Below are 55,221 nucleotides of genomic sequence, written 5' to 3' on the forward strand. Positions count from 1 at the left end.
GCTACGTCAAGCGCGGTGGCAAGATGTGGATCCGCGTGTTCCCCGACAAGCCCATCACCAAGAAGCCCATCGAAGTCCGAATGGGTTCTGGTAAGGGCAACGTGGAATACTGGGTGGCCCAGATCCAGCCCGGCCGCATGATCTATGAAATCGAGGGTGTTTCCGAGGAAGTGGCTCGCGAGGCGTTCCGCCTGGCCGCCGCCAAGCTCTCGGTCACCACCACTTTCGTGACCCGTACGGTGCGCTGATGGATATCAAAACTCTCCGTGAAAAGTCGGCTGACGAACTCAAGGCCCACCTGATCGACCTGCGTAAGGAACAGTTCTCTGTCCGTATGCAGCAGGTCACCGGCCAGCTGCCGAAGACCCACGACATTCGCCGGGTCCGTCGCGAGATTGCTCGCGTCAAGACCCTGCTCGGCAGCACGAAGTAAGGATGGCCGCTATGAGCGACAATACTGAAAAGAAGACGCTGCGCACGGTCGAAGGCCGTGTCGTCAGCAACAAGATGGACAAGACGGTTACCGTCCTGGTTGAGCGTCAGGTCAAGCACGCGCTGTACGGCAAGTACATCAAGCGCTCGACGAAGCTGCACGCCCACGATGCCGACAACGCCTGCAAGGAAGGCGATGTCGTCCGCGTGACCGAGATTGCTCCGATGTCCAAGACCAAGAACTGGCGCGTGGTGGAAGTCATCACGCGCGCGGCTGAATAAGGAGCTGAATCATGATCCAGATGCAGAGCTACCTTGACGTCGCGGACAATTCGGGTGCCAAGCAGGTGATGTGCTTCAAGGTGCTGGGTGGTTCCAAGCGCCGTTACGCCGGCATCGGCGACATCATCAAGGTCACCGTGAAGGATGCGATTCCGCGCGGCAAGGTCAAGAAGGGTGAAGTGTATGACGCCGTCGTGGTGCGTACCCGCAAGGGTGTGCGTCGCGCCGATGGTTCGCTGATCCGCTTCGACGGCAACGCTGCCGTTCTGCTGAACAGCAAGCAGGAGCCGATCGGTACCCGTATCTTCGGGCCGGTGACCCGTGAACTTCGTTCGGAGAAGTTCATGAAGATCGTCTCGCTCGCTCCCGAAGTGCTGTGAGCGACAGGAGATAATCATGGCTAACCGTATCAAGAAGGGCGACCAGGTTGTCGTCAACGCTGGCAAGGACAAGGGCAAGCAGGGCGAAGTCGTCCGCGTCGACGGCGACCGTGTGGTCGTCGCCAACGTGAACATCGTCAAGCGCCACACCAAGCCGAACCCGCAGGCAGGTGTTGCCGGCGGCGTGGTCGAGCGCGAAGCTTCGATCCATATCTCCAACGTGAATGTTCTGAACCCGGCTTCGGGCAAGGGCGAACGCGTTGGCTTCAAGGTGCTGGAGGATGGACGCAAACTGCGTGTGTTCCGCTCCAGCGGTGAGGCGCTCGACGCCTGAGGAATGAGAAGATGAGTTCCCGTCTCGAAAAGTTCTACAAGGACGAAGTGGTGCCGGCGCTGATGAAGCAGTTCGGCTACACCAATCCGATGGAAGTGCCGAAGCTGGTCAAGGTCACCCTGAACATGGGTGTCGGCGAAGCGGCCACCAACAAGAAGATCCTGGAAAACGCCGTCGGCGACATGACCAAGATTTCCGGCCAGAAGCCGGTTGTCACCAAGTCGCGTGTGTCGGTTGCGTCGTTCAAGATCCGCGATGGTTGGCCGATCGGCTGCAAGACCACGCTGCGTCGCCACAAGATGTACGAGTTCCTGGATCGCCTGATCAACATCTCGCTGCCGCGCGTGCGCGACTTCCGTGGTGTTTCCGGTCGTTCCTTCGACGGCCGCGGCAACTTCAACATGGGTGTGAAGGAGCAGATCATCTTCCCGGAAATCGACTTCGACGCCGTCGACGCGATCCGCGGTATGGATATCGCCATCACCACCACTGCGAAGACCGACGCGGAAGCGAAGGCGCTGCTGGCAGCGTTCAAGTTCCCGTTCCGTAACTGATCTGTCGAGGAAACCGAAATGGCAAAGACCTCCATGGTCAACCGCGACATCAAGCGGGAAAAGCTGGCAAAGAAGTACGCTGAAAAGCGTGCGGCTCTGAAGAAGATCGTGTCCTCCGTGGACGCGACCTACGAAGAGAAGATCGACGCCGCAACCAGGCTGGCCAAGCTGCCGCGCGATTCGTCGCCGAGCCGCCAGCGCAACCGTTGCGAGCTGTCGGGTCGTCCGCGTGGCGTCTACAGCAAGTTCGGCCTGGGCCGTAACAAGCTGCGCGAAGCCACCATGCGTGGCGACGTCCCGGGTCTGCGCAAGGCCAGCTGGTAATCCCAGCCGGTCCTGCGATCAGGAGCCCCTTCGGGGGGTCCTGAACCGGGCAGGGGAGGCATTCAGCCTTCCCGATGCAAAAAAACCGAAGAGCCCGGCGCAAGCCGGGCTCTTTTGGCGTATACTCCCGCGTCTTGCCCTGTGCAAACGGGGTTGTAGGAGTGGGCCCCGGGCCCGCTGCATCAAGGGGCCTGGCCCGTTTCCAGGAGACAACAGATTTTCGCGAAAGCGGATATCGGTGCACTCAAAGGTACTCATATGAGCATGACTGATCCCATCGCCGACCTGCTGGTCCGCATCAAGAATGCGGCCGCGGTTGGCAAGCAGACGGTGAAAGCCCCGTCGTCCAAGATCAAGGTTGCGATCGCCCAGGTCCTGAAGGACGAGGGTTACATCACCGACCTGCGCGTGACCCAGCTGGAAAACAACAAGTCCGAGCTGGAAATCGTGCTGAAGTATTTCGAAGGCAAGCCGGTCATCGCGACCCTGAAGCGCTTCTCGCGTTCGGGCCTGCGCCAGTACCGCGGCAAGAGCGAGCTGCCGAAGGTCATGAACGGCCTGGGTATCTCCATCATTTCCACCTCCAAGGGCATCATGACTGATGCGCAGGCGCGCCAGCTGGGCGTCGGCGGCGAAGTCCTGTGCTTCGTGGCCTAAGGCGAAAGGAGTAGAACTATGTCCCGCGTAGCCAAGAAGCCGATCGACCTGGGTAAGGTTGAACTGAACGTCCAGTCGGACAGCGTCACCGCCAAGGGCCCGAAGGGCTCCCTGTCGCTGGCCAAGCCGGCCGGTATTGCCATCAACGTCGACAACGGCGTTGCCACCCTGAGCACCGAGAACGCCGAGCTGGTCGCACTGACCGGTACCGTGCGTGCGATCCTGGCCAACATGGTCAAGGGCGTGTCCGAAGGCTTCGAGCGCAAGCTGGAGCTGGTCGGCGTGGGTTACCGCGCTGCCATGCAGGGCAAGGACCTGAGCCTGTCGCTGGGCTTCTCGCACCCGGTCGTGTTCGTGGCGCCGGAAGGCATCACCCTGTCGACCCCGACCCAGACCGAGATCCTGGTCCAGGGCGCTGACAAGCAGGTCGTCGGTGAAGTTGCCGCCAAGATCCGTGCGTTCCGCAAGCCGGAGCCGTACAAGGGCAAGGGCGTGAAGTACTCCGACGAAGTCATCATCCGTAAGGAAGCCAAGAAGGCGTAAGTGCGAGTCCCTCGCAAGAGCCCGCACATCCGTGTGCGGACTCCTCAGGGAAAAGCCCAACCTTCAGCTTTCAAGGAATAATCAAAATGAACAAGAACATCGCCCGCCTGCGTCGCGCCAAGTCGACCCGCGCCCACATCCGTGAGCTCGGCGTTGCCCGCCTGTCGGTGCTGCGCACCGGCCAGCACCTGTACGCCCAGGTCTTCACCGCCGACGGTTCCAAGGTGCTGGCTGCTGCCAACACCACCCAGACCGACGTCATGGAAGGTCTGAAGAACGGCAAGAACGCCGACGCCGCCGCCAAGGTCGGCCGTATCGTCGCTGAGCGCGCCAAGGCCGCCGGCGTCGAGAAGGTTGCCTTCGATCGTTCGGGCTACCGCTACCACGGCCGCATCAAGGCCCTGGCAGAAGCCGCCCGCGAAGCCGGCCTGCAGTTCTAAGGGGTAAGGGCAGGGGACCTGTGGTCTCCTGCCCGCCTGCTCGCCAGCCTGAGTGAGGCTGGACGGCGCCACTCTTCTGCAGTGGCCCACCGGAACGACGCGTCACTCCACAACCATAAGCGGCCCCGAGCCGTACATACCCAAACAACCAAGGAATCAACATGGCAGAAGAGCGTCAGCAGCGGGGTCGCGATCGCGACCGTAACCGCGAAGAGAAGATCGACGACGGCATGATCGAAAAGCTGGTCGCGGTCAACCGCGTCAGCAAGACCGTCAAGGGTGGCCGCCAGTTCACCTTCACCGCCCTGACCGTGGTCGGCGACGGCGAAGGCAAGGTCGGTTTCGGTTATGGCAAGGCCCGCGAAGTGCCGGTCGCCATCCAGAAGTCGATGGAACAGGCCCGCAAGAACCTGGTCAGCGTTGACCTGAACAACGGCACCCTGTGGCACACCATCAAGGATGGTCACGGCGCAGCCCGCGTGTTCATGCAGCCGGCTTCGGAAGGTACCGGCGTCATCGCCGGCGGTGCCATGCGCGCCGTGCTGGAAGCGGTTGGCGTGAAGAACGTGCTGGCCAAGGCCACCGGTTCGCGCAACCCGATCAACCTGGTGCGTGCCACCGTGAAGGGCCTGTCTGCTGCGCAGTCGCCGGCCCGCATCGCGGCCAAGCGCGGCAAGAAGGTGGAGGAACTCAACCATGGCTAATGAGTCCAACAAGACTGTCAAGGTCCGCCTGGTGCGTGGCCTGCGTGGCACCCAGTCGCGTCACCGCCTGTCGGTGCGTGCCCTGGGCCTGAACAAGCTCAACGATGTGCGTGAACTGAAGGACAGCCCGCAGGTGCGCGGCCTGATCAACAAGGTTCAGTACCTCGTCCAGGTTGAGGAGTAATCGACCATGACTCTGCGTCTCAATGAACTGAGCCCGGCACCGGGCGCCCGCACCGAGCGTACCCGCGTCGGTCGCGGTATCGGCTCGGGCCTGGGCAAGACTGCCGGCCGCGGCCACAAGGGTTCGTTCGCCCGTAAGGGTGGCGGCAAGATCAAGGCTGGCTTCGAAGGCGGCCAGACCCCCATGCAGCGTCGTCTGCCGAAGATCGGCTTCCGTTCGCCGATCGCCAAGGACACCGCTGAAGTGCTGCTGTACGCGCTGGACAAGCTGCCGGCCGGTGAGATCGACTTCGCCGCCCTGCGTGCTGCCAAGCTGGTCCCGAGCACTGCAAAGAAGGCCAAGGTCGTCGTCAAGGGCGAAGTGACCAAGGCGTTCACCCTGAAGGGTGTTGCTGCCACGGCGGGTGCCAAGGCCGCGATCGAAGCTGCCGGCGGCAGCGTGACGGAGTAAGAAAATCATGGCGCAAGCTGGCATCGGTAACCTCGCGGGCGGAATGGGCAAGTTCACTGAACTTCGCCAACGTTTGCTGTTCGTCGTCGGGGCTTTGATCGTCTATCGCATTGGCTGCTACGTGCCGGTGCCGGGCGTCAATCCCGATGCCATGCTTGCCATGATGCAACAGCAGGGCGGCGGCATCGTGGACATGTTCAACATGTTCTCGGGCGGCGCCCTGCACCGTTTCAGCATCTTCGCGCTGAACGTGATGCCGTACATCTCGGCATCGATCGTGATGCAGCTGGCCGTGCACATCTTCCCCGCCCTGAAGGCGATGCAGAAGGAAGGTGAGTCCGGCCGCCGCAAGATCACCCAGTATTCGCGCATCGGCGCCGTGCTGCTGGCAGTGGTGCAGGGCGGTTCGATCGCACTGGCCCTGCAGGGCCAGGTCTCGCCGTCGGGCGCTCCGGTCGTGTACGCACCGGGCATGGGCTTCGTGCTCACCGCCGTGGTTGCGCTGACCGCCGGCACCATGTTCCTGATGTGGGTCGGTGAGCAGGTCACCGAGCGCGGCATCGGCAACGGCGTGTCGCTGATCATCTTCGCCGGTATCGTCGCCGGCCTGCCGGGTGCGGTCATCCACACCTTCGACGCCTACCGCGACGGCAACATCCAGTTCATCCAGCTGCTGCTGATCGCCATCGTCGTGCTCGCCTTCACCTTCTTCGTGGTGTTCGTCGAGCGTGGCCAGCGCCGGATCACGGTCAACTACGCGCGCCGCCAGGGCGGTCGCAACGCGTACATGAACCAGACCTCGTTCCTGCCGCTGAAGCTCAACATGGCCGGCGTCATCCCGGCGATCTTCGCCTCGAGCCTGCTGGCCTTCCCGGCCACCCTGGCCATGTGGTCCGGCCAGGCCGCCAACCAGAGCAGCTTTGGCCAGATCCTGCAGAAGGTCGCCAATGCCCTGGGCCCGGGCGAGCCGCTGCACATGATCGTGTTCGCTGCGCTGATCACCGGTTTCGCGTTCTTCTATACCGCGCTGGTGTTCAACTCGCAGGAAACCGCCGACAACCTGAAGAAGTCGGGCGCGCTGATTCCGGGCATCCGTCCGGGCAAGGCCACCGCCGACTACATCGACGGCGTGCTGACCCGTCTGACCGCGGCCGGCTCGGCCTACCTGGTGATCGTCTGCCTGCTGCCGGAACTGATGCGCACGCAGCTGAACGCCTCGTTCTACTTCGGCGGTACTTCGCTGCTGATCGTGGTGGTGGTGGTGATGGACTTCATCGCCCAGGTGCAGGCGCACCTGATGTCCCACCAGTACGAGAGCCTGCTGAAGAAGGCCAACCTGAAGGGCGGCAACCGCGGCGGTTTTGCCCGCGGCTGATTGGCCTGTTATACTTTCGTCTTCCTGACGTGATGGTCCCTCCGCTTCGCGGACTCCGGCCACACAAACGAAGGGCGGCCCCCGCAGCGGTTCCGGGTGGGGGTGTGATGAGGTGGTCCCGCGCTGGAGTAGCGCGGGCGGCCCCGGGGGGAAACCCCAGGTCCAACCCCATCCGGCGCCGGAGCCTGGGCACACTCCCCAGGCCGGGTTCATGAAACCAATGGTTTCACGGGCTTCCATGTAAACCGGAACCTTGTTAGTATCGCTAGTTCACTTTTTTGATCCATCCTGCCGGATTGGCGTGCCCGAGGCGCGCTGTCGGCCATCACTCAGCTGGAGAACCGCGTCATGGCGCGTATTGCAGGCGTCAACCTGCCAGCCCAGAAGCACGTCTGGGTCGGGTTGCAAAGCATTTACGGCATCGGCCGTACCCGTTCGAAGAAGGTCTGCGAAGTCGCAGGCGTTGCTTCGACCACCAAGATCCGCGATCTGTCGGAGCCGGAAATCGAGCGCCTGCGCGCCGAAGTCGGCAAGTACATCGTGGAAGGCGATCTGCGCCGTGAGATCGGCATCGCGATCAAGCGCCTGATGGACCTGGGCTGCTACCGCGGCCTGCGTCACCGTCGTGGCCTCCCGCTGCGTGGCCAGCGCACCCGTACCAACGCCCGCACCCGCAAGGGTCCGCGCAAGGCGATCAAGAAGTAAGGGACTGAGAAATGGCTAAGCCCGCTGCTAAGACCAAGAAGAAGATCAAGCGCGTCGTCACCGACGGCGTTGCCCACGTCCACGCTTCGTTCAACAACACCATCGTCACCATCACCGACCGCCAGGGCAACGCTCTGTCGTGGGCGACCTCCGGTGGCGCTGGCTTCCGCGGTTCGCGCAAGTCGACCCCGTTCGCTGCCCAGGTGGCTGCTGAAAAGGCCGGTCGTGCTGCGCTGGACTACGGCGTGAAGTCGCTGGAAGTCCGCATCAAGGGCCCGGGTCCGGGCCGTGAGTCGGCCGTGCGTTCGTTGAACAACGTCGGCTACAAGATCACCAACATCATCGACGTGACGCCTATCCCGCACAACGGGTGCCGTCCGCCGAAGAAGCGTCGCGTCTAAAGGGAGCGATAAGAAATGGCTCGTTATATCGGTCCTACCTGTAAGCTCGCCCGTCGCGAAGGCGCCGACCTGTCCCTGAAGAGCCCGGCGCGTGCGCTGGACTCCAAGTGCAAGCTGGAGCAGAAGCCCGGCCAGCACGGCGCCACTGCCCGTAAGGGCAAGCTGTCCGACTACGCCACCCAGCTGCGTGAAAAGCAGAAGGTCAAGCGTATCTACGGCCTGCTGGAGCGTCAGTTCCGCAACTACTACAAGAAGGCCTCGACCAAGAAGGGCAACACCGGCGAGAACCTGCTGCAGCTGCTGGAAACCCGTCTGGACAACGTCGTCTACCGCATGGGCTTCGCCGTGACCCGTCCGGCTGCCCGTCAGCTGGTGTCGCACCGCGGCGTCACCGTGAATGGCAAGTCGGTCAACCTGGCTTCGTACCAGGTCAAGGCTGGCGACGCCATCGCCCTGTCTGAAAAGGCTGCCAAGCAGCTGCGCGTCCAGGAAGCCCTGACCGTCGCCGCCCAGCATGACCTGAGCCCGTCGTGGGTTGAAGTGGATTCCGGCAAGTTCACCGGCATCTTCAAGGCTGTTCCGGATCGTTCGGATCTGCCTGCGGACATCAACGAAGCGCTGATCGTCGAGCTGTATTCGAAGTAATTCACATTGGAGAGCCCCCGGCGACGGCCGGGGGTTCACTAGGAGAACCCGCAACATGACGGTTACCGCCAACCAGGTTCTGCGTCCTCGCGGTCCGCAGATCGAACGCCTTACCGACACCCGTGCAAAGGTTGTTATCGAACCTTTGGAGCGGGGTTACGGGCATACGCTGGGTAATGCCCTGCGTCGCGTGCTGCTGTCGTCCATCCCGGGCTTCGCCATCACGGAAGTCGAAATCGACGGCGTGTTGCATGAGTACACCACGGTCGAAGGTCTGCAGGAGGACGTGCTCGAAGTCCTGCTGAACCTGAAGGACGTGGCCATCCGTATGCACTCCGGCGACAGCGCCACCCTGTCCCTGTCCAAGCAGGGCCCGGGCGTTGTCACCGCTGCCGACATCAAGGTCGACCACAATGTGGAGATCCTGAACGGCGAACACGTGATCTGCCACCTGACCAAGGATACGGCGATCAACATGCGTCTGAAGATCGAACGTGGTTTCGGCTACCAGCCGGCTGCCGCGCGTCGTCGTCCGGACGAAGAAACCCGTGCCATCGGCCGTCTGGTCCTGGATGCCTCGTTCTCGCCGGTCCGCCGCGTCGCCTATGCCGTGGAAGCGGCCCGCGTCGAACAGCGTACCGACCTGGACAAGCTGGTCATCGATATCGAGACCAACGGCACCATCGATGCCGAGGAAGCCGTGCGCACCGCCGCCGACATCCTCAGCGACCAGCTGTCGGTGTTCGGTGACTTCACGCACCGCGACCGCGGTGCGGCCAAGCCGGCCAACAACGGCGTGGATCCGGTGCTGCTGCGCCCGATCGACGATCTGGAGCTGACCGTGCGTTCGGCCAACTGCCTGAAGGCTGAAAGCATCTACTACATCGGCGATCTGATCCAGAAGACCGAAGTGGAGCTGCTGAAGACCCCGAACCTGGGCAAGAAGTCGCTCACCGAGATCAAGGAAGTGCTGGCTCAGCGCGGCCTGTCGCTCGGCATGAAGCTGGAGAACTGGCCGCCGGCCGGCGTCGCCAGCCACGGCATGCTGGGCTGATATCGGTAATGCCTGAAGGCTCCACCGTTCGCGGTGGGGCCTTCAACGCAACACAACATGCCATGACGAACCCCAGGTTCGCGCGGCAGGTCGTCCAGGACGGGCGGCCAGGACCAACCGCAGTCCGCGCAGCAACGCCAGGATGGCGACAACGATCCACACAGCCTCATCATTAACCAAGGAATATCACCATGCGTCACCAGAAGTCTGGCCGTAAGTTCAGCCGTACCAGCGCCCACCGCGAAGCAATGTTCAAGAACATGGCCGCCTCGCTGTTCAAGCACGAGCTGATCAAGACCACCCTGCCGAAGGCCAAGGAACTGCGCCGCGTTGCCGAGCCGCTGATCACCCTGGCCAAGGTCGACTCCGTCGCCAACCGCCGTCTGGCCTTCGCCCGCCTGCGCGACAACGAAGCCGTGGGCAACCTGTTCACCATCCTGGGCCCGCGCTACGCGAACCGTCCGGGCGGCTACCTGCGTCTGCTGAAGTGCGGCTTCCGCGCTGGCGACAACGCGCCGATGGCCTACGTCGAGCTGGTTGACCGTCCGGTCGTGGCCGAGGAAGTGGCCGAGTAATCGGACCGCTCCAATGCGACACAGCGAAAGCCCGGCCTCTGCCGGGCTTTTGCGTTTCCGGGGTCGGATCCCTTTCCGCAGGACAGGGCTCTGACCCACGCCGTTCCGACAGGCGTCACCTGTGGCGGTTCGAATGGCGCGCACTCTCGGTTACGCTTGGCGCCTGATCCATTCGAGCGTTGACGATGAATCCACTGCGCTGGCCCTTCCGCGCCCAGTTCTTCCTGGGCTTCCTGATCTGCGCGGGCCTGCTTGGCTACGCGATCTTCCTGCAGCTGAAGATGGGCCTGGAGCCGTGTCCGCTGTGCATCTTCCAGCGCCTGGCGTTCGCCGCGCTTGGCCTGCTGTTCCTGATCGGTGCACTGCATGGTCCGTCCAACCGCCCGGGACGCGCGACCTATGGCGTGCTGGCGTTCATTGCCGCGGCCGTGGGTGTCGGCATCGCCGCGCGCCACGTCTACGTGCAGATGCTGCCGCCGGAAATGGGGTCCACCTGTGGCCCGCCGCTGGCCTTCCTGAGCGAGACCATGGGGCCGCTGGAAGTGTTCCGCACGGTGCTGACCGGCACTGGCAACTGCGGCAACATCGACTGGACCTTCCTCGGCCTGACCATGCCGATGTGGTCGGGCGTGTGGTTCGTGCTGCTGGCGCTGTGGGCGCTGGTGGTGTCGCTGCGCAAGGTCAAGCGCTGAAAGCGAAACGGGGTCGGATCCCTTTGCATCGCAAAGGGCTCTGACTCCATTCCCGGTGGGGGGGCAGAGCCCTTTCCTGCGGAAAGGGATCCGACCCCTGTCTCCTCAGAAGTCCTGCTGCAGGCTCAGGTAGGCGCCACGGCGCGGTCCCCACTGCGGGGCGAACACGCCGACACCGCCGCCATCGCGCAGCTGGTAGCTGCGGTCCAAAGCGTTGATCACCGCCAGCTGCACATGCAGTGGATGGCCGCTGTCGACGTTGAAGTCGTGCCCGGCGCTGAGGTTCACCTGCAGGTAGGACGGCAGCTCGCCGCCGTTGGGCACGCCCTCGATGTCCGAACGCAGGCCGCTGCCGAACACGTAGTTGGCCCCGATCCGGTTGTGCCCGGCGAACGCGTAGCTGAGGCCTCCAGAGGAAGTGAGCTTCTGGTCGTGGTCGAGGTGGATCCAATGGTCGGCCACATAGGCCAGCGCATCCGGATCGAGGTTGTACTCGCTGGTGATGACCTGGGTGCCGATCGCCTTGTTGTAGGCCGCGTTGAAGTAGGCGCTGAACGGACCGTTGCTGTAGTCGGCACTGAACTCCAGGCCGCGGATATGGCCGCGGCGGTAGTTGAAGGTCGAGTAGATGTAGGCGGCGCCGAACTGGCCTTCGTCCTGCAGGCGCGCGACGCGGCGGTCGTAAGCGTCCAGGCCCAGGGTCAGGTGTTCACCCAGCTGCTGCGAGACGCCGATGTCGTAGTAGTCGCTGCGCTCCGCCAGTGGCGTGTTGTTGCCGCCACTGGGTTGCTGGTTGGTGGTGCCGTCATACAGGGCGATATCGCTGCTGGCGATCAGCTCACTGGCCGGTGGCGTGAAGTAACGCGAATAGCCGGCATGCACGGTGGTGCTGTCGCTGGCATTCCAGACCACCCCCAACCGCGGGCTGAGCTGACCCTCGGTGTGGCCGAAGGCCTTGTAGCGATCGCCGCGCAGGCCGTAGTTCACGGTCCAGTCGTCGCCGATCTTCCATTCGTCCTGCACGTACAGCGCCAGCGTACTGGCGTGGAAGGCGCTGCGATCCGGAATCAGCAGCGGCGTGGTGCTGGACTGCTGGCCGGCATCATCGACCGGAAACACCCAGCTGCTGTTGCTGGCCTGCGCGTTCTCGTAATTGCCGTACAGGCCGTAGCGCAGCGTGTGGTCGTTGCCCAGCGGGGTGGAGAAGTCGGCCTGCAGGGTGTTGGCGCGGTTGCTGCGCTGGACCTGCGAGGCGACGCCGCTGAACACCAGGTCGCCGACGACATCCGGGTTGAATGCCACATCGCTGTAGCGCTGCCCGGCAGAGACCTGGTAGGCGGTGCTGCCCAGCGTGCCCTGCAGCACCAGCATGCCGAAGCGGGTGGTCTCGCGCTGGGTCTCGTCCAGCTGGCTGGAATCGAACGTGGTGGTATCGAGATAGCCGAACTGTGGCGTCTGGCCCGGATTGACCGGGATCTGGAAACGGTTGTTGGCGAAGCCGGCGAACACGCTCAGGCGGGTGTTGTCGTTGACCAGATAGGTCAGGTCGGCGAACGCCTTGCCCTGATGGGTGTCGTCATGAAGGGGCTTTCGCGAAGCGGTGGGATTTTCCAGACCAACCTCGTTCTGGTCGTAGTTGCCGGTCAGGAACCAGCTCCAGCGCCCCTGGTTGCCCCACCAGGAGGCATTCGGGTTGACCTTGCCGAACGAGCCCGCGGTGAGTCCGGCGCTGCCGCCATTGCCGAGCTCGGCGCCACTGCGGGTGGTGATGTCGACCACCGCCGCGGTGCGCTCGCCGAACTGCGCCGGCAGCGCGCCGTCCATCAGGCGGATGCTCTTGATGGTGCGCGCGTCCAGGGTCTGGCCGAAGCCGGAGATCGATTCGGGCAGCAGCACGCCGTTGATGCGGTACTGCAGGTTGGCGTGGTCGCCGCGCACATGGACGCCGCCATAGGAGTCCTGGACCACGCCCGGGGCCTGCAGCAGCACCTGGCTGAGCGGGGCGGAGGCACCCAGCGGCTGCTTCTGGATGTCCTCGGCGGTGATCTGGTACTGGCTGCTGCCGATGTCCGGCGACAGCGCGTTGCGGGCCTGGTCGAGCTGGGCACTGACGGTGACGGTATCGAGATCCTTCACCGGGGCCACATCGGCAGCCAGGGCGAGGGAGGGCAGGTTGGCCAGGGTCAGGGCGAAGGTGATGCCGGTAGCGAGCAGGGAGGGCTTCATGGCGGATAGGCTGTGGAAGGGGCCAGTGGGGATTGAGTGTTACTTCGTAACAGTGCGTGGCGAATCATGCGCCTGTCCGGCTGGCCGTGGGCATGCCGCTTCTGGCCAATCGCGATGCGCTTTCCCCGGCGTTCAGTCATGTGCAGACGATGTTCGACCCTTTGCGACAGCGGTCCGCTCTGCGACCATGAACGCCCCCCACCTCCGGAAGTCTGCAATGAGCCTGTCCGCCGTTTCGCCTGTCCCCGATCCTGCCGCGGCCGCCGCTGGCGCTGCCTGGTCGCCGGAGAGCTGGCGTGGCAAGACCGCGCTGCAGATGCCGACCTATCCGGACCCGGTGGCGCTGGACGCCGCTCTGCACGAGCTGAAGCGGCTGCCGCCCCTGGTCACCTCGTGGGAGATCCTGGCGCTGAAGCAGCAGCTGGCCGAGGCTCAGGAGGGCAAGCGCTTCCTGCTGCAGGGTGGCGACTGCGCCGAGAATTTCAGCGACTGCGAATCGGGCACCATCTCCAACCGCCTGAAGGTGCTGCTGCAGATGAGCCTGGTGCTGGTTCACGGCCTGCGCCAGCCGGTGATCCGCGTCGGCCGCTTCGCCGGCCAGTACGCCAAGCCGCGCTCGGCCGATACCGAGACCCGCGACGGCGTGACCCTGCCCAGCTACCGTGGCGATGTGATCAACGCGCCGGCCTTCACCGAAGCGGCACGCCTGCCGGACCCGAAGCGGATGCTGCAGGCCCACGCGCACTCGGCGATGACGATGAACTTCGTGCGGGCGCTGATCGATGGTGGCTTCGCCGACCTGCACCACCCCGAGTACTGGAACCTGGAGTGGGTAAGCCACTCGCCGCTGGCCGCCGAGTACCAGAAGATGGTGGCCTCGATCGGCGATGCGGTGCACTTCATGGAGACCCTGGCCGGGGCCCGCGTGCACAACCTCAACCGCATCGATTTCTACACCTCGCACGAGGCGTTGCTGCTGCCCTACGAGCAGGCGCTGACCCGACAGGTGCCGCGCCAGCAGGGCTGGTTGAACCTGAGCACGCATTACCCGTGGATCGGCATGCGTACCGCCGCGCTGGATGGCGCGCACGTGGAGTACCTGCGTGGCGTGCGCAACCCGATCGCGATCAAGGTCGGCCCGTCGGTGACGCCAGACCAGCTGCTGCGCCTGATCGACGTGCTCAACCCGCATGATGAGCCGGGCCGACTGAGCTTCATCCACCGCATGGGTGCAGCGCAGATCGCCGAGAAGCTGCCGCCGCTGCTGGATGCGGTCAAGCGCGATGGCCGCCGCGTGCTGTGGGTGTGCGACGCGATGCACGGCAATACCGAAAGCACCGCCAATGGCTTCAAGACGCGCCGCTTCGACAATGTGCGTGGCGAAGTGGAGATGTCGTTCGATCTGCATGCGGCCGCAGGCACGCGACTGGGCGGTGTGCACCTGGAGCTGACCGGCGAAGACGTGACCGAGTGCACCGGTGGCGCGCGCGAACTGACCGAGCGTGACCTGGAGCGCGCGTATCGCTCGACGGTGGACCCGCGGTTGAACTACGAGCAGTCGCTGGAGATCGCGATGGCGATCGTGCGCAAGCAGGAACAAGTGCGGTAAGGGATTTTCGGCAGGGCTTGCAGCCCTGCACCTGCTGTAGTGCCAGCCGCTGGCCGGCAACCTCAACAGCAACGGCAGAAGCGGATATTCCGTGGGATGGCGGGGCGGTGTGGGTAGTCAGGACACGCCGTAAACCCATCCATGGGGGCTCGATGGCGCCATCCATGGCGCCAACGGTCCTGCCTATCCACACCGCCCCGCCTCTGGCAGATTCCGGCGGCTGTTGGTAGGTGTCGACCTTGGTCGACACGGTAATCCACGCCATGCGTGGATGAATCACTATGGAAATCGAATGTTTCGATATCTGTGAGATTTGAGCCGAGCATGGCTCGGCTCTACAAAAAATGCCGACAGATCGCAGAAAACTGTCGAAGGCGGGGTGGGTCCGGTTGCGGGGGCGTGAGCCGCATGGATGCGGCGACCGAGCTTACATGGACGTACTTGCAGCGTCCCCCGCAACCGGACCCGCCCCGCCACCCCACAGGAAACCCGCTTCTGCTTCGGCTGTTGCTGTTGCTGTTGCTTCGGCTCGCAGCAGGTGCAGGGCTGCAAGCCCTGCCGACCAACACCCTCCTTACGAACGACTGACGTGACGCTCATGCGCCATGCGCGAGGCTGTCCGCCTGCTGTTCGAGTGGAGGTGGCAACGGTGCACTGGCAAAGCGCACAGGCCTACGCATGGCCGTTGGGATTGGCCGTTGTAGTGGGCGGCATCGGCGCGTGGTTGATCCTGTGGATCTACCATCGACTGAAAGGGCGTGATCGCCGGCGCGCACGCATCGGACGTGTGCTCGGGTTGCCGCTGGCCAGCGCATGGCCGCTGCTGTTGTTGATCCCCGCATTGCAGGCCACGCCGTTGCAGGATCCGGTGCTGGGCAACCTGCAGCATGTGCTGCACATCGCGCTGACCGCATGCTTCATCTGGCTGCTGGTGCGCGCGGTGGCGGCGGGTGAGCGCGCGATCCTGCGCAGTCATCCCATCGATGTCTCCGACAATCTGGAGGCACGCCGCATCCAGACCCAGACCCGGGTGCTCAGCCGCGTTCTGATGGGCGCCATCATCGTGCTCGGCGCGTCGCTGGTACTGCTGACGTTCCCGATGGTGCAGAAGATCGGCACCGCGCTGCTGGCCTCGGCGGGCCTGATCGGCCTGGTGGCGGGTATCGCCGCCAAGCCGGTGTTCGGCAACCTGATCGCTGGCCTGCAGATCGCGGTGACGCAGCCGATCCGGCTGGATGACGTGGTGATCGTCGAGGGCGAGTGGGGGCGCATCGAGGAGATCGGCAGCAGCTACGTGGTGGTGCGTATCTGGGATGAGCGGCGGATGGTGGTGCCGCTGACCTGGTTCATCGAAAACCCGTTCCAGAACTGGACGCGGCGCAGCGCCGACCTGCTCGGCACCGCGTTCCTGTGGTTGGACTACCGTGCGCCGATTGCGGCGATCCGTGCTGAGCTGGAGCGCATCTGTCGCGGCGAAGCATTGTGGGATGGCCGGGTCTGCGTGACCCAGGTGACCGAGACCAGCGAGCGTGCGATCCAGGTGCGCCTGCTGGTCAGCGCGCGCAGCTCCGGCGATGCCTTCGATCTGCGTTGCCTGGTGCGCGAACGCATGCTCGATTTCCTCGCGCGTGAGCATCCGCAGTCGCTGCCGCAGGTGCGTGCGCGGCTGCAGCATGCAGACGAACTGGACATGCCGCGCGGTCCACGTGCACGCACAGCAGATGTGCGTTCGCCGGGTGCGGAAGATGGCGAGGCGGCGATCGTACCGGTGGAGCCGGAACCCGAACGGTAGCGCCGGCCGCTGGCCGGCAACTCCGGATCTGCCGGTCAGCGGCCGGCACTACCGGATCATGGCTCGCCAGCGTCGATCAGTGCGTCGGTATCGAAGTGCGGTGGTCGCCGCGCGCGCGTGCGCTGTTCATAGGCATAGGCCATCTCGATCAGCTTCGGTTCGCTCCAGGCGGTGCCCATGAACAGCAGGCCGACCGGCAGGCCATCGATCTGCCCCATCGGCACGGTGAGGCTGGGATAGCCGGCCACAGCGGCGGCGCTGTAGCTTTCACCGGGGAAGTCGTCGCCTTCGCTGCGGATCGGCCATGCCACGCCGGTGGTGGGCGCGACCAGCGCATCAAGCTGGTGGGCGGCAAGGGCGGCATCGATGCCCTCCGGCCCGGCCAGCCGGCGCGCATCGCTGCGGGCGCGGATATAGGCGGGATCGGCCAGGCCGGCGGTGGCATCAGCTTCCACCAGCAGTTCCTGGCCGAACAGGCCCAGTTCCTGTTTGCTGTGCGCCTGGTTGAAGGCGATCAGGTCGGCCAGGCTGCGCAGTGGCGCTCGGTGGGTGCTGAAGTAGCGCTCAAGCCCGGCCTTGAATTCGTACAGCAGCAGCGTGCGTTCGGCCTCGGCCCAGGCGCCCTGGTTGGGCAGCTCCACCGGTACCACCACGGCGCCGGCGCGGCGCAGCTCGGTGGCGGCCTGTTCGATCAGTGGCGGCATGCCGCGGTACTTCAGCAGCGGTGTCTGCAGCAGGCCGATGCGCTTGCCACGCAGGCCCTGCGGGTCCAGTCGCGCGGTGTAGTCGTAGACCGCGCGGCCAGGCATGGTCGCGGTGGCCGGATCGGCATCGTCGCGGCCGGCGATCGCGGTCAGCACGGCGGCGGCGTCAGCCACACTGCGCGCCATCGGTCCGGCGGTGTCCTGGCTGAAGGAGATCGGGATGATGCCATCGCGGCTGACCAGGCCGACCGTCGGCTTCAGGCCGACCACGCCGTTGATCGCCGCCGGGCAGACGATGCTGCCGTCGGTTTCGGTGCCGATCGCCACGCTGGCCAGGTTGGCGGCCACGGCCACCGCGCTGCCGCTGCTGGAACCACACGGTGAATGGCTGATGCGATAGGGGTTGCGGGTCTGGCCGCCACGCGCGCTCCAGCCGGAGATCGAATCATTGCCGCGGAAGTTGGCCCATTCGCTGAGGTTGGTCTTGCCCAGCACCACCGCACCGGCGTCGCGCAGCCGGCGCACCAGGTAGGCGTCATCCGGGCGGAAGCCCTGCAGGGCCAGCGAGCCGGCACTGGTGGCCATCGGCGCGGCGTTGATGTTGTCCTTCAGCAGCAGCGGGATGCCGTGCAGCGGCCCGCGCAGGCGCCCATCGCGGCGCTCGCGGTCGCGCTCGGCGGCTTCCTTCAGGGCGTCGGGGTTGAGCTCGATCACCGCGCGCAGGCGTGGCCCGGTGCGGTCCAGGGCGGCAATGCGCTGCAGGTAGGCCTGGGTCAGGGTGGTGCTGTCCAGTTCCCCGGCGGTCATCCGCGCCTGCAGGTCGGTGACATCGGTTTCGGCGTACGGGAACGGCACGTTGCGGCTCGCGGGTTCGGCCGCATGCGCGCTGGGCGTGGCCGGGCTGCAGCCAGCCGAAAGCAGCGCAGGCAGCGCGGCGAGCAGGCAGGTCAGCAGAGGCGGCAAGGACGGGCGCATGGGGCGGCTTGGTCGGCTCCAATCCCCAGTGTAGCCGGTGCTCAGCGGTGGCGCTTGCGCAGGTCGCGGGCGAGCACGTAGACCACGATCAGGTTGATCGCCAGGATCGTCCACGACGGCCAGCCGGGGTGGCGGATGATCGCGAAGATGTCGAAGGGCAGGTACAGCGAGGCGGTCAGGCAACCCAGCCAGGAGGCCCAGGCCTTGGCGCGCCACAGGCCCCAGGCTTCGACCAGGTGCAGCAGGCCGTAGCCGATCATCCCCGCCGCGGCCAGGTGCACCGCGTCGGGGCTGATCATGTGCAGCAGCGAGGGCAGGGTGCCATGGTCCGGATCCAGGCTGAAACGCCGGATCAGGACCATGATGCCGTGCCGCAGCGGCTGCGGTCCGAGCACTTCCAGCCCGGTGGCAGCCAACAGCGCCAGCATCGCCTTGCTCGCTTCGAGCAGGGCGATGACATGGAGACCCGGATGCCGGTGTGGATCCTGGTTGTAGCCGCTCTGGTTCACGGGGTGCTGGCTCAGCCGCCGCGCGAAGCCTTCTTGCGGTCGCTTTCGGTCAGGAACTTCTTGCGCAGACGGATCTCCTTCGGGGTGATCTCGACCAGCTCGTCGTCTTCGATGAAGTCCAGGGCCTGTTCCAGCGAGTACTTGATCGCCGGGGTCAGCTGGATCGCATCGTCCTTGCCCGAAGCGCGCATGTTGGTCAGCGGCTTGGTCTTGATCGCGTTGACGGTCAGGTCGTTGTCCTTGGAGTGGATGCCGACCAGCTGACCTTCATACACGTTGTCGCCTTCAGCAGCGAACAGCTTGCCGCGTTCCTGCAGCGGGCCCAGCGAGTAGGCCGGCGTGGTGCCCGGCGCATTGGCGATCATCACGCCGTTGATGCGCTTGGCGATCGCGCCCTGTTCCTTCGGACCGTAGTGGTCGAACACGTGGAACAGCAGGCCCGAACCCTGGGTCAGGGTCTTGAACTCGTTCTGGAAGCCGATCAGGCCACGGGCCGGGATCGAGTACTCCAGGCGCACGCGGCCCTTGCCGTCCGATTCCATGTTCTTCAGCTGGCCCTTGCGGGTGCCCAGCTTTTCCATCACGCCGCCCTGGTGGATTTCTTCGATGTCCACCACCAGCTGCTCGATCGGCTCCATCATCTGGCCGTCGATTTCCTTGATGATCACTTCCGGACGCGACACGGCCAGCTCGTAGCCTTCGCGACGCATGTTCTCGATCAGCACCGACAGGTGCAGTTCGCCACGGCCGGAAACCAGGAACTTGTCAGCGTCTTCCAGCTGCTCGACCTTCAGGGCCACGTTGTGGACCTTCTCACGGTCCAGGCGGTCCTTGATCTGGCGGCTGGTCAGGAACTTGCCACCGGACAGGTCCTTGTTGCCGGCGAACGGCGAGTTGTTGACCTGGAAGGTCATCGAGATGGTCGGCTCGTCGACGGTCAGCGCCGGCAGGGCTTCCGGGGTGTCCGGGGCGCAGATGGTGTCGGAGATGGTCAGCTCCTGGATGCCGGAGATGGCCACGATGTCGCCGGCCTCGGCGGTATCCTGCTCGATGCGCTCCAGGCCCATGAAGCCCAGCACCTGCAGCACCTTGCCGTTGCGCTTCTTGCCTTCACGGTCGATGACCGCGACCTGCATGTTCTTCTTCAGGGTGCCGCGCTGGATGCGGCCGATGCCGATCACGCCCACGAAGTTGTTGTAGTCCAGCTGGCTGATGCGCATCTGGAACGGGCCTTCCGGGTCCACTTCCGGACGCGGCGCGTGCTGCATGATCGCTTCGTACAGCGGGGTCATGTCGCCATCGCGCACGGTGTCTTCCAGGCCGGCGTAGCCGTTCAGGCCCGAGGCGTAGACGATCGGGAAGTCCAGCTGCTCGTTGGTGGCGCCGAGCTTGTCGAACAGGTCGAAGACCTGGTCGATCACCCATTCCGGACGGGCGCCCGGACGGTCGACCTTGTTGACCACGACGATCGGCTTGAAGCCCATCGCGAAGGCCTTCTGGGTCACGAAGCGGGTCTGCGGCATCGGGCCGTCCATCGCATCGACCAGGATCAGCACGGTGTCGACCATCGACAGCACGCGCTCGACCTCACCACCGAAGTCGGCGTGGCCGGGGGTGTCGACGATGTTGATCCGGTTCTTGATACCGGTCTTCTTGTCTTCCCAGGTGATGGCGGTGTTCTTGGCCAGGATGGTGATGCCGCGTTCCTTTTCCTGGTCGTTGCTGTCCATCACGCGCTCGGCGAGGACGGTACGCTCGGACAGGGTGCCGGACTGCTTCAGCAGCTGGTCGACCAGGGTGGTCTTGCCATGGTCGACGTGGGCGACGATGGCGATGTTGCGAAGATTTTCGATGGACATACGAAAGGGGGCCAGTCGGCGCCGGATTTGGAAAAAGAAGTCCAACATTATACGTCGAACTTGACGATTCGCGAAAAGGTGGATTTCACGCCCGTCACGGGGCCCATTCAGCTGGCGGTCCGCGGCGCCGGTCGAGGCCGCCTGGCCTGCACGGCGGGGCACCCCGTCCCGTGGCTGAAGCCCGGATCTGCGCCCATGGTCGAAGCCGCCGCCGCCACGAGGCAGGTGTAAACTAGGTGGCTAGACGCGTTCCCCTCTGCATCAAGGATCTTCATGTCCCTCATCGCCACTTTCGACACCACCCAGGGCCCGATCAAGGTCGAGCTGTTCGCCGACAAGGCGCCGCTGACCGTGGCCAACTTCGTGAACCTGGTCAAGCACGGTTTCTATGACGGCCTGATCTTCCACCGCGTGATCGCCGACTTCATGATCCAGGGCGGCTGCCCGCAGGGTCGTGGCACCGGCGGCCCGGGCTACAAGTTCGAAGACGAGAAGAATGGCGTGAAGCACGAGGTCGGCTCGCTGTCGATGGCCAACGCCGGCCCGAACACCAACGGCAGCCAGTTCTTCATCACCCACATCAAGACCGACTGGCTGGACGGCCGCCACACCGTCTTCGGCAAGGTCCTGGAAGGCCAGGCCATCGTCGATTCGGTCAAGCAGGGCGACGTGATCCATTCGATCACCCTGGAAGGCGACGTCGACGCCGTGCTGGCCGCCCAGGCCGAGCGCGTCGCGGAGTGGAACAAGCACCTCGCCGCCTGATCCCCCTTCGAAACGGCCACCCTCGGGTGGCCGTTTCCCTGTTCCCCGCCGCCCGCCAGGCCTGCGTGGCCACGCCCGCGGCGTCCCATCAAACGCTTGCAAGCAAGAGGAAACCCCCATGAAAGCACCCGTTCGTGTTGCCGTGACCGGCGCCGCCGGCCAGATCGGTTATGCCCTGCTGTTCCGCATCGCCTCCGGCGAAATGCTGGGCAAGGACCAGCCGGTCATCCTGCAGCTGCTGGAACTGCCGGTCGACAAGGCCCAGGCCGCCCTGAAGGGCGTGATGATGGAGCTGGAAGACTGCGCCTTCCCGCTGCTGGCCGGCATGGTCGGCACCGATGACGCCGAAGTCGCGTTCAAGGACGCCGACATCGCCCTGCTGGTCGGCGCGCGTCCGCGTGGCCCGGGCATGGAGCGCAAGGACCTGCTGCTGGAAAACGCCAAGATCTTCACCGCCCAGGGCGCAGCGCTGAACAAGGTCGCCAGCCGTGACGTGAAGGTGCTGGTGGTCGGTAACCCGGCCAACACCAACGCTTACATCGCGATGAAGTCGGCCCCGGACCTGAAGCCGGAGAACTTCACCGCCATGCTGCGCCTGGACCACAACCGCGCGCTGAGCCAGTTGTCGACCAAGCTCGGCAAGCCGGTCGGTGGCATGGAGAAGCTGGTCGTGTGGGGCAACCACAGCCCGACCATGTACCCGGACTACCGTTTCGCCACCGCCGATGGTGCGTCGATCGCCGATGCGATCAACGACCAGGAGTGGAACGCCAACACCTTCATCCCGACCGTCGGCAAGCGCGGCGCGGCGATCATCGAAGCCCGTGGCTCGTCCTCGGCTGCCTCGGCCGCCAACGCAGCCATCGACCACGTGCGTGACTGGGTGCTGGGCAGCAACGGCAAGTGGGTCACCATGGGCGTGCCGTCCGACGGTTCCTACGGCATTCCGGAAGGCGTGATCTTCGGCTTCGCGGTGACCACCGAGAACGGCAAGTACACCCTGGTCAAGGATCTGCCGATCGACGACTTCAGCCAGAAGTACATCGACAAGACCCTGGCCGAGCTGGAAGAAGAGCGCGCCGGCGTCGCCCACCTGCTGGGCTGATGCAGGCGGTACCGGCCCTGGTCGGTACGCAGAAGACGGGGAAGCTTCGGCTTCCCCGTTTTTGTTTGGACGGATACGGAACCGCATGATCCACCTGCATTACATCGACGACGCGCTGCTGGTGGCCGAGAAGCCGGCCGGCCTGCTGTCCGTGCCTGGCCGCAGCGCCGAGAACCAGGATTGCGTGGTCGCGCGGCTGCAGGCGCTGTACCCGGATGCGTTGACCGTGCATCGCCTGGACCAGGTGACCTCCGGCCTGCTGCTGCATGCGCGTGGCAAGGACATGCAGGCAGCGTTGTCGATGCAGTTCGAGCAGCGCCAGGTTGGCAAGCGGTATGAAGCGGTGGTGCAGGGGCTGCTCGAAGGCGATGCCGGCGAAGTGGACCTGCCGCTGATCGTGGACTGGCCGAACCGGCCGAAGCAGATGGTCGACCATGAGCGTGGCAAGCCGGCGTTGACCCGCTGGCGCGTACTGGCCCGTGATGTTGAGGCGCAGCACACCCGGGTGGCGTTGGAACCGATCACTGGCCGCAGCCATCAGCTGCGCCTGCACATGGCCAGTCTCGGTCATCCCATCGTCGGTGACGTGCTGTACGGTGCAGCACCGGCGCTACGCGTGCACCTGCATGCGCGCAGCCTGCGGTTCAGCCATCCAGTGACGGGCGAGGCGCTCGCGTTCGAGTCCGCGACTCCGTTCTAGGGGTTCGGCAGGGCTTGCAGCCCTGCACCTGCGGTAGTGCCGGCCGCTGGCCGGCAACAGCAACAGCAACAGCAACAGCAACAGCAACAGCGCGCATTCCGTGGGATGGCGGGGCACTGTGGGTGTGCGGGGACGCCGTAAACCCATCCATGGGGGCTTGGTCGCGGCATCCATGCCGCTCACACCCCGCAAACCCACAGTGCCCCGCCTTCGACAGGTTCCCGCGGCTGTTGGTAACCATGGCCGTCGTTCCGCGCGGCTGTTGGTAGGTGTCGACCTTGGTCGACACGATTTCTCTGTCAGATATCGAATGAATCATCCACGCATGGCGTGGATCTACCGTGTCGACCAAGGTCGACACCTACCAGAGCAATTTGCCGTTCCGGCAGATCGCGGAAAATTGTCGAAGGCGGGGTGGGTCCGGTTGCGGGAGTGTCCGCGGCATGGATGCCGCGGCCAAGCCCCCAAGGACGGGTTTACGGCGTCTCCCGCAAGCGGACCCACCCCGCCATTCCCCAGGAAACCAGCTTCTGCTGTTGCTTGGGCTTCGGCCTCTGCAGGTGCAGGGCTGCAATCCCTGCAGAACAAAACCCCACCCCCTACCAAGGTAGGGCGGCCCGCGCGGCAGCGCCGGACTATCCTCGAACCCATGACTTTGTCTGGGAGGGCTGCGTCATGAACTACGAGGAAACCTACCGTCGCTCGATCGACGAGCCGGAGGCCTTCTGGGGCGAGGAAGCCAAGCGCATCCATTGGCACAAACCGCCGCAGCAGGTGCTCGACTACAGCAACCCGCCGTTCCGGCGCTGGTTCGTCGGTGGTGAAACCAATCTCTGCTACAACGCCGTCGACCGCCACCTGGCCGAGCGCGCCGACCAGCTTGCGCTGGTCGCTATCTCCACCGAAACCAACAGCACCCGCGAGATCACCTATCGCCAGCTGTATCGCGAAGTGAACGACTTCGCCGCCGTGCTCAAGCATCTCGGCGTCGGTCACGGTGACCGCGTGGTGATCTACATGCCGAACATGGCCGAAGCGGTGTTCGCCATGCTCGCCTGTGCGCGCATCGGCGCCGTGCATTCGGTGGTGTTCGGTGGCTTCGCCGCGCACAACCTGGCGCTGCGCATCGACGACGCCAAGCCCAAGCTGCTGATCGCCGCCGATGCCGGCATGCGCGGTGGCAAGCTGATTCCGTACAAGCCGATGGTCGACGCCGCCTGCGCCGAAGCCACGTCACCGCCGCCGCACGTGCTGATCGTGTCACGCGGTCTGGATGCGGCCCAGCCGCGGGTCCCGGGCCGCGATGTGGACTACGCCACGCTGCGCGCGCAGATCGGTGAAGTCGATGTGCCGGTGCAGTGGCTGGAAGCGAGCGAACCGAGCTATCTGCTGTATACCTCCGGCACCACCGGCAAGCCGAAGGGCGTGCAGCGCGATGTGGGGGGCTATGCGGTGGCGATGGCACAGTCGATGGAAACGGTGTTCGACTGCAAGCCGGGCCAGGTGATGTTCTCCACCTCCGACGTCGGCTGGGCGGTGGGCCATTCCTACAATGTGTACGGCCCGCTGATCGGTGGCTGCACCTCGCTGCTGTACGAAGGACTGCCGACCAACCCGGACCCGGGCATCTGGTGGGCGCTGTGCGAGCAGTACAACGTGCGCACGATGTTCTCATCGCCCACCGCCATCCGCGTGCTGAAGAAGCACGACGCCGATTTCATCCATCGCCACGACCTGGGGGCGCTGAAGTACCTGTTCCTGGCCGGCGAGCCGCTGGACGAACCGACCGCGCACTGGATCAGCGAAGCGCTCGGCAAGCCGATCATCGACAACTACTGGCAGACCGAAACCGGCTGGCCGGCATTGACCCTGCTGCCGGGCCTGGAGATGAAGCCGGTGCGTTTCGGCTCGCCCGGGTTCCCCAATCTCGGCTACCGGATGAAGGTGATCGACGAGAACACCGGCGAGGAAGTGGCACCGGGGCAGAAGGGCGTGCTGGTGGTGTCGCCGCCGCTGCCGCCGGGCTGCATGAGCACGGTGTGGAACGACGACAGCCGTTTCCTGCAGAGCTACTTCAGCCACTTCAAGGAACTGCTGTACAGCTCGCTGGACTGGGCGATCCGCGATGACGATGGCTACACCTTCATCCTCGGCCGTACCGACGATGTGATCAACGTGGCCGGCCATCGTCTGGGCACGCGCGAGATCGAGGAGGCCATCTCCAGCCATCCGCGCGTGGCCGAGGCGGCGGTGATCGGGGTCAAGGACGAACTGAAGGGGCAGGTGCCGCTGGTGTTCGTCACCCTCAAGCAGGGTCTCGAGGGCGAAGATCCGGCGCCGGTGGTGGCCGAGATGATGGCCACGGTGACCACCTCGCTCGGCGCGGTCGCACGCCCTGCGCATGTGCACGTGGTCAATGCGCTGCCCAAGACCCGCTCCGGCAAGCTGCTGCGGCGCTCGCTGCAGGCGCTGGCCGAACAGCGCGACCCGGGTGACCTGTCGACGCTGGACGACCCCAGCGCGCTGGAGGAGATCCGCCGCGCGCTGGGACGCTGATCCGGTAGTGCCGGCCGCTGGCCGGCCCCCCCATCAATCCCGAGGTTGCCGGCCAGCGGCCGGCACTACCCGCAGCACTTGCGCTAAGCTCGGCCTGTCATCGACCTGCAATACGCGGCGCGCGCCGGGGAACGCGCGCGCCGCCCGGCGATGGCATACAGGGGAGCGTGCCCGCCAGGGCGCGCAGGCATTGCGCATCGAGGGAGGGGGAAGCAATGGCATTGCTGCACGCCAAGACGGCGGCTGGCCGTCAGGAAATCGAAGACCGGGGCCGGCGCCTGCCGGCGGCACTGCGTTCGATCCTGCTGATGGTCGACGGCCATCGCGACGACACCGAACTGCGCGGCCTGTTCGAAGGCCTGCGGGCACCGCCGGATGCACTGGAGCAGTTGGCCGCGCAGGGTCTGATCGAAGTGATCGGTGGCAGTGCCGAAGCCACACCGGCGCGCGGCATCAGTACCGGCCGCGAACAGGACCCGGCGCTGTACCAGCAGCTGTACGACGCGATGAGTGAGGCCGTGCGTCGGCATCTGGGCCTGAAGGGCTATTTCATGCAGTTGAAGATCGAACGCTGCACCGATGCGCTGGCACTGGAACGCCTGTGCCCGGAACTGCTGGCGGCGGTGAGCAAGGCACGCAGCCCGGCGCTGGCGCAGCGCTGGTGGCAGGAAACCCAGGCGGCCGTGGTCAATGGCGGCGGCGAGGTCGTGCAGGCCTGAGCCACCGCGTAAAGTGATCGGTTCACTTCCCCACAAGGAGTCCCGCGTGCAGGACGACCACGACGACACCGATACCCCCGGCTGGGACGCGATCAATGCGGCGCTGGCGCCGCTGTATGCCGGGCAGGAGCCGCGTCACTACGGCACCGCGCTTCCGTACACGCTCGGAGGCCAGGATCCGCTCGATGGCATCAGCGTGTACTGGGCGGATGCGCCGGTTCCGCACTGGCATTACATCACTTACGGCTTCTCCGAGTTGTATGCCAAGGAGAGCAGCGACGCCGCCGCCAGCGGCTATGGTTTCGAGTTGACCTTCCGCCTCGCTGCCGAAACCGGTGAGGACGCCGGCAGCGCGCCGCCGGTGTGGCCGATGAACCTGCTGCAGAACCTGGCGCGCTACGTGTTCGGCAGTGGCAACGTGTTCGAGGATGGTCATCACCTCAATGCCAACGGCCCGATCGCGCTGGAGACCGACACGCGCTTGTGCCACCTGGCCTTCATTGCCGATCCGCAGTTGCCGGCGCGGGACACGGCCAATGGCCATCTGCAGTTCCTGCAGCTGGTCGGTTTGACCGATGAAGAGATGGAGGCGGTCAAGCGCTGGTCGACGCGCGGCGTGCTGCAGGCAGTGCAGCCGGCGATGCCGTTGTGGATCAGCGATCTGCATCGCGGCAATTTGCTGGACGATCCGGCACTGGCCGCACAGGTGCAGGCCGGCAGCGAGCGCGAGGGCTCCAGCACCGGCATGTTGTTCATCGAGACGCTGGACTGGCGCCAGGAGGGGGGCGTCACCACCCTGGTGCTCGGCGCTGGCCAGGTGGCCAGCGTGTGCGAGCTGCTGCCGCTACGGCTGCGCCACGGCAAATCGCTGGAACTGGTCAGCCGCGAGCGGCAATGGGAATTCATTCCGGCCGGACGCGGTGAAGTGGGTGACGTGTCCGCCGACAGTGTGCGCTGGGCACTGGACGAGTCGGGATTGCAGGCGCTGGCAGGCATGCGGGCCGAGCGCGGGATCTACCCGGTGGCCGGGGCGCTGCGCATCGAAGTGGTGCCGACCTACCTGCGCGATGCCAAGGGTGAAGTGATCCGCCAGATCGGCTGAGTGTGACGATGGCACCGGTGGGTCAGAGCCGCCTGCTGTGCAGACGGATCCGACCCATGGTCTGGATCAGGCCAGGCCTTCGGCCTTCAGTGCGGCCTGTACGCCTGCATCGGCGTCCATGCGCGCCTTGTAGGCGGCCAGATTGTCCAGGCCGGACAGGTCGACCTTGGTGCCGGCGGCCCAGCGCAGGGTGATGTAGAAGTACGGGTCGGCGAAGCTGCGGAAGCCGGCCAGCCAGGGCTTGTCGGCCAGCTGCCTGTCGGCGGTCTCGAACAGGCCGCGAAGGCGCTTGTGCGCGGCGGCACGGATCGCGTCGTACTGGCCTTCGTCGGCAATGAACTTGCCCGGCGAGAACAGCGGCGAGAAGGCCGGATGCACATCGGAATTGACGAAGGCCAGCCAGCGGGTGGCTTCGGCGCGCTGGCGCGGGCTGCCGTCGCCGCCGAGGCCAGCCTGCGGGAAGCTGTCGGCGATGTAGCCCATGATCGCGGCGTTCTGCAGCAGCACGAAGTCGCCGTCGACCAGCGCAGGAACGGCACCGGCCGGATTGATCTTGAGGAATTCCGGACCCTTCAGGGTGTCCTTGTTCAGCAGTTCAACCTCGAACGGCTGGCCGGTCCACTGCAGGGCGATGTGGTCGGCGGTGGAACAGGCACCGGGCTTGCTGTACAGCTTCATGGGAACTCCAGGTGATGCGGGCGGGAAGCGCCCACTATCCCAGAGCCTGGCGGCGGGCGGCAACGCTGCCGCCAGCACGGATCGTTACGACTGCCGTGGCTTGAGGTTCTGCACCTTATAGAAGGTGTGATCGCCGATGGTGGCCACCTGGTAGGCATTGCGCCAGTTCGGGCTGGCGATGGACAGCGCAGCGAAATGGCTGGCACCGGGCACGATCTCGCGGCGCTCGCCGGCCGGCAGCGCCCAGTTGCGCTCGGCGTCGAAGGCCACGTTCATCGCCTCGCTCCAGGCCGCGTCGTTGCCCAGCTGGGTGCCGGGGGAGACGATGGTCGGCGCGAACTGCTTGCGCGCGGTGACCACCTGGCACATGGAGTCGCCCCACAGGCCACTGTCGAGGCGGCGCAGGGCGACCTCGGCGACGGCCTGCTGGCCACGCAGGGTCTGGTCGCGGGCTTCCAGGTAAACGGTGGTGCTCAAACACAATGAATCAGCGGCCGGCTGAGGCAACAACTGCGACAGCCAGAGAATCCAGGCCAGTTTCATATAACTCCTTGCTCCGTGTGGGTCGCACCCTCCGGTTCCGGCCGCAGGGGCGACAGGAGGCGGGGCACGACTTGGCGTCATGGGGAGGCGGCCATCGGGGCCGCCCCGTGGGCAGCCCCAAAAGAAACGATCAGTACCGATCGAGGGGGCTGCGCCGGCTCACCGGAAACTGGCTGGTGAGCGGAAAGATGGCGCAAGGTAGGGGGGCATAGCCGAACGCATCGTGAACCGTCCGGCTTGACATTCAGGTTCGGCAGGGGTGACGGAAATCACATTCCGCCCCCCATTCAGGCACCCATCAGAGCGCGGCGGCGACCCGGCTGCCCTGGTCGATGGCCCGCTTCGCATCCAGTTCGGCGGCCACATCGGCCCCCCCGATCAGCTGCGCGTTGATGCCGGCGGCCTGCAGTTCGGCCTGTAGCGCACGGTTCGGTTCCTGCCCGGCGCAGATCACCACGTGGTCGACCGGCAGCAGCTGCTCGCTGCCTTCCAGGCGGATGCGCAGGCCTTCGTCGTCCACGCCCAGGTACTCGACGCCGCCGAGCATGCGCACGCCCTTGGCCTTCAGTGTGGCGCGGTGGATCCAGCCGGTGGTCTTGCCCAACCGTGCACCGGGCTTGCCCGGGCTGCGCTGCAGCAGCCACAGCCGACGCGGTGACGCTTCGACCTCGGGACGGGCCAGCGCGCCGCGGGCCTCGAACGCGCTGTCCACGCCCCATTCGGCCATCCAGCGCTGCGGGTCCAGCGAAGGCGACTCGCCGGCGTGGCTGAGGAACTCGCCGACATCGAAGCCGATGCCGCCGGCGCCGATGATCGCCGCATTGGTGCCTACTTCAACCCGGCCCAGCAACACGTCCAGGTAGCTGACCACTTTGGCGTGGTCGGCGCCGGGGAAGTCGACCCTGCGCGGGGTGATGCCGGTGGCCAGCACCACCTCGTCGAAGCCGGCCAGGGTGGCGGCGTCGGCGCGGGTGCCCAGGCGCAGCTGCACGCCGGTTTCGGCCAGCTTGTGGCGGAAGTAGCGCAGGGTCTCGTGGAACTCTTCCTTGCCGGGGATGCGCTTGGCCACGTTGAACTGGCCGCCGATCTCCTCGTTGGCATCGAACAGGGTGACCTGGTGGCCGCGCTGGGCAGCGACGGTGGCACAGGCCAGGCCGGCGGGGCCGGCACCGACCACGGCAACCTTCTTCGGCGTGGCGGTGGGACGATAGACCAGCTCGGTCTCGTGTGCGGCGCGCGGGTTGACCAGGCAGCTGGCCAGCTTGTTCTCGAACACGTGGTCCAGGCAGGCCTGGTTGCAGGCGATGCAGGTGTTGATCGCCTCCGCGCGGCCGGCACGGGCCTTGTTCGGCCACTGCGGGTCGGCCAGCAGCGGGCGTGCCAGCGACACCATGTCGGCACCGCCATCGGCGAGGATGCGTTCGGCGACATCGGGCATGTTGATGCGGTTGGTCGCCACCAGCGGCACCTTCACATACGGCTTGAGCTTGGCGGTGACGCCGGCGAAGGCAGCCCGGGGCACCGAGGTGGCGATGGTCGGAATGCGCGCTTCGTGCCAGCCGATGCCGGAATTGATGATCGTCGCGCCGGCCGCCTCGATCGCCTGCGCCTGCTGCACGATCTCTTCCCAGTTGCTGCCGTCTTCCACCAGGTCCACCAGCGACAGGCGGTAGATGATGATGAAGTCCGGGCCACAGGCCTCGCGGATGCGGCGCACGATCTCGACCGCGAAGCGCATGCGCTGGTTGGCATCGCCGCCCCAGCGGTCGGTGCGCTTGTTGGTGCGCGGGGCGATGAACTCGTTGATGAGGTAGCCCTCCGAGCCCATCACTTCCACACCGTCGTAGCCAGCCTCGCGGGCCAGCTTCGCGCTGCGTGCGTAGTCGGCGATATGGCGCTCGACGCCACTGGCCGACAGTGCGCGCGGGGTGAACGGGTTGATCGGCGCTTTCAGCTTCGACGGTGCCACCGACAGCGGGTGATAGGCATAGCGGCCGGCATGCAGCAGCTGCAGGCAGATCTTCGCGCCATGCTGGTGCGCGGCAGCGGTGAGCTGCCGGTGCGGACGTACTTCCCAGGGCCAGGACAGCTTGCCGCCGAACGGCTTCAGCCAGCCCACCACGTTCGGCGCGAAGCCGCCGGTGACGATCAGGCCGACGCCGCCCTCGGCGCGCTCGGCAAAGTAGGCCGCCAGCCGCGGGAAGTCGCGGGCGCGATCTTCCAGGCCGGTGTGCATCGAGCCCATCAATACGCGGTTGCGCAGCTGGGTGAAGCCCAGGTCCAGCGGGGCGAACAGATGGGGATAGGCGCTTTCGTTGGCTGGCGACATGGTCGATACGCTTGCGTACGGAAGCGCGAAGCGTGCCGCGAAACGGCGGCCGGGGCAAGGGCTGCGGCGCTGCCCCCGAACTCCGGGGGTAGTGCCGGCCGCTGGCCGGGTACGCTCGGCACATGCGTGCTGTCGCTCCCGCAATTCGCTGTGCGAACCGCGGGCCCCACTTACCGGCCTCCACGCCCCCGCGCCTGCGGCGCTGCCCCCGAACTCCGGGGGTAGTGCCGGCCGCTGGCCGGCATCCCGGTCAGCTCAGGGGGACTGCGGCTGCCGGCCAGCGGCCGGCACTACCGGGGTGCGACCGATCCCGAACCAGCCCAGCGTGACACCACACAGCGGGCCGATCAGCAGGGCGAAGGCGAGGGTGCCGAGGCCGACATTGCCGCCCAGCCACCAGCCCAGCAGCAGGACGCTGCCCTCGATCAGGCTGCGCACCTTCCAGATCGGCCAGCCGGTGCGGGCGTGCAGGCCGGTCATCAGGCCATCGCGCGGGCCGGGGCCAAGCTTGGCTCCGATGTACAGGCCAGTGGCCAGCGCGACCAGCAGCATGCCGGCGCAGAACATCGCCAGCTGCCAGCCAAGACCGATTGCCGGCGGCAACAGCCACAGCCCGAACTGCGCAGACGGGCCGATCAGCATCACGTTGAGGACGGTGCCGACGCCTGGCTTCTGTCGCAATGGCCACCACAGCAGCAGCACCAGTGCGCCGATCACGTTGGTGGCCAACCCGAACGATAGCGGTGTCTGCGCGGCGATGCCCTGCGACAACACATCCCAGGGAGCAACGCCGATCGCGGCGCGGATCATCAGCGAGGCACCGAAGCCATACAGGAACAGGCCGACGATCAGTTGCAGCAGGCGCAGGGGCAGGGCGGTGGGCATGGCAGACTCGGGGGAGGAGGATCTGTTCCCACCGTATTCCCACTTCCGCTTCATCCATAGATACAGATGCCGGTCAATCCGCTGGTACAGGCAGCGCCGATCCTGGATGTGGGGCTGTTCTGTAGAGCGAAGCCCATGCTCGGCTGCTTTGCCTGGCGCCGCCAGCCGAGCATGGGCTCGGCTCTACATGGGAAGCGTCACTCGCCCCAGCCTGCCAGCGCCAGCTTGCCCACCGTGCGCCCGCTGGCGAGGCGCTGATGCGCGATGTCCAGGTTGGCCGCAGTGATCGTGCCGAGCGTCTCGCTGAGCGTGCCACGCAGCTGGCCGGCGTCGATCATGCTGGCCGCGCGGCTGAGGATGCGGTGCTGTTCGATGCGGTCGGCGGTGGCGAAGCGGGCGCGCGCGAACATGAACTCCCAGTGGATGCCGATGCACTTGGCCTTGTACGGATCACCGATGCGCAGTGCAGCGCGCGGTTCGACGATCAGGCCGACATGGCCCTGCGGCGCCAGCAGTTGGCCCAGTTCATCCCAGTAGTGGTCGGTGTCGGCCAGATTGAGCGCGACCTGTACCGCATCGATGCCCAGTGCCTGCAACTGGGGCAGCAGCGGCCGGTTGTGGTCGATCACATGGTGTGCACCCATCTGCCGGCACCAGTCGGCCGAGGATGTGCGGGAGGCGGTGGCGATCACCTCGAAGCCGGCATGCCGGGCCAACTGGATCGCCATCGATCCGACGCCGCCCGCACCGCCGATCACCAGCAGGCGCTGGCCGGTATGGCGGCGGTCATCCAACTGCAATGGCATGCGCTGGAACAGCAGTTCCCATGCGGTAAGCGTGGTCAGCGGCAGCGCGGCCGCTTCAGCGAAATCCAGCGTGGTCGGCTTGCGGGCGACCAGGCGTTCATCGACCCATTGGTACTGCGCATTGCAGCCCGGACGGGTGACATCGCCGGCGTAATAGACCTCATCACCGGAGGCGAACAAGCTGGCCTCTTCGCCGATGGCTTCGACCACGCCGGACGCGTCCCAGCCGAGCACGCGGGGCGCCTCCAGCGTGCTTGGGGCAGTGGCCGCGCGCTGCTTGCCATCGACGGGATTGACCGAGACCGCTTCGACCCGGATCAGCAGGTCGCGACCGCGGGGAGGCAGCGGCGGGGGCAGGTGGATATCGCGCAGTGCGGGGGCGGATTCACGACTCAGGGCGACGGCTTTCATCTCGGCTCCGGCTGGGTTCGTGGCCCCATCATAAGGTTCCTCACCTTTCCGCAAGCGCGCTGAACCGTGTGAAGCAATCCGTTGCGGAATATGTCGCTTTCCCCGCCTAAACACCGTCAAACCCTTGCAGCGCGAAGGTCTTGCGGATTTTCATCATCCTGTATAGGGTTTCAACGTCGGACCGGTGGAGGGTCGGGCACAACACTTCACATGTTACGGGACTGTTAACATGACCTTCACCCGCCTGAGCATAATGTTCGCGGCGGTGGCGTGCTGAATCGGCTGTCGAACATCGACGCAGTAGTGCTGGCCCATGCCTCTACCGGTTTCATACCCCCGAAATAGGAGCTGTACTCAATGAACAAGAAGATCCTTACTGCCGCGCTGCTGGGTGGTCTGGCTTTCGCCCAGGCTGCCTCCGCGCAGGAGTTCGATGACCGCTGGTACCTGACCGGTTCGGCCGGCTTCAACTTCCAGGACAGCGACCGTCTGACCAATGACGCTCCGTTCGTGACCCTGGGCCTGGGCAAGTTCATCAGCCCGAACTGGTCGCTGGACGGTGAGCTGAACTATCAGAACCCGAACTTCGATTCGAACAAGGACCTGAACTGGTCGCAGTACGGCGTCTCGCTGGACCTGCGTCGCCACTTCATCAAGGAAGGCCGCGGCTGGAACCCGTACATCGTCGGTGGCCTGGGCTACCAGAAGTCGGAAGAAGAGTACCCGGCGCTGAATGCCAATGGTCCGCGCCAGCGTAAGGACGGCAACGTTGCCGCCAAGCTGGGCGTCGGCCTGCAGACCACCTTCGAGAAGCGCGTTGCTGTCCGCGCCGAAGTGGCCTACCGCGCTGACTTCGACGACAAGAGCGTTGCCGCTCCGAAGGAAGACTGGTTCGGTGACGTGCTGGCTTCGGTCGGCGTCGTGATCCCGCTGGGCCCGGCTCCGGTCGCGGCTGCTCCGGCTCCGGCTCCGGTTGCCCCGAGCTGCGCCGACCTGGATGACGACGGTGACGGCGTCAACAACTGCGACGACAAGTGCCCGAACTCGCAGCCGGGTCAGACCATCGGTCCGGACGGTTGCCCGGTGCCGGTCTCCATCGACCTGAAGGGCGTCAACTTCGACTTCGACAAGTCGAACCTGCGTCCGGACGCCGTGGCGATCCTGAGCGAAGCCACCGAGATCCTGAAGCGTTACCCGGATCTGCGCGTTGAAGTTGCCGGTCACACCGACTCGAAGGGTACCGACGCTTACAACCAGAAGCTGTCGGAGCGTCGTGCTACCGCCGTGTACAACTACCTGACCAAGAACGGCGTTGACGCCGGTCGCCTGGTCGGCCCGATCGGCTACGGCGAGAGCCGTCCGATTGCTCCGAACACCAACCCGGATGGTTCGGACAACCCGGAAGGTCGCGCCAAGAACCGTCGTACCGAGCTGAACGTCCAGAACTAAGTTCTGACGCTCTGCCAGTAGGACACAGCAGGACCCGGCTTCGGCCGGGTCTTGTTGTTTCTGCGGCCCGGAATCCGCGTGTCCGTCGGTCCGGGAACAACCGTTCGTCGGGTTTTTATCCGTAAAACCAATGAGTTGCCGTATTCATTGAAAGTGGCGCTTGAAAGCTGTCGCGGCATTGCTAAACTCGCCGCGTCACTTCCTTTCCTGGATGCCCTTCATGCTGCGCTCTGCATCGGCCGCCTTCCTGGCGCTGGCCCTGGTTCCCGCCGCCCACGCTGCGGTCGATTGCTCGGTCAACACCAGCGCCTCGCCGCTGCCGTTGCCGGCCACGACCATCGCGCCGGTGGCCGACGAGCTGTACATCCGTGGCAACCAGCTGGGCATGCCGGCCGGCGTGCTGAGCAGCAGCTACGATCCGTCGCAGTCGCTGGACCAGGTGCTGCAGCGCCTGCGCATCGATGGCTGCCAGAACATCGCCAAGGCCATTCCGAGCGCCCCGGCAGTGAAGCCGAACGATCCGGCGGCCTACAAGCCGCAGACCGAATTCGACAACACGCCCTGGCGCTTCGACATGAGCCAGAACGGCAAGCGCATGACCGCCGAAGAGTTCGACGCCTGGATGAAGGCGCGTGGCGTGCGTGTGGTCAAGGCGCGTCCGGCTCCGGCCGCCACTCCGGCCCCGGCCGAAGCACCGGCTGAGACCAAGCCGGTCGACAAGAAGTAAGCACCGCGGGGAGCAGAGGCTTGCGCACGCGCCGCCCACCTGCCGCCCCCGCCGCCCGCTCCCACGCACCGCGTGGGCGTGCGACTCCCGCTGCCACTGCCGCCGGTGTCCGTCATGGCCTGGCGCGCGTGCTGTCCAAGGCCGGTGTGTGTTCGCGCAGCGAGGCCGCGCGCTGGATCGCCGATGGCCGCGTGCGCGTCTCCGGCCGCATCGTGCGGGATCCCGAATTCCCGATTGGGCAGCCGGCGCCGCCGATCGAGGTCGATGGCCAGCCGATGGGCGCGCCGCAGCGCCTGTACCTGATGCTCAACAAACCGCGTGGGGTGGTGACCACCGCGCAGGATGAGCGTGGCCGCGATACCGTGTACCGCTGCTTCGATGGTGCCGGCCTGCCGTGGATCGCGCCGGTCGGGCGCCTCGACAAGGCCAGTGAAGGGTTGTTGCTGTTCAGCAACGATCCGCAGTGGGCGGCGCGCCTGACCGACCCGCAGACCGGGCCGGACAAGACCTACCACGTGCAGGTCGACCGCCTGCCCGATGACGCCACGCTGGCGGCCCTGCAGGCCGGCGTGGACGACGAGGGCGAGTTCCTCGTCGCCCAGGCTGTGCGCGTGCTGCGCAGCGGCGACAAGACCGCGTGGCTGGAGGTGGTCCTCGACGAGGGCCGCAACCGCCACATCCGCCGCCTGTTGGCGGCCTTCGACCTGCAGGTGCTGCGCCTGGTCCGGGTTGCGATCGGCGGGCTGCAGCTCGGCGATCTCGGCAAGGGCCAGTGGCGGGTGCTGGAGGTCAGTGACCAGCAGCGGCTGGGGGCCGCTGCACCGGGCTGATCATCGCCCGCGGCCGGCGGTTGCCGGCCACCGTTCCAGGCGTAGGGGGCGTCTGGCTGCTGAATTTCCCGAACGGAGCCTGCCCATGTACCACCCGACCCTCAACCAAACCCTGCGCTGCGCAGGCCTGCTGCTGCCGATGGTGCTGCTGACCGCCTGTGGTGGCCACAAGAAGGTGGCCAAGGCGGAAACGCCGGCCGAGACCCCGGTGGTGGAAGTGAAGACCCCGGAGCTGGATGGTCGCGGCAGCTACCGCTTCCTGATGAGCAACGGCGACAAGAAGATGACCGCCGACGAGTTCGACGCCTGGATGAAGGCCAACGGCATCCGCGTTGCCAAGGGCAACGGCCAGGATGCTGCCGCCAAGCCGGTGGTGGTGGCCAGCAAGGACGAGCCGAAGGGCAAGAAGAAAAAGAAGTGATGCCGGGAAGGTGCCGACCTCGGTCGGCACGCCATCAGGTTCTGGTAGGTGCCGACCTTGGTCGGCACGCTTTGACAGGGTCGGAACCCTTTCCGCAGGAAAGGGATCCGACCCTGGTCGTGATCAGCCCTTGATCACGCCCAGCTCGACACCGATGCGGGTGAACGCATCGATCGCGCGGTCCAGATGCTCGCGGCTGTGCGCGGCGCTGATCTGGGTGCGGATGCGGGCCTGGCCCTTGGGCACCACCGGGAAGAAGAAGCCGATCGCGTAGATGCCTTCTTCCAGCAGGCGCTCGGCGAACTTCTGTGCCAGCGGCGCGTCGTACAGCATCACCGGGCTGATCGGGTGCACGCCCGGCTTCACGTCGAAACCGGCGGCGACCATCTTTTCGCGGAAGTAGCGGGTGTTCTCCACCAGGGCGCCACGCAGGTCGTCGGCGGCGGCCAGCATCTCGAATGCCTTGATGCCGGCGGCAACCACATGCGGCGGCAGCGAGTTGGAGAACAGGTACGGGCGCGAACGCTGGCGCAGCAGCTCGATCACCTCGGCGCTGGCGCAGGTGAAGCCGCCCAGTGCGCCGCCCATGGCCTTGCCCAGGGTGCCGGTGATGATGTCGATCTTCTCCAGCACGCCCTTCACTTCGGCCGAGCCGCGGCCGGTGGCACCGAGGAAGCCGGTGGCGTGGCATTCGTCGATGTGCACCAGGGCGTTGTACTTCTTCGCCAGCGCGGTGATCTCGTCCAGCGGGGCAATGAAGCCGTCCATCGAGAACACGCCGTCGGTGGTGATCAGCTTGGTCTTGCAGCCGGCGGCGTCGGCGGCCTGCAGCTGGGCTTCCAGGTCGGCCATGTCGCAGTTGGCGTAGCGGAAGCGCTTGGCCTTGCACAGGCGCACGCCGTCAATGATCGAAGCATGGTTCAGCGCATCGGAAATGATCGCGTCGTTCTCGCCGAGCAGCGGCTCGAACAGGCCGCCGTTGGCATCGAAGCAGGCGGCGTACAGGATGGTGTCCTGCTTGCCGAAGAAGTCGGCGATCTGCTTCTCCAGCTGCTTGTGCAGGTCCTGGGTACCGCAGATGAAGCGCACCGAGGCCATGCCGAAGCCGTGGGTATCCAGCGCGTCCTTGGCGGCCTGGATCAGGTCCGGATGGTCGGCCAGGCCCAGGTAGTTGTTGGCACAGAAATTCAGCACCTTGCGGCCGTCCTCGAGGGTGATCTCGGCCGACTGCGGGCTGGTGATGATCCGCTCGGACTTGAACAGGCCCTGGGCGCGGATGGCGTCCAGTTCCTCGGCGTAGTGGCGGGTCAGGGCGGAGGAGACGTCGGTCATGGCGTGGGCACGGCTCTGAACGGGGAAACCGCTGATTCTACCGGGCATCGTCGTCCACCGACCGGGCCGGATGGGGCGTCGCCACGGCCGGCACATGTTGCATCGCAATAGCAAACTGGTTAAGAATTCGTGAACCGGACCTGTCCCGTTCCGGCCGCTACACCCGCTCCCGCCTTCCACGCCACGCCACCGCCCCCACCGGAGACGCTCATGAAGCACGCCCGTGCCTGCCTCGCCATTGCCGCTGCCCTGACCCTGGCCGCCCCGTTCGCCGCCTGCGCCCAGGAAAACGAATCGCCGTACAGCTGGAACGTCACCGCTGTTTCCGATTACCTGTTCCGTGGTGTGTCGCAGACCGACGAGGATCCGACCCTGCAGGCCGGTTTCACCTACACCAGCCCGGTTGGCCTGTATGCCGGCGTTTGGGGTTCGGGCGTGGACTTCGGTGCAGGTGATCCGAAGACCGAGGTCGACTACCTGATCGGCTACGGCGTGGACGTCACCGAGCGCGTCAACGTCGACGTGCTGCTGAACCGCTACACCTACCTGAAGTCCAGCCACCAGAACTACAACGAGCTGATCACCACCACCACGCTGGATGACACCTACAAGCTGACGGTGGCCTACACCAACGATGTATGGAACAGCAGCACCGATGGCTGGTACTTCGGCCTGGGTGGCAGCTGGGGCCTGCCGAAGGACTTCACCCTGAATGCCAATGTCGGCCGCAGCACGTTTGAAGACGGCATTGCCAAGGATTACACCGACTGGAATGTCGGCGTTGAGCGCCAGTTCGGGATGGCCAAGGTCGGCCTGGGCTACTACGGTACCGACGGCAACGGCCGCGACAACTCCGGCAAGCTGGCGCACAGCCGCGTGCTGCTGACCGTGGCCATCGGTAACTGATGCGCCTTCGCTGATGTCCACGAAAAAGGCGCCCAATGGGCGCCTTTTTCAATTCCAGCCGCATGCCTTACCCCGGCTGGGGGAGAGCCCCCTTGTTGTTCAAGGGGGCGCGCCGACGGCGCGGGGATAAGGAAACCTGCGGGGGAATTGACCCGAAGGGTCAATTCCAGCTGAGCACAACCTTGCCGGCCTTGCCTTCTTCCATCAGGTCGAAGCCCTTCTGGAAGTCGTCGATCGGCAGCTGGTGGGTCATCACCTTGCCGAGCGGGAAGCCGGACAGCACCAGCTGGGTCATCTTGTACCAGGTCTCGTACATCTTGCGGCCGTAGATGCCCTGCACGGTCAGGCCCTTGAAGATGATCTTGTCCCAGTCGCAGCCGGCGCCCTTGGGCATGATGCCGAGCATGGCGATCTTGCCGCCGTGGTACATGCAGTCGAGCATGTCGTTGAACGCGCGCGGGTTGCCGCTCATTTCCAGGCCGACGTCGAAGCCCTCCATGTGCAGTTCCTTCATCACGTCCTTCAGCGACTGGTTGGCCACGTTGACCACGCGGGTAGCACCCATGTCGGCGGCCAGCTTCAGGCGGAAGTCGTTGACGTCGGTCACCACCACGTTGCGTGCACCGATGTGCTTGCAGATGCCGGCGGCGATGATGCCTATCGGACCGGCACCAGTGATCAGCACGTCCTCGCCAATCACGTTGAACTCCAGCGCACAGTGCGCGGCGTTGCCGTAGGGGTCGAAGAACGCAGCCAGCTCGGACGGGATCTGGTCCGGGATCGGCCACAGGTTGCTGGCCGGCATCACCATGTACTCGGCGAAGGCGCCGTTGACGTTGACGCCGATGCCGACAGTGTTCGGGCACAGGTGTGGGCGGCCGCCACGGCAATTGCGGCAGTGGCCGCAGACGATGTGGCCCTCGGCCGAGACGCGCTGGCCGATCTCGTAGCCGGTCACGGCCGAGCCGAGCGCGGCGACGCGACCGACGAATTCGTGGCCGATGGTCAGGCCCGGCTTGATGGTGCGCTGGCTCCACTCGTCCCACAGGTAGATGTGCAGGTCGGTACCGCAGATCGCGGTCTTCTCGAGCTTGATCAGGACCTCGTTCGGGCCCGGGGTCGGAACCGGAACTTCTTCCAGCCAGATGCCCTTGGCCGCTTCGCGCTTGACCAGGGCCTTCATCGTTTGCTGCGCCATCGGGGTGGAACTCATCAGGGGGAAAGCGCGGATTATAGGGTGCCGCGCGGATTTCCCATGTTGCGCTGCGGGTGCAGTGGCGGAACGAAAGGCGTGCGCCGGCGGGCGTTTCGAACGTACTGCGAACAGCGGTGTCGCTTCGCTCGCCGGGCATGGCTCGGCGCTACCGTCCGAGGCCAGGGGACTGTGGGGAGGCGAGAGGCCAGGCCGATGCAGGACCGTGAGCGCCATGGATGGCGCGACCGAGCCCCCATGGGTGAGGGCGCTTTGCTTGCGGAGCACTGCTTCGCAAGCGCCCGAACGCACAGCCGCCAGCGGCTGGGCCGGGCCGCGGAGCGGGGTTTACGGCGTGTCCTGCATCGGCCTGGCCTCTCGCCTCTGACCGATCGCAATGGAGACGCTGAACGGTGGAAGCACCTGATTGCATGACTTCCGGGGTTCGGGCCGGGGCAGGGCGGCGGGCTACAATCGAGGGTTCCACTACCAGGGGCCGCTCCATGCGCTCGAACCTGCTTGCATTCTCCATCGTCGCCAGCCTCGGGCTGGCCCAGGTCGCCCATGCCGCTGAAGGCATGTGGGTGCCGCAGCAGCTGCCGGAAATCGCCGGCCCGTTGCAGAAGGCCGGCCTGAAGCTGTCCCCGGAACAGCTGTCCAACCTGACCGGCGACCCGATGGGCGCGGTCGTCGCCCTCGGCGGCTGCACCGCCAGCTTCGTCTCGCCGCAGGGCCTGGTGGTCACCAACCACCACTGCGCGTATGGCGCCATCCAGCTGAATTCGACCGCGCAGAAGAACCTGATCAAGGACGGCTTCAACGCGCCGACCCTGAAGGACGAACTGAGTGCCGGCCCGAACGCCCGCGTGTTCGTGCTCGACCAGATCACCGACGTCACCGCCCAGGCCAAGGCTGCCATTGCCGGCGCCGGCAGCGACCCGCTGGCCCGCAGCCGCGCGCTGGACGCGTTCGACAAGGCCCAGGTCGCCGCCTGTGAAGCCGATGCCGGCTTCCGCTGCCGCCTGTACAGCTTCTCCGGCGGCAATACCTACCGCCTGTTCCGCAACATGGAAATCAAGGACGTGCGCCTGGTCTACGCGCCCCCGGGCAGCGTCGGCAAGTTCGGTGGCGACGTCGACAACTGGATGTGGCCGCGCCACACCGGCGACTTCTCGTTCTACCGCGCCTACGTGGGCAAGGATGGCAAGCCGGCTGCCTTCGCCGCCGACAACGTGCCGTACCAGCCCAAGCACTTCCTGAAGTTCGCCGACCAGCCGCTGGGCGCCGACGACTTCGTGATGGTGGCCGGCTACCCGGGCCGCACCAACCGCTACGCCCTGGCCGGCGAGTTCAACGAAACCGCCAGCTTCACCTACCCGACCATCGCCAAGCACTACAACGCAGTGCTGAAGATGATCGCCGATGCCGGCAAGGCCGACGCCGACGTCAAGGTGAAGTACGCCGCCACGGCCGCCAGCATGAACAACGTGGCCAAGAACTACCTGGGCCAGCTGGAAGGCTTCAAGCGCATCGACGCCGCCGGCCAGAAGCAGGCTGAAGAAGCCGCCGTACTGGCGTGGCTGAAGAAGCAGGGCGCTGCCGGCAAGCCGGCCCTGGCGGCACACGCGCAGCTGCTCAAGCATCTGGATACCAGCAAGTCGACCCGCGAACGCGACCTGTTCGTCGGCCAGTTCAACAACACCTCGGCCGTCGGCGCAGCGATCACCCTGTACCGCCTGTCGATCGAGCGCAGCAAGCCGGATGCCGAACGCGAGGCCGGTTACCAGGAACGCGACCTGACCACCATCGAAGGTGGCCTGAAGCAGATGGACCGTCGCTACGTGGCGAAGATGGACCAGCAGCTGCAGACCTACTGGCTGGACCAGTACGTGGCCCTGCCGGCCGCGCAGCGCGACAACGAAGTGCTGAACAAGTGGCTGGCCGGCAGCGATGCCGCTGCGGTCAAGTCGCTGGTGAACAAGCTGGGCGGCACCGAGCTGGGCAGCCTGGACACCCGCCTGAAGTGGTTCAAGGCCGACCGTGCCGCGTTCGAAGCCAGCAATGATCCGGCCATCCAGTACGCCGTGGCCGTCATGCCGGCGCTGCTGAAGCAGGAAGAGCAGCGCAAGATCCGCGAAGGCGAATCGCTGACCGCGCGTCCGCTGTACCTGCAGGCCGTGGCCGACTACAAGAAGAGCCAGGGTGAGTTCGTCTACCCGGACGCCAACCTGTCGCTGCGCATCACCTTCGGCAACGTCATGGGCTATGGCAAGGATGGCGTGAAGTACACCCCGTTCACCACCCTGGAAGGCGTGGTGGCGAAGGAAACCGGTGAAGATCCGTTCGATTCGCCGAAGGCGCTGCTCGATGCGGTCAAGGCCAAGCGTTACGGCGGCCTGGAAGACAAGCGCATTGGTTCGGTGCCGGTGAACTTCCTGTCCAACCTGGACATCACCGGTGGCAACTCGGGTTCGCCGGTGCTGGACGCCAACGGCAAGCTGGTCGGCCTGGCCTTCGACGGCAACTGGGAATCGGTCAGCTCCAACTGGGTGTTCGACCCGGTGATGACCCGCATGATCGCCGTCGACAGCCGCTACATGCAGTGGATCATGCAGGAAGTGGCACCGGCGCCGCAGCTGCTGAAGGAACTGAACCTGGCGAAATAAACCGGTTGCGGTAGTGCCGGCCGCTGGCCGGCAACCTCGACCAGATAGCCGGAGTTTCCGAAACCCCGCGACCCACGTCGCGGGGTTTTTTCATGCCCGGCCCGGCCCGGTGCGCCGAACAGGTATCATCCCTGTTCCGCGCACTTCACAGGATGTGAACGAAACGCGGAAACCTCCTCCCCCCAGGACCCCTTGCACGCATGCGCATCCTGCTTGCCCGCCACGGCGAAACGCCGTGGAACGCCGAAGGCCGCTACCAGGGCCAGATCGATATTCCGCTTTCGCCGATCGGCGAAGCCCAGGCCCAGGCACTGGGTGCCCGCCTGGCCTCGGTCGACATCACCCGTGCCGTCGCCTCGCCGCTGTCGCGCGCGCAGCGCACCGCACAGCTGGCGCTTGGCGCCGCGCGTGCCGACATGCTGCTGACCGAGCCGGAGCTGCAGGAAATCGCCCACGGTGAGTGGGAAGGGCTGCTGGCCAGCGAAATCAACGAGAAGGATCCGTCGCGCCTGCAGGCCTGGCGCGAGGAGCCCGATACCGTGCTGATGCCCGGCGGCGAATCGCTGCGCCTGGTGCTGGAACGCAGCTGGCGTGGCCTGGCCCGTGCCACCGAAGGCCTCGGCGAGCACGACACCCTGCTGGTGGTTGCCCATGACGCGGTCAATCGCGTGATCCTGTGCAAGGTGCTGGGCCTGCCGATTTCCCGCCTGTGGACCTTCCGCCAGGCGCCGACCACGCTCAACCTGCTCGAAGGCGCCGACCTGGACAGCCTGGAAGTGGTGCGCCTGAACGACTGCGCCCACCACACGCCGTTCTTCGGCGAAGCCAAGCACCGCGCCCTCTGACCCGCCACACCGAACCACCTGTACCTGTTGGAAGCACTGCCGTGACGAACCCCCCGACCACCCTGGCCGACTGGCTGGATTACATTGAACGCCAGCACCCGGCGAGCATCGACATGGGCCTGGAGCGCGTGCGCGCCGTGGCCACGGCGATGGGTCTTGGCGCCCCGGGCGGGCGCACCATCGTGGTCGGTGGCACCAACGGCAAGGGCTCCACCGTGGCCTTCATCGAGGCCATCGGCCGTGCTGCCGGTTGGAAGGTCGGCGCATACACCTCGCCGCATCTGCTGCGCTACAACGAACGTGTGCGCATCGATGGCCAGGATGTCGACGATGCGGCGTTGGTTGCTGCGTTCAATGCCGTCGAAGCGGCACGCGGCGACACCACGCTGACCTATTTCGAGTACGGCACGCTCGCTGCTTTGCAGCTGTTCGCCGAGGCAGAGCTGGACCTGGCGGTGCTGGAAGTGGGCCTGGGTGGCCGCTTGGATGCGGTCAACATCATCGATGCCGACGTGGCGGTGATCACCACCGTGGACATTGACCACGCCGAGTGGCTGGGCGAGGACCGCGAGGCGATCGGCACCGAGAAGGCCGGCATCATCCGCGGCTGGAAGCCGGTGATCCTGGGTGAGACCGATCCGCCGTCGAGCGTGCTGGCGCGTGCCTATCTGGTCGGTGCCAATGCGATCCGCGGTGGCAGCGATTACTTCTACGAGCCGATCGACGCCCAGCGCTGGCGCTGGCGTGATGTCGGCCTGCGCATGGAACTGCCGACCCCGGCGCTGGCCGGCCCGATCCAGCTGGCCAACGCCGGTGCCGCCATCGCCGCGCTGCGCGCGCTGGACAAGCCGGTGCCGCGTGCGGCGTGGGCCGCGGGTATCGCGGCAGCGCGCATCTCCGGCCGCATGCAGGCGTTCGAGCGTGACGGTGTGCAGATCCGCGTGGACGTAGGCCACAACCCGCAGGCTGCCGGCCAGCTGGCGCGCGCGCTGAAGGCCGAAGTGTCAGCCGGCCGCACCCTGGCGGTGTACGCCGCGTTGCAGGACAAGGACGCGGCGGGTGTGGTGCAGGCACTGCAGGACGTGGTGGGCGAGTGGACCCTGGCTGGCCTGGACGGCCCGCGCGGGCAGAGCGCCCAGCAGCTGCAGGCACGCCTGACCGGTACGGCTGCGGCCAAGGCACAGCGGGCCGGTACCGTTGAACAGGCGCTGGCGCAGGTGTTGTCACAGTCCGAGCGGGGGGACCGTGTGCTGGTATTCGGCTCCTTCCATACCGCCGCTGCGGCCCTGCAGTGGCTGCAGGGCGACGCCTGATCCGCGTTCAGCCAACGCCGACGCCGGCCGGTCCGGCACCCGTATAATCGACGGCAATCTCCGGACAGTTGCCTGCCTCACGTGGATACGCCTCTGAAACAGCGTCTGATTGGTGCCATCGTGCTGGTGGCACTGGCCGTGATTTTCCTGCCGATGCTGGTCAAGGGACCCGCGCCCGACAGCGGTGTCGCCAATGTGCCGATCGCCGCACCGGATGCGCCGGCCGATGGCCAGTTCGAAACCCGTGAGTTGCCGCTGGTCGCCCCGGCGGGCGGTGCCACCGGCCTGCAGACCGGTCAGGCCAAGCCGCTGCAGGAGGCTGCCACGCCGGCTACGCCGCCGACCGTGGATACCTCGCCGGCGGTTGCCGCCGGCAACTACGCCGTCACCTTCGGCGCCTACGGCAGCAAGGCCGACGCCGATGCGGTGATCGCCTACCTGAAGCGCTCGCAGCTGCCGGGCTTCGCCGAAACGGCCACCATCAACGGCCGCCAGGCATGGCGCGTGCGCGTTGGACCTTACGCCGACCGCGCCCAGGCCGAAGCGGCCCGCCTGCAGGCGGTGAAGATCCGCGCCGATGTGAAGGCCGAAGTCATCGCCCTGGACGCAGCAGCGGGCAACAGTTCCGCCGTTGCCGCTACGCCGGCCCCGGCCTCACCCGGCACCAGTACTCCGGCCGCAGCCACCGCACCGTCGGCCAGTGGCAATCCCGTGCGCAGCGAAAGCCTGCCGCCGAGCACGCCGACCGCCACCACCACCCCGGCCGCCAAGCCGGAACCGCCGAAGCCGGCGCCGAAGCCGGAGGCTTCAAAGCCCGAGCCGAAGCCGGAGGCCACGGCCAGCAAGCCGGCCACGGCTCCGACCACGCCGGCAGCACCGGCCGCCAGCGGCGTCGGTTTTGCCGTGCAGCTGGGCGCGTTCGGTCAGGCCAACGATGCCAATGCCCTGCGCGACAAGGTCCGTGCCGCCGGCTTCAGCGCCTTCGTCGAGCAGGTGCGCACCGAAAAGGGCACCCTGCATCGCGTCCGCGTCGGGCCGGTGGCCAATCGCGCCGATGCCGAGCAGTTGAAGGCACAGGTCGCCGCCAAGGTCGGCGTGGCCGGCATGGTCCGACCGCACCCGTGATCCAGCGTGTTGCCCGCCGTCGTCACTGGCAGGAGCGGGCTGCGTGATCGATATCGTGCTGGGCGTGCTGATCGGCGCCTCCGTATTGTTCGGTTTCATCCGTGGCTTCGTGGGCACGGTGGTTGCGCTGGTGTCGTGGCTGCTGGCCGGCTGGATGGCCTTCACCTTCGGCAACGAGGCCTCGCACTGGTGGGCGGCACCGCAGCCACCCGGCACCGGCCATTACCTGGCCGGGTACCTCGGTGTCTTCGTTCTGACCGTCGTGGTGGTTGGGTTGGTCGGGCTGCTGCTGAAGGCCGCGATCAAACTGACCCTGCTGGGCGGCGTCGACCGCCTGCTGGGCGGCACCCTGGGCCTGGTGCGCGGTTTGTTCTTCGCCAGCATCCTGTTGTTGCTGGCCGGATTCACTGCGCTGCCGGGCGAACCGGCCTGGCAGCAGTCGCAGCTGCGGCCGCTGCTGCAGCCTGCGGTGGCGTGGATGCAGGCCCAGCTGCCGCATCTGGACAACGTGCTTCCGCAGTCGCTGCCCTTGGAGGCCCTGCTGCCAGAGCGCCTGCCCTTGCCTCTGGACGAGATCACCCCATCTTCGCAGCAAGTGTTGGGCAAGCCGGCGGCGACAGGCGATAATGGCGTCCTCAACCAGGTAGTGGCGGGCGGCGGATGGCCGCGGTCCGTGGAGATGGAGCAGGAGCCCGCACGGGCCTCCACACTGCCCAGCAACATCGAGCCGGCGCCCGTGCGCCCGGCATGGCCCGCGCCAGCCGCGGACGGAATCCACGGCCAGGTACGGCCACCTTCCCTGTAACTGGGCGCAGCCCAGCGGAGACCTCGCACCATGTGTGGCATCGTCGGAATCGTCGGCAACCAGAACGTCGCCGGGCAGTTGTATGACGGCTTGACCGTTCTCCAGCATCGCGGCCAGGATGCGGCGGGCATCGCCACGGCCAATGGCAGCCGCCTGCGGGTGCAGAAGGCCACCGGCCTGGTCCGCGATGTGTTCGATGCACGCACCATGTCCACCCTGGAAGGCAGCGTCGGCATCGCCCATGTGCGCTACCCGACGGCCGGCTCGGAAGGCATGGACGAGGCGCAGCCGTTCTACGTGAACTCGCCGTACGGCATCGCGCTGGCCCACAACGGCAACCTGATCAACACCGAGGCGCTGCGCCAGCAGGTGTTCGAACAGGACCGCCGCAACGTCAACACCGATTCGGACAGCGAAGTGCTGCTGAACGTGTTCGCCTATGAACTGGAGCAGCAGCGCCAGCTGAGCCCGGAAGCCGCGATCCGCGCGGTGGCCGGCGTGCACCGCCGTTGCAAGGGTGGCTATGCGGTGGTCAGCGTGGTGCTGGGCCTGGGCCTGGTCGCCTTCCGCGATCCGCATGGCATCCGGCCGCTGGTACTGGGCAAGCGCAGCCACGCCGAAGGTGACGAGTACATCGTCGCCTCCGAGTCGGCCGCGCTGGACGTGCTGGGCTTCCAGCGCGTGCGCGACGTGCAGCCGGGCGAAGCGCTGGTGATCACCGCGCGCGGCGAGCTGTTCTCGGAAATCTGCGCCGAGCCGGCCGAGCACACCCCGTGCATCTTCGAATACGTGTACTTCGCGCGTCCGGATTCGATGATCGACAACGTCTCGGTGCACAAGGCGCGCATGCGCATGGGCATCAAGCTGGGCGAGAAGATCCTGCGCCTGCGCCCGGACCACGACATCGACACCATCATCCCGATCCCGGACACCTCGCGCGATGCCGCGCTGGAAATCTCCAACGTGCTGGGGGTGAAGTACCGCGAAGGCTTCATCAAGAACCGCTACATCGGCCGCACCTTCATCATGCCGGGGCAGGGCGAGCGCGTGAAGTCGGTGCGCCGCAAGCTCAACCCGATCCACCTGGAGTTCCGCAACCGCGTGGTGCTGCTGGTGGACGACTCGATCGTGCGTGGCACCACCAGCCAGCAGATCGTGCAGATGGCTCGTGATGCCGGCGCGCGCAAGGTCTACCTGGCCAGCGCGGCGCCGCCGGTGCGCTACCCGAACATCTACGGCATCGACATGCCGGCGGCCGAGGAACTGGTCGCGCACAACCGCACGGTGGAAGAGATCGAAGCCCACCTGGGCTGCGACTGGCTGATCTACCAGGACCTGGAAGACATGGAAGCGGCGGTGAGCGAGGGCAACCCGGCGCTGCGCAACTTCGATTCGTCCTGCTTCAACGGCCACTACCCGACGGGTATCGAGCCGGGCTACTTCGAGCGCATCCAGCAGCTGCGTTCGGACGACGCCAAGCACAAGCGCCGCGCCTGAGGTCCAGGCGTGGTTGCGGTGCCCGATGTTGGAGGTGACCTGCTGCGCGCGGCGCAGCAGTGCCTGGCTGAAGCCGACCCGCTGCGCAAGGTCGCGCTGACCCAGGCGTATGCGGCCGCGTTCCGTGCCGGTCGCCTGAAGGTGGCCGCCGATGCGCCGCCGCCGGAGCCGATCTGCATGCCGGGCCGGCCGTCACGGCTGGTGCTGGTGCATCCGCGCGAAGTGCCGCGGCGCGGACTGGGCGGCGTGGAAGGGCGTGCCGCCTTCATCCACGCCATCGCCCATATCGAACTCAACGCGATCGACCTGGCCTGGGATGCGGTGTACCGCTTCCGCGGCCTGCCGTCGGCCTTCCATGCCGACTGGGTCAGCTGTGCCGACGACGAGTCGCGGCACTTCATGCTGCTGCGCGAGCGGCTGCAGGTGCACGGCCACGACTACGCCGATTTTCCCGCGCACAACGGCCTGTGGGAAATGTGCGAAAGGACCGCACACGATGGACTGGCACGCATGGCGCTGGTGCCGCGCGTGCTGGAGGCGCGCGGCCTGGACGTGACACCGGGCATGATCGAGAAGCTGCGCAATGTCGGCGATGGTGAAACCGCCGATGTGCTGGAAGTGATCCTGCGCGAGGAAGTGGCGCACGTCGCCGCCGGTTCCCGCTGGTACCGCTGGTACTGCGATCGCGCCGGTGTCGAGCCGCGTGCGCGTTTCAAGGAACTGCTGGTGGAGTACGCCGGCGGCTATCTGCATGGGCCGTTCAACATGGAAGCGCGCCTGCTGGCTGGCTTCGACGCCGACGAGCTCGCCAACCTGGTCGAACAGGCCGGCTGAGAAAAAGGGGACGGAGGGGATTAAGTCGTTTGTGCCACAAACGACTTAATCCCCTCCGTCCCCTTTTTCATGCGTTCGGCAGCACCACGCGCTTGCCATCCACTGTCGGCCGGTTGATGTAGAACAGGCCGGGACCCGGCCGGTAGGGCAGTTCGCTGACGCCGGCATCGGCGGCGTAGGTCAGTGCGGTATCGCCCAACGCATCGAAATTCCAGTGCGCGGACTGCATCAGGTAGCGTCTGCGCAGCAGCGCCTCCTGGGTCTGGGTCAGCGCCTGTCCGGCCACCAGCCGCCGTGCGATCGGCTGCAGCGCCGACGGCAGTTCCCAACCGGGAACATCGGCGGCGTTGGCGATCCATTGCACGCCTGCATCGATCGAATGCTGCTGCATCACCTGCAGCGCGATCAGCTGGTAACGCCAGTCGATGCGCCGACGCAGCACCACGGCAGCGGTGACGTACAGCACGGGTGACAGCAGCACACTGCGGCTGCCGGCGCGACGCTGCTGCTGCCACTGGTGCCAGACATCCACCCAGATCTCCTTTTCACCCACGCCCAGCTGCTGCCGCCAGCGTTCGGCGTCGGCCTGCGTTTCGGCGTAGGCCGTGGTGGCCTGCAGCAACGCCAGTGGAGGGACCTGGTAGTCGGAAACCGCTGGGCGACGCAGCTGCTGCCGGCGTGGACGGCTGAGCAGCTTGGGCCCTTCTTCCAGCTGGTTGTAGCCACCGCCGATGTTGGCGTGCACGCCGGGCAGGGCGATCTCGGTGAACGTTGGCGCGACGCTGGTCAATGGATAGTGTTGGCGATGCTCGTCGCGCGCGGCCAGTTGCACGACGTGTGCCGCGATGCCACTGCGCAGGGCGAGCTGCGGGTGTTCATCGGCGCGGCCACCATTGACTGCAACCACGGTGTCGAACAGTCCGATGAAGCGCAGCACCGGCGTGACGGCGGCGAAGTCCGCAGTGCAGGGCAGGCCGGCGCCCTGCAGCAGCTGGCGCCAGCGCGCGCTGTCCCAGGCCTGCAGCTGGTTTGCGATATCACGTGCCGCGGCAGCACCGCGCGAATAGCCGAACAGATCCAGCTGCACGCCACGCAGCGGTCGCTGCCAGCGCGCGGACAGCTCGGCCAGTGCCGCCGGCAGCAGCACCTGCATCGCGCGCTGCACTTTCGCGCGAACGCCACTGGCACCGATGCCGAAGGCCAGTCCGATCAGATCGTCATCGGCATCATCGCGGGTCCCCACGCCCTCGACATAGATCGACAGCGAAGGCGCGGCCATCGCATCGCGGCGGCTGTCCGGATACAGCTGCTGCAGGCGCGCGATGTTGGTCAGACCGTTGTCGTAGCTGCTGGTCAGCCGGCTCTGGTAGGTCGAATCATCATCCGCGCGCAGCTGCGCCGGGCGTGGCTGCGGAACCTGTGGGCGACCGCGTGCCAGGTTGTGTGCGTTGTTGCGGGTGCCATCGAAGAACAGGCCGATCCGCAGCAAGCCGACATCTTCGTCCGTGTCCTGCGATGGTGCCATGTGCATTCCCCGTCGTGGCTGCGTCACGGTAGCGCGAAAGCGGTGTATTGGCGAAGTGTAGTGACGCTTTTGACCTTACTTAACGCAGATGCGGTCGATCACAGTTCCTGATTTTCATTCCCATCTTCTATTGAATTCACACGACCCGCGCAGGCCAGATGGCCAGACCCGGTAGACCCGGGCGTGCTGCATCAACGCTGTTCACATCATTCAAGGAGCGACGCAATGTTGTCCAGATCGATTGGCAAAGCGGCAGGTGGCCTGGTGTTGGGTTTGTCGGTGGCAGCGGCCGCGCATGCGGCACCGTTGTTCGAGCCGGTGACGGTCATCAGCCGCGCATCGGCAAACAGTGAGCCCGCGCTGGGCAAGCTGCTGGCCACCCCGTCCACCGCGACGGTACAGGAAGTGCGTGTCGACGCTGCTGCCACTGCGCAGCCGCAGCTGGAGTTCGAACTGCTTGGCCAGCGCGTGCAGGCGGTACGCAGCAAGGTTGAAGCCCTGCCCGATGGCGGCAGCATCTGGTACGGCCAGTTGCGCTCGCCGTCCGATCGGCTGACTGCCGCCACTTCGAACGGCCAGGATGATCCTGGTAATTCAGTGATCCTGGTGCGTTCGGGCAACACCCTCACCGGTTCGATCCGCAAGGACGGCAAGCTGTATCGCCTGCGCCCACTGGGCAACCGCCATGTACTGGTGGAAGTGGATGAATCGCGGATGCCGGCCGACCATCCGGCCGACTACAACCAGCTGCCGAAAATCCCGATGGGCAACAATGACCGCATCGGCATCGCGCAGGCCTCGTCCGGTACCCCGGCCACCATCCGCGTGCTGGTGGTGGCGACCAATGCCGCCGTCGCCGCCTATGGCGGCAACATGCAGTCGCTGGTGCAGCTGGCGGTGGCCGAATCCAACCAGGGCTACGTCAACAGCAACGTGGGCATCACCCTGCAGCTGGCCGGCTATGAAACCACCAGCTACACCGAATCCGGCAACTTCACTACCGACCTGACCCGCTTCCGCAACACCAGCGACGGCTACATGGACAGCATCCACACCAGCCGCAACAACACTGCGGCCGATGTCGGCGTGCTGCTGATCAACAACACGAGCTACTGCGGGTTGGCCTCGGGCATCGGTTCGACGGCATCGACGGCGTTCGCGGCGGTGTACTGGGATTGCGCGACCGGCTATTACTCCTTCGCGCATGAGATCGGCCACCTGCAGAGTGCGCGGCACGATATCGCCAGTGATCCCAGCACGTCGCCCTATGCCTATGGGCACGGTTATCGCTACGAGCCGTCCTCCGGTTCGCGCTGGCGCACGATCATGGCTTATGACTGCTCGGCCGGCTGCCCGCGCCTGAACTACTGGTCCAACCCGAACATCAACTACAACGGCATCCCGATGGGCAATGCCAGCACCGCCGACAACCAGCGCGTGCTGGTCAATACCAAGGCCACCATCGCGGCCTTCCGCTGAGGCCAAACGCCGACCGAGGTCGGCGTCTACCCGGGTGCGTTCACCTGCCCTGGTAGATGCCAACCTTGGTTGGCACCCTGCGATCCATCATTCGCGCGGCAGGGTATCCAGCGTCCAGCCGCTGGCATCCACGCGCAGCACCGAACCCTGTTCGTACCAGTCACCCAGCACGATGCGGGTGCAGGCACGGCCACCGGCCTGCAGGCTGTGCACCGCCGGGCGGTGGGTGTGGCCATGGATCATGGTATCCACGCCATGGCGCACGAAGGTGGCATCGACTTCGGCCGGCGCCACATCGGTGACGGACTCGAACTGCGCACGATCATCCTGCTTCATTTCCGACTGGCGGGCCTGGCTGGCGTCGCGCGCTTTCTGCGCGAAGGCGATGCGTGCGGCCAGCGGCTGCGACAGGAACTGGGCCTGGAACACCGGATCGCGCGTCTGTGCGCGGAACTGCTGGTAGGGAATGTCGTCGGTACACAGCAGGTCACCGTGCTGCAGCAGTACCGGACGGCCGTACAGCTCGATCACGCAGGGGTCGGGCAGGATGCGCAGGCCGGCACGGCGCGCGTAGTCCTCACCGAGCAGGAAATCACGGTTGCCGCGGATGAAATACACCGGCACACCGCTGTCGGACAGTACCTTCAGCGCATCGGCCACCGCATCGGCAGCGGGCGAGGGCGTATCGTCGCCGATCCAGGCTTCGAACAGGTCGCCGAGGATGTACAGCGCGTCGGCGCCGGGCGCCTGCTCGCGCAGGAAGCGCAGGAACAGGTCGGTGATCTCCGGACGGCTGGGGTCCAGGTGCAGGTCGGAAATGAACAACGTGGTCATGCCCGCATTCTAGGCCATCAACGATGACGGTAGCGGCCCGGGCCGCGCCGTCAGGCCCGGCGGCGATCACACCGGCAGCGGCAACCAGGCCAGGCTGGCCGAGGCAAGCACGGTGGCGATGCCGGTGGCGGCAAGCACATCCGAGGGATAGTGCAGGCCGAGCACCACCCGCGACAGCGCGACGCCGGCGGTGAACGGCACCAGCAGCGGCGCCAGCCACGGGTAGTAGGCCAGCGCGACGATGGTGAACGACACCGCGTGCAGGGTGTGCCCGGAGGGGAAGCTGAATTCGTCCAGGGGTGCCACCCAGGCGCGGATACGCAGGTCCGCCGCGTACGGGCGCGGGCGCCGGGTCCAGCGCTTGAGGCCCTTGTACAGCAGCAGCGCGGCCAGGCCGGTGGCGGCCATGTGCACCGATGCGCGCAGGCCGTCGAAGCCATCAAGCAGCACCAGTGCCCCCATCAGCACATACCAGAACACGCCATCGCCGAGCCGGCTGATGACCGAGAACAGGCGGCGCACACGGCGGCGCCGGCAGTAGTGGTTGGCCCGTCGGCACAGGCGTGCTTCGCGGTCGGCCAGCAGCTCAAGCCGCGTGGTGCGCATGGCCGCTCCTCCGCGACAGGGCCAGTTCGGCCAGCAGGGCATCGAACTCCGCCACCACCTGCTGTGGATGCAGGCGCTTCATCGCGCGCGCGGCGTTGCCGCCCAGCATCTGCCGCTGCGCGTCATCCGCCGCCAGTTGCACCGCGGCTTCGATGAACTGCTCGTCGCTGTCCACCGCTGCGCCATTCTCACCGCTGCGCAGGTACTCACGGGCGGCGCCATAGTCGAAGGCCACGGTGGCCACACCGCTGGCCATGCTTTCCAGAGTCACGTTGCCGAAGGTCTCGCTGCGGCTGGGGAACAGGAACAGATCGCCGCTGGCGAAATGCCGGGCAAGCGCGTCGCCGCGCTGGATGCCGCAGAAGATGAAGTCGGGGTTTTCATGCGCCAGTTTTTCGCGGGCAGGGCCATCACCCACCCACACGAAGCGGGCCTTCGGACGGATCTGCTGCAACCGACGGAAGGCTTTCACGGCCAGACCGAGGTTCTTTTCCGCGGCGATGCGGCCAACATAGATCGCCACCAGGCCGTTGCCGTCCACGCCCCATTCCTCGCGCAGCGCAGGATCACGCCGGTTCGGATCGAACTGCTGGCTGTCGACTGCACGTGCCAGCAGGCGTACGCGTTCGAAGCCCTGCTCGCCGAGGAACTGCTGCAGCTCGCGCGTGGGCACCAGGGTCGCATCGGCCTGGTTGTGGAAGCGGCGCATCCAGCGCATCGCGGCTGCCTGCAGCCAGGCCACGCCGTAGTCGGGCAGGTATTCGTCGAAGCGGGTGTGGAAGCCACTGGCGACCGGAATGCCGAGACGCCGTGCGGTGCGCACGGCCGACCAGCCCAACGGACCTTCGGTGGCGACATACACGGCATCCGGCCGTTGTTGCTGCCAATGGCGACCGAGACGGATCGGTGCCGGCAGGCCGAAGCGCAGCCCGGGGTAGCGTGGCAGGGCGGCGCCGGGAACCAGCAGGGTGCCCGGTGCGGAGTCCAACGATTCGCTGGACTGGCGCGGCCGGATCAGGTCGATCTCATGACCGGAATTGCGCAGTCCCTGTTCCAGGCCCTGCACGGTGAGGGCAACGCCGTTCACTTCCGGCGGATAGGTCTCGGTGACGATGGCATAGCGCATGGCGGGCCTCCGGTTTTCCGGCATGCTCGGGCCTGGCGATGTAGCCGATATGACCACTTTGCGACCGCCAGATGACGCGGGTTGGGCCCGCGTGCCACCACGGCCCGGAAGGGCCGTGGTGGGGGACGCGTGCGGTGCGTGGATCAGAAGCGCTGCTGGTATTTCATGTAGATGAAACGGCCGATGTCGAAGCCACCGTAGTAGGAGAACAACGAGTGCAGCCTCAGGCCACGAACGGCCGGAACTGGATGCCCAACCCGGCGATGCCGTCGGTCTCGCCGATCAGGTCGGCGCGCAGCAGCGGACGGGCGTCGATGAAGGCCTGCGGCACGATCAGCGACAGGCGGTTGTCATCGGCGGTCAGTTCCAGCGCCGGCAGCGGGGCGTCCTCATGGGCACGGTTGAGCAGCACCGCCAGGCGCAGCAGGGCGGCCAACCGGCGTGCGGTCAGCAGCAGGCGCTCGGGCAGGGCGTCGAAGGCGGTCTTGGTCACGCTGCGGCGATGGCTGCGCACCAGGGCGGCCAGCATCTGCTGCTCCTGCCGCGAGAAGCCGGCGATGTCCGAGTGCTCCAGCACGTAGCTGCCATGCACGTGGTAACCGCTGTGGGCGATCATCAGGCCCAGCTCGTGCAGGCGCGCCGCCCAGCCGAGCATGCGCGCATCGTCGGCATCGAGCCGCCAGCGTTCCTGCACCTGTTCCAGCA

Annotated in this window: 57 protein-coding genes (2 of these 57 running past the window's edge); 41 read left to right on the top strand and 16 right to left on the bottom strand. The window is 66.1% G+C overall.

Annotated features, from left to right (window positions below; translation table 11 throughout):
- From rplP to SriyCCGPB3_RS03925, 20 genes are all read left to right on the top strand, one after another.
- A protein-coding gene (gene rplP, locus SriyCCGPB3_RS03830) for a 50S ribosomal protein L16 (RefSeq protein WP_004154486.1) crosses the window boundary here: on the top strand, positions 1-248 show its 3' portion. It extends 166 nt beyond the left edge of the window; the window shows 248 of its 414 coding nt (coding positions 167-414); its start codon lies off the left edge, out of view; its stop codon occupies positions 246-248.
- Positions 248-433, top strand: coding sequence for a 50S ribosomal protein L29 (gene rpmC / locus SriyCCGPB3_RS03835; protein ID WP_004154487.1), 186 nt, complete (start codon positions 248-250; stop codon positions 431-433). The genes rplP and rpmC overlap by 1 nt, the downstream gene beginning before the upstream one ends.
- Before the next feature lie 11 nt (positions 434-444).
- Positions 445-714 carry a 30S ribosomal protein S17 gene (rpsQ, locus tag SriyCCGPB3_RS03840; protein WP_004154489.1) on the top strand — a complete coding sequence of 90 codons (270 nt, stop codon included), beginning with the start codon at positions 445-447 and terminating at the stop codon, positions 712-714.
- An 11-nt stretch (positions 715-725) separates the two neighbouring features.
- Positions 726-1,094, top strand: a complete 369-nt coding sequence (gene rplN, locus SriyCCGPB3_RS03845; protein ID WP_004145357.1) for a 50S ribosomal protein L14 — start codon at positions 726-728, stop codon at positions 1,092-1,094.
- 16 nt (positions 1,095-1,110) lie between these two features.
- Positions 1,111-1,428 carry a 50S ribosomal protein L24 gene (rplX, locus tag SriyCCGPB3_RS03850; RefSeq protein ID WP_004154490.1) on the top strand — a complete coding sequence of 106 codons (318 nt, stop codon included), beginning with the start codon at positions 1,111-1,113 and terminating at the stop codon, positions 1,426-1,428.
- Between the two features lie 11 nt (positions 1,429-1,439).
- A complete protein-coding gene (gene rplE / locus SriyCCGPB3_RS03855; RefSeq protein WP_004154491.1) occupies positions 1,440-1,982 on the top strand; it encodes a 50S ribosomal protein L5 in 543 nt (180 codons plus the stop codon).
- Between the two features lie 18 nt (positions 1,983-2,000).
- Positions 2,001-2,306: a 30S ribosomal protein S14 gene (gene rpsN / locus SriyCCGPB3_RS03860; protein ID WP_350259883.1), complete on the top strand. Its 306-nt coding sequence runs from the start codon at positions 2,001-2,003 to the stop codon at positions 2,304-2,306.
- Between the two features lie 258 nt (positions 2,307-2,564).
- On the top strand, positions 2,565-2,963 hold the full coding sequence (gene rpsH / locus SriyCCGPB3_RS03865) for a 30S ribosomal protein S8 (RefSeq protein WP_005408210.1): 399 nt from the start codon (positions 2,565-2,567) through the stop codon (positions 2,961-2,963).
- Between the two features lie 18 nt (positions 2,964-2,981).
- Positions 2,982-3,506 carry a 50S ribosomal protein L6 gene (gene rplF / locus SriyCCGPB3_RS03870; protein ID WP_110711152.1) on the top strand — a complete coding sequence of 175 codons (525 nt, stop codon included), beginning with the start codon at positions 2,982-2,984 and terminating at the stop codon, positions 3,504-3,506.
- Between the two features lie 80 nt (positions 3,507-3,586).
- A complete protein-coding gene (gene rplR / locus SriyCCGPB3_RS03875) occupies positions 3,587-3,946 on the top strand; it encodes a 50S ribosomal protein L18 (RefSeq protein ID WP_024957318.1) in 360 nt (119 codons plus the stop codon).
- A 161-nt stretch (positions 3,947-4,107) separates the two neighbouring features.
- A complete protein-coding gene (gene rpsE, locus SriyCCGPB3_RS03880; RefSeq protein ID WP_005408213.1) occupies positions 4,108-4,650 on the top strand; it encodes a 30S ribosomal protein S5 in 543 nt (180 codons plus the stop codon).
- Positions 4,643-4,834, top strand: a complete 192-nt coding sequence (rpmD, locus tag SriyCCGPB3_RS03885; protein ID WP_005408214.1) for a 50S ribosomal protein L30 — start codon at positions 4,643-4,645, stop codon at positions 4,832-4,834. The genes rpsE and rpmD overlap by 8 nt, the downstream gene beginning before the upstream one ends.
- Before the next feature lie 6 nt (positions 4,835-4,840).
- Positions 4,841-5,284, top strand: coding sequence for a 50S ribosomal protein L15 (gene rplO, locus SriyCCGPB3_RS03890; protein WP_110711154.1), 444 nt, complete (start codon positions 4,841-4,843; stop codon positions 5,282-5,284).
- Between the two features lie 7 nt (positions 5,285-5,291).
- Positions 5,292-6,659 carry a preprotein translocase subunit SecY gene (secY, locus tag SriyCCGPB3_RS03895; RefSeq protein WP_004154499.1) on the top strand — a complete coding sequence of 456 codons (1,368 nt, stop codon included), beginning with the start codon at positions 5,292-5,294 and terminating at the stop codon, positions 6,657-6,659.
- A 348-nt stretch (positions 6,660-7,007) separates the two neighbouring features.
- Positions 7,008-7,364: a 30S ribosomal protein S13 gene (gene rpsM / locus SriyCCGPB3_RS03900; protein ID WP_004154500.1), complete on the top strand. Its 357-nt coding sequence runs from the start codon at positions 7,008-7,010 to the stop codon at positions 7,362-7,364.
- Between the two features lie 11 nt (positions 7,365-7,375).
- Positions 7,376-7,765: a 30S ribosomal protein S11 gene (gene rpsK, locus SriyCCGPB3_RS03905; RefSeq protein ID WP_004145443.1), complete on the top strand. Its 390-nt coding sequence runs from the start codon at positions 7,376-7,378 to the stop codon at positions 7,763-7,765.
- A 15-nt stretch (positions 7,766-7,780) separates the two neighbouring features.
- Entirely contained in the window at positions 7,781-8,410 is a 630-nt protein-coding gene (gene rpsD, locus SriyCCGPB3_RS03910) for a 30S ribosomal protein S4 (protein ID WP_004145446.1), read from the top strand.
- Positions 8,411-8,465: 55 nt separating this feature from the next.
- Positions 8,466-9,464: a DNA-directed RNA polymerase subunit alpha gene (locus SriyCCGPB3_RS03915; RefSeq protein WP_010483975.1), complete on the top strand. Its 999-nt coding sequence runs from the start codon at positions 8,466-8,468 to the stop codon at positions 9,462-9,464.
- A gap of 191 nt (positions 9,465-9,655) precedes the next feature.
- Positions 9,656-10,039 carry a 50S ribosomal protein L17 gene (rplQ, locus tag SriyCCGPB3_RS03920; RefSeq protein ID WP_005408217.1) on the top strand — a complete coding sequence of 128 codons (384 nt, stop codon included), beginning with the start codon at positions 9,656-9,658 and terminating at the stop codon, positions 10,037-10,039.
- Between the two features lie 185 nt (positions 10,040-10,224).
- Entirely contained in the window at positions 10,225-10,731 is a 507-nt protein-coding gene (locus SriyCCGPB3_RS03925) for a disulfide bond formation protein B (protein WP_010483974.1), read from the top strand.
- A 105-nt stretch (positions 10,732-10,836) separates the two neighbouring features.
- Here SriyCCGPB3_RS03925 and SriyCCGPB3_RS03930 read toward each other — a convergent pair whose 3' ends face one another.
- Positions 10,837-12,957, bottom strand: a complete 2,121-nt coding sequence (locus SriyCCGPB3_RS03930) for a TonB-dependent receptor (protein WP_180847549.1) — start codon at positions 12,955-12,957, stop codon at positions 10,837-10,839.
- 217 nt (positions 12,958-13,174) lie between these two features.
- Here SriyCCGPB3_RS03930 and SriyCCGPB3_RS03935 point away from each other — a divergent pair, with 217 nt between their 5' ends.
- Together SriyCCGPB3_RS03935 and SriyCCGPB3_RS03940 are read left to right on the top strand one after the other, a co-directional pair.
- Positions 13,175-14,566 (top strand): class II 3-deoxy-7-phosphoheptulonate synthase, encoded by a 1,392-nt coding sequence (locus SriyCCGPB3_RS03935; RefSeq protein WP_153856575.1) that lies wholly within the window; start codon positions 13,175-13,177, stop codon positions 14,564-14,566.
- 649 nt (positions 14,567-15,215) lie between these two features.
- Positions 15,216-16,358 (top strand): mechanosensitive ion channel family protein, encoded by a 1,143-nt coding sequence (locus tag SriyCCGPB3_RS03940; RefSeq protein ID WP_350259884.1) that lies wholly within the window; start codon positions 15,216-15,218, stop codon positions 16,356-16,358.
- A gap of 56 nt (positions 16,359-16,414) precedes the next feature.
- Here the strand turns inward: SriyCCGPB3_RS03940 and SriyCCGPB3_RS03945 are convergent, their stop codons facing one another.
- The 3 genes from SriyCCGPB3_RS03945 to typA are packed head-to-tail and all read right to left on the bottom strand — an operon-like array spanning position 16,415 to position 20,405.
- Positions 16,415-18,037 carry an amidase gene (locus tag SriyCCGPB3_RS03945; RefSeq protein ID WP_197611224.1) on the bottom strand — a complete coding sequence of 541 codons (1,623 nt, stop codon included), beginning with the start codon at positions 18,035-18,037 and terminating at the stop codon, positions 16,415-16,417.
- A 41-nt stretch (positions 18,038-18,078) separates the two neighbouring features.
- A complete protein-coding gene (locus SriyCCGPB3_RS03950) occupies positions 18,079-18,546 on the bottom strand; it encodes a DUF2127 domain-containing protein (protein WP_350259885.1) in 468 nt (155 codons plus the stop codon).
- 11 nt (positions 18,547-18,557) lie between these two features.
- Positions 18,558-20,405, bottom strand: a complete 1,848-nt coding sequence (typA, locus tag SriyCCGPB3_RS03955; protein WP_032129766.1) for a translational GTPase TypA — start codon at positions 20,403-20,405, stop codon at positions 18,558-18,560.
- Between the two features lie 273 nt (positions 20,406-20,678).
- Here typA and SriyCCGPB3_RS03960 point away from each other — a divergent pair, with 273 nt between their 5' ends.
- From SriyCCGPB3_RS03960 to SriyCCGPB3_RS03985, 6 genes are all read left to right on the top strand, one after another.
- Positions 20,679-21,170 carry a peptidylprolyl isomerase gene (locus SriyCCGPB3_RS03960; RefSeq protein WP_004153629.1) on the top strand — a complete coding sequence of 164 codons (492 nt, stop codon included), beginning with the start codon at positions 20,679-20,681 and terminating at the stop codon, positions 21,168-21,170.
- A 118-nt stretch (positions 21,171-21,288) separates the two neighbouring features.
- Positions 21,289-22,275 carry a malate dehydrogenase gene (locus SriyCCGPB3_RS03965; RefSeq protein ID WP_004153634.1) on the top strand — a complete coding sequence of 329 codons (987 nt, stop codon included), beginning with the start codon at positions 21,289-21,291 and terminating at the stop codon, positions 22,273-22,275.
- 85 nt (positions 22,276-22,360) lie between these two features.
- Complete coding sequence (locus SriyCCGPB3_RS03970) at positions 22,361-22,975, top strand: RluA family pseudouridine synthase (RefSeq protein WP_350259886.1); 615 nt, start codon at positions 22,361-22,363, stop codon at positions 22,973-22,975.
- Positions 22,976-23,650: 675 nt separating this feature from the next.
- Positions 23,651-25,531 (top strand): propionate--CoA ligase, encoded by a 1,881-nt coding sequence (gene prpE / locus SriyCCGPB3_RS03975; RefSeq protein ID WP_110711168.1) that lies wholly within the window; start codon positions 23,651-23,653, stop codon positions 25,529-25,531.
- A 215-nt stretch (positions 25,532-25,746) separates the two neighbouring features.
- Entirely contained in the window at positions 25,747-26,250 is a 504-nt protein-coding gene (locus tag SriyCCGPB3_RS03980) for a hypothetical protein (RefSeq protein WP_350259887.1), read from the top strand.
- A gap of 46 nt (positions 26,251-26,296) precedes the next feature.
- Positions 26,297-27,352, top strand: coding sequence for a suppressor of fused domain protein (locus SriyCCGPB3_RS03985; RefSeq protein ID WP_350259888.1), 1,056 nt, complete (start codon positions 26,297-26,299; stop codon positions 27,350-27,352).
- Positions 27,353-27,418: 66 nt separating this feature from the next.
- On the opposite strand, the gene SriyCCGPB3_RS03990 is transcribed toward SriyCCGPB3_RS03985, so the two are convergent.
- The 5 genes from SriyCCGPB3_RS03990 to SriyCCGPB3_RS04010 all read right to left on the bottom strand — a co-directional run bounded on the left by SriyCCGPB3_RS03990 (position 27,419) and on the right by SriyCCGPB3_RS04010 (position 33,004).
- On the bottom strand, positions 27,419-28,030 hold the full coding sequence (locus tag SriyCCGPB3_RS03990) for a glutathione S-transferase N-terminal domain-containing protein (protein WP_110711174.1): 612 nt from the start codon (positions 28,028-28,030) through the stop codon (positions 27,419-27,421).
- Positions 28,031-28,114: 84 nt separating this feature from the next.
- Positions 28,115-28,573 carry a cell wall hydrolase gene (locus SriyCCGPB3_RS03995; protein ID WP_004154513.1) on the bottom strand — a complete coding sequence of 153 codons (459 nt, stop codon included), beginning with the start codon at positions 28,571-28,573 and terminating at the stop codon, positions 28,115-28,117.
- A 298-nt stretch (positions 28,574-28,871) separates the two neighbouring features.
- Complete coding sequence (locus SriyCCGPB3_RS04000; RefSeq protein ID WP_153856568.1) at positions 28,872-30,902, bottom strand: FAD-dependent oxidoreductase; 2,031 nt, start codon at positions 30,900-30,902, stop codon at positions 28,872-28,874.
- Between the two features lie 255 nt (positions 30,903-31,157).
- Positions 31,158-31,787, bottom strand: a complete 630-nt coding sequence (locus SriyCCGPB3_RS04005) for a YczE/YyaS/YitT family protein (protein WP_350259889.1) — start codon at positions 31,785-31,787, stop codon at positions 31,158-31,160.
- Positions 31,788-31,984: 197 nt separating this feature from the next.
- Positions 31,985-33,004: a zinc-binding alcohol dehydrogenase family protein gene (locus tag SriyCCGPB3_RS04010; protein ID WP_153856566.1), complete on the bottom strand. Its 1,020-nt coding sequence runs from the start codon at positions 33,002-33,004 to the stop codon at positions 31,985-31,987.
- Positions 33,005-33,361: 357 nt separating this feature from the next.
- Between SriyCCGPB3_RS04010 and SriyCCGPB3_RS04015 the strand changes: the two genes are divergently transcribed.
- The 4 genes from SriyCCGPB3_RS04015 (at position 33,362) to SriyCCGPB3_RS04030 (ending at position 36,431) form a co-directional block, all read left to right on the top strand.
- A complete protein-coding gene (locus SriyCCGPB3_RS04015) occupies positions 33,362-34,453 on the top strand; it encodes an OmpA family protein (protein WP_110711182.1) in 1,092 nt (363 codons plus the stop codon).
- Positions 34,454-34,673: 220 nt separating this feature from the next.
- On the top strand, positions 34,674-35,180 hold the full coding sequence (locus tag SriyCCGPB3_RS04020) for a hypothetical protein (RefSeq protein ID WP_110711183.1): 507 nt from the start codon (positions 34,674-34,676) through the stop codon (positions 35,178-35,180).
- Between the two features lie 20 nt (positions 35,181-35,200).
- Entirely contained in the window at positions 35,201-36,010 is an 810-nt protein-coding gene (locus SriyCCGPB3_RS04025) for a pseudouridine synthase (RefSeq protein WP_197616478.1), read from the top strand.
- A gap of 85 nt (positions 36,011-36,095) precedes the next feature.
- A complete protein-coding gene (locus SriyCCGPB3_RS04030; protein ID WP_005412356.1) occupies positions 36,096-36,431 on the top strand; it encodes a hypothetical protein in 336 nt (111 codons plus the stop codon).
- A 123-nt stretch (positions 36,432-36,554) separates the two neighbouring features.
- Here the strand turns inward: SriyCCGPB3_RS04030 and kbl are convergent, their stop codons facing one another.
- Positions 36,555-37,763: a glycine C-acetyltransferase gene (kbl, locus tag SriyCCGPB3_RS04035; protein ID WP_153856564.1), complete on the bottom strand. Its 1,209-nt coding sequence runs from the start codon at positions 37,761-37,763 to the stop codon at positions 36,555-36,557.
- 210 nt (positions 37,764-37,973) lie between these two features.
- Here kbl and SriyCCGPB3_RS04040 point away from each other — a divergent pair, with 210 nt between their 5' ends.
- The gene (locus SriyCCGPB3_RS04040) at positions 37,974-38,669 is read left to right on the top strand and encodes a TorF family putative porin (protein ID WP_350259890.1); all 696 of its coding nucleotides are present in this window, start codon (positions 37,974-37,976) and stop codon (positions 38,667-38,669) included.
- A 160-nt stretch (positions 38,670-38,829) separates the two neighbouring features.
- Here the strand turns inward: SriyCCGPB3_RS04040 and tdh are convergent, their stop codons facing one another.
- Positions 38,830-39,852, bottom strand: a complete 1,023-nt coding sequence (gene tdh, locus SriyCCGPB3_RS04045; RefSeq protein ID WP_010483949.1) for an L-threonine 3-dehydrogenase — start codon at positions 39,850-39,852, stop codon at positions 38,830-38,832.
- 512 nt (positions 39,853-40,364) lie between these two features.
- Between tdh and SriyCCGPB3_RS04050 the strand changes: the two genes are divergently transcribed.
- The 7 genes from SriyCCGPB3_RS04050 to SriyCCGPB3_RS04080 all read left to right on the top strand — a co-directional run bounded on the left by SriyCCGPB3_RS04050 (position 40,365) and on the right by SriyCCGPB3_RS04080 (position 48,946).
- Positions 40,365-42,527 carry a S46 family peptidase gene (locus SriyCCGPB3_RS04050; protein ID WP_153856562.1) on the top strand — a complete coding sequence of 721 codons (2,163 nt, stop codon included), beginning with the start codon at positions 40,365-40,367 and terminating at the stop codon, positions 42,525-42,527.
- A gap of 200 nt (positions 42,528-42,727) precedes the next feature.
- A complete protein-coding gene (locus SriyCCGPB3_RS04055; protein WP_010483945.1) occupies positions 42,728-43,372 on the top strand; it encodes a histidine phosphatase family protein in 645 nt (214 codons plus the stop codon).
- A 41-nt stretch (positions 43,373-43,413) separates the two neighbouring features.
- Positions 43,414-44,685 carry a bifunctional tetrahydrofolate synthase/dihydrofolate synthase gene (gene folC, locus SriyCCGPB3_RS04060; protein WP_324187354.1) on the top strand — a complete coding sequence of 424 codons (1,272 nt, stop codon included), beginning with the start codon at positions 43,414-43,416 and terminating at the stop codon, positions 44,683-44,685.
- 81 nt (positions 44,686-44,766) lie between these two features.
- Positions 44,767-45,810 (top strand): SPOR domain-containing protein, encoded by a 1,044-nt coding sequence (locus tag SriyCCGPB3_RS04065; RefSeq protein WP_110711192.1) that lies wholly within the window; start codon positions 44,767-44,769, stop codon positions 45,808-45,810.
- Between the two features lie 43 nt (positions 45,811-45,853).
- The gene (locus tag SriyCCGPB3_RS04070; RefSeq protein ID WP_350259891.1) at positions 45,854-46,615 is read left to right on the top strand and encodes a CvpA family protein; all 762 of its coding nucleotides are present in this window, start codon (positions 45,854-45,856) and stop codon (positions 46,613-46,615) included.
- A 30-nt stretch (positions 46,616-46,645) separates the two neighbouring features.
- Positions 46,646-48,112 carry an amidophosphoribosyltransferase gene (purF, locus tag SriyCCGPB3_RS04075; protein ID WP_005408246.1) on the top strand — a complete coding sequence of 489 codons (1,467 nt, stop codon included), beginning with the start codon at positions 46,646-46,648 and terminating at the stop codon, positions 48,110-48,112.
- Between the two features lie 9 nt (positions 48,113-48,121).
- On the top strand, positions 48,122-48,946 hold the full coding sequence (locus tag SriyCCGPB3_RS04080) for a ferritin-like domain-containing protein (RefSeq protein WP_350259892.1): 825 nt from the start codon (positions 48,122-48,124) through the stop codon (positions 48,944-48,946).
- 67 nt (positions 48,947-49,013) lie between these two features.
- On the opposite strand, the gene SriyCCGPB3_RS04085 is transcribed toward SriyCCGPB3_RS04080, so the two are convergent.
- Positions 49,014-50,471 carry a DUF2235 domain-containing protein gene (locus SriyCCGPB3_RS04085; protein ID WP_164162711.1) on the bottom strand — a complete coding sequence of 486 codons (1,458 nt, stop codon included), beginning with the start codon at positions 50,469-50,471 and terminating at the stop codon, positions 49,014-49,016.
- 225 nt (positions 50,472-50,696) lie between these two features.
- Between SriyCCGPB3_RS04085 and SriyCCGPB3_RS04090 the strand changes: the two genes are divergently transcribed.
- The gene (locus SriyCCGPB3_RS04090; RefSeq protein ID WP_110711200.1) at positions 50,697-51,950 is read left to right on the top strand and encodes a zinc-dependent metalloprotease; all 1,254 of its coding nucleotides are present in this window, start codon (positions 50,697-50,699) and stop codon (positions 51,948-51,950) included.
- A gap of 87 nt (positions 51,951-52,037) precedes the next feature.
- On the opposite strand, the gene lpxH is transcribed toward SriyCCGPB3_RS04090, so the two are convergent.
- The 4 genes from lpxH to ppx form a co-directional block, all read right to left on the bottom strand.
- On the bottom strand, positions 52,038-52,784 hold the full coding sequence (gene lpxH, locus SriyCCGPB3_RS04095) for a UDP-2,3-diacylglucosamine diphosphatase (RefSeq protein WP_110711202.1): 747 nt from the start codon (positions 52,782-52,784) through the stop codon (positions 52,038-52,040).
- A 66-nt stretch (positions 52,785-52,850) separates the two neighbouring features.
- Positions 52,851-53,390 carry a phosphatase PAP2 family protein gene (locus SriyCCGPB3_RS04100; RefSeq protein WP_110711204.1) on the bottom strand — a complete coding sequence of 180 codons (540 nt, stop codon included), beginning with the start codon at positions 53,388-53,390 and terminating at the stop codon, positions 52,851-52,853.
- On the bottom strand, positions 53,371-54,516 hold the full coding sequence (locus tag SriyCCGPB3_RS04105) for a glycosyltransferase family 4 protein (protein ID WP_153856558.1): 1,146 nt from the start codon (positions 54,514-54,516) through the stop codon (positions 53,371-53,373). The genes SriyCCGPB3_RS04100 and SriyCCGPB3_RS04105 overlap by 20 nt, the downstream gene beginning before the upstream one ends.
- A gap of 223 nt (positions 54,517-54,739) precedes the next feature.
- Positions 54,740-55,221: the 3' portion of an exopolyphosphatase gene (gene ppx, locus SriyCCGPB3_RS04110; protein WP_110711208.1), read on the bottom strand. The gene runs 1,045 nt beyond the window's last position; the window shows 482 of its 1,527 coding nt (coding positions 1,046-1,527); its start codon lies beyond the right edge, outside the window — the gene reads right to left on this strand; it ends in the stop codon at positions 54,740-54,742.

It is taken from the genome of Stenotrophomonas riyadhensis (assembly GCF_040256885.1).
Classification (GTDB): Bacteria; Pseudomonadota; Gammaproteobacteria; order Xanthomonadales; family Xanthomonadaceae; genus Stenotrophomonas; species Stenotrophomonas riyadhensis.

Bases quoted from the DNA above. Each gene is read 5' to 3' on its own strand.
- purF (WP_005408246.1), top strand. From the start codon at position 46,646: ATGTGTGGCATCGTCGGAATCGTCGGCAACCAGAACGTCGCCGGGCAG.
- SriyCCGPB3_RS03990 (WP_110711174.1), bottom strand. From the start codon at position 28,030: ATGAAGCTGTACAGCAAGCCCGGTGCCTGTTCCACCGCCGACCACATC.
- SriyCCGPB3_RS03965 (WP_004153634.1), top strand. From the start codon at position 21,289: ATGAAAGCACCCGTTCGTGTTGCCGTGACCGGCGCCGCCGGCCAGATC.
- SriyCCGPB3_RS03960 (WP_004153629.1), top strand. From the start codon at position 20,679: ATGTCCCTCATCGCCACTTTCGACACCACCCAGGGCCCGATCAAGGTC.
- rpmC (WP_004154487.1), top strand. From the start codon at position 248: ATGGATATCAAAACTCTCCGTGAAAAGTCGGCTGACGAACTCAAGGCC.
- SriyCCGPB3_RS04055 (WP_010483945.1), top strand. From the start codon at position 42,728: ATGCGCATCCTGCTTGCCCGCCACGGCGAAACGCCGTGGAACGCCGAA.
- rpsQ (WP_004154489.1), top strand. From the start codon at position 445: ATGAGCGACAATACTGAAAAGAAGACGCTGCGCACGGTCGAAGGCCGT.
- SriyCCGPB3_RS03915 (WP_010483975.1), top strand. From the start codon at position 8,466: ATGACGGTTACCGCCAACCAGGTTCTGCGTCCTCGCGGTCCGCAGATC.
- typA (WP_032129766.1), bottom strand. From the start codon at position 20,405: ATGTCCATCGAAAATCTTCGCAACATCGCCATCGTCGCCCACGTCGAC.
- SriyCCGPB3_RS03980 (WP_350259887.1), top strand. From the start codon at position 25,747: ATGGCATTGCTGCACGCCAAGACGGCGGCTGGCCGTCAGGAAATCGAA.
- rpsK (WP_004145443.1), top strand. From the start codon at position 7,376: ATGGCTAAGCCCGCTGCTAAGACCAAGAAGAAGATCAAGCGCGTCGTC.
- rplO (WP_110711154.1), top strand. From the start codon at position 4,841: ATGACTCTGCGTCTCAATGAACTGAGCCCGGCACCGGGCGCCCGCACC.
- SriyCCGPB3_RS04010 (WP_153856566.1), bottom strand. From the start codon at position 33,004: ATGAAAGCCGTCGCCCTGAGTCGTGAATCCGCCCCCGCACTGCGCGAT.
- SriyCCGPB3_RS04005 (WP_350259889.1), bottom strand. From the start codon at position 31,787: ATGCCCACCGCCCTGCCCCTGCGCCTGCTGCAACTGATCGTCGGCCTG.
- tdh (WP_010483949.1), bottom strand. From the start codon at position 39,852: ATGAAGGCCCTGGTCAAGCGCGAAGCGGCCAAGGGCATCTGGCTGGAA.
- rpsD (WP_004145446.1), top strand. From the start codon at position 7,781: ATGGCTCGTTATATCGGTCCTACCTGTAAGCTCGCCCGTCGCGAAGGC.
- rplX (WP_004154490.1), top strand. From the start codon at position 1,111: ATGGCTAACCGTATCAAGAAGGGCGACCAGGTTGTCGTCAACGCTGGC.
- kbl (WP_153856564.1), bottom strand. From the start codon at position 37,763: ATGACCGACGTCTCCTCCGCCCTGACCCGCCACTACGCCGAGGAACTG.
- SriyCCGPB3_RS04105 (WP_153856558.1), bottom strand. From the start codon at position 54,516: ATGCGCTATGCCATCGTCACCGAGACCTATCCGCCGGAAGTGAACGGC.
- rplE (WP_004154491.1), top strand. From the start codon at position 1,440: ATGAGTTCCCGTCTCGAAAAGTTCTACAAGGACGAAGTGGTGCCGGCG.
- SriyCCGPB3_RS03945 (WP_197611224.1), bottom strand. From the start codon at position 18,037: ATGCGCCCGTCCTTGCCGCCTCTGCTGACCTGCCTGCTCGCCGCGCTG.
- SriyCCGPB3_RS04030 (WP_005412356.1), top strand. From the start codon at position 36,096: ATGTACCACCCGACCCTCAACCAAACCCTGCGCTGCGCAGGCCTGCTG.
- rpsM (WP_004154500.1), top strand. From the start codon at position 7,008: ATGGCGCGTATTGCAGGCGTCAACCTGCCAGCCCAGAAGCACGTCTGG.
- SriyCCGPB3_RS04020 (WP_110711183.1), top strand. From the start codon at position 34,674: ATGCTGCGCTCTGCATCGGCCGCCTTCCTGGCGCTGGCCCTGGTTCCC.
- rpsH (WP_005408210.1), top strand. From the start codon at position 2,565: ATGAGCATGACTGATCCCATCGCCGACCTGCTGGTCCGCATCAAGAAT.
- lpxH (WP_110711202.1), bottom strand. From the start codon at position 52,784: ATGACCACGTTGTTCATTTCCGACCTGCACCTGGACCCCAGCCGTCCG.
- SriyCCGPB3_RS04040 (WP_350259890.1), top strand. From the start codon at position 37,974: ATGAAGCACGCCCGTGCCTGCCTCGCCATTGCCGCTGCCCTGACCCTG.
- SriyCCGPB3_RS03925 (WP_010483974.1), top strand. From the start codon at position 10,225: ATGAATCCACTGCGCTGGCCCTTCCGCGCCCAGTTCTTCCTGGGCTTC.
- SriyCCGPB3_RS04050 (WP_153856562.1), top strand. From the start codon at position 40,365: ATGCGCTCGAACCTGCTTGCATTCTCCATCGTCGCCAGCCTCGGGCTG.
- rpsN (WP_350259883.1), top strand. From the start codon at position 2,001: ATGGCAAAGACCTCCATGGTCAACCGCGACATCAAGCGGGAAAAGCTG.
- rplN (WP_004145357.1), top strand. From the start codon at position 726: ATGATCCAGATGCAGAGCTACCTTGACGTCGCGGACAATTCGGGTGCC.
- SriyCCGPB3_RS04085 (WP_164162711.1), bottom strand. From the start codon at position 50,471: ATGGCACCATCGCAGGACACGGACGAAGATGTCGGCTTGCTGCGGATC.
- rplF (WP_110711152.1), top strand. From the start codon at position 2,982: ATGTCCCGCGTAGCCAAGAAGCCGATCGACCTGGGTAAGGTTGAACTG.
- SriyCCGPB3_RS03930 (WP_180847549.1), bottom strand. From the start codon at position 12,957: ATGAAGCCCTCCCTGCTCGCTACCGGCATCACCTTCGCCCTGACCCTG.
- rplQ (WP_005408217.1), top strand. From the start codon at position 9,656: ATGCGTCACCAGAAGTCTGGCCGTAAGTTCAGCCGTACCAGCGCCCAC.
- SriyCCGPB3_RS03995 (WP_004154513.1), bottom strand. From the start codon at position 28,573: ATGAAACTGGCCTGGATTCTCTGGCTGTCGCAGTTGTTGCCTCAGCCG.
- SriyCCGPB3_RS04000 (WP_153856568.1), bottom strand. From the start codon at position 30,902: ATGTCGCCAGCCAACGAAAGCGCCTATCCCCATCTGTTCGCCCCGCTG.
- SriyCCGPB3_RS04100 (WP_110711204.1), bottom strand. From the start codon at position 53,390: ATGCGCACCACGCGGCTTGAGCTGCTGGCCGACCGCGAAGCACGCCTG.
- rpsE (WP_005408213.1), top strand. From the start codon at position 4,108: ATGGCAGAAGAGCGTCAGCAGCGGGGTCGCGATCGCGACCGTAACCGC.
- secY (WP_004154499.1), top strand. From the start codon at position 5,292: ATGGCGCAAGCTGGCATCGGTAACCTCGCGGGCGGAATGGGCAAGTTC.
- prpE (WP_110711168.1), top strand. From the start codon at position 23,651: ATGAACTACGAGGAAACCTACCGTCGCTCGATCGACGAGCCGGAGGCC.
- SriyCCGPB3_RS03935 (WP_153856575.1), top strand. From the start codon at position 13,175: ATGAGCCTGTCCGCCGTTTCGCCTGTCCCCGATCCTGCCGCGGCCGCC.
- SriyCCGPB3_RS03970 (WP_350259886.1), top strand. From the start codon at position 22,361: ATGATCCACCTGCATTACATCGACGACGCGCTGCTGGTGGCCGAGAAG.
- SriyCCGPB3_RS04090 (WP_110711200.1), top strand. From the start codon at position 50,697: ATGTTGTCCAGATCGATTGGCAAAGCGGCAGGTGGCCTGGTGTTGGGT.
- SriyCCGPB3_RS04015 (WP_110711182.1), top strand. From the start codon at position 33,362: ATGAACAAGAAGATCCTTACTGCCGCGCTGCTGGGTGGTCTGGCTTTC.
- rpmD (WP_005408214.1), top strand. From the start codon at position 4,643: ATGGCTAATGAGTCCAACAAGACTGTCAAGGTCCGCCTGGTGCGTGGC.